This is a genomic window from Haloferax sulfurifontis (genome assembly GCF_014635105.1).
GTDB classification, from domain to species: domain Archaea; phylum Halobacteriota; class Halobacteria; order Halobacteriales; family Haloferacaceae; genus Haloferax; species Haloferax denitrificans.
In genome coordinates this window covers 54,764-109,023 of record NZ_BMCI01000004.1, presented here as the reverse complement: position 1 = coordinate 109,023, position 54,260 = coordinate 54,764, and the positions used below count along the sequence as shown (strand labels likewise).

58 protein-coding genes, 1 tRNA gene and 1 other RNA gene (2 of these 60 running past the window's edge) are annotated in these 54,260 nt (G+C 68.1%); 31 read left to right on the top strand and 29 right to left on the bottom strand.

The genetic code is table 11. From position 1 onward, the window contains the following. From purE to IEV64_RS12020, 12 genes are all read left to right on the top strand, one after another. Positions 1-469, top strand: partial view of a 5-(carboxyamino)imidazole ribonucleotide mutase gene (purE, locus tag IEV64_RS12075; protein WP_188423981.1) — the 3' portion only. The gene continues 143 nt to the left of window position 1, outside the view; only the last 469 of its 612 coding nucleotides appear in the window; its start codon lies beyond the left edge, outside the window; it ends in the stop codon at positions 467-469. A gap of 199 nt (positions 470-668) precedes the next feature. Continuing rightward, a complete protein-coding gene (locus tag IEV64_RS12070; protein ID WP_007274756.1) occupies positions 669-1,085 on the top strand; it encodes an NADH-quinone oxidoreductase subunit A in 417 nt (138 codons plus the stop codon). Next, the gene (locus tag IEV64_RS12065; RefSeq protein WP_004971036.1) at positions 1,082-1,783 is read left to right on the top strand and encodes an NADH-quinone oxidoreductase subunit B; all 702 of its coding nucleotides are present in this window, start codon (positions 1,082-1,084) and stop codon (positions 1,781-1,783) included. Before IEV64_RS12070 ends, IEV64_RS12065 begins: the two co-directional genes overlap by 4 nt. Then, entirely contained in the window at positions 1,780-3,456 is a 1,677-nt protein-coding gene (locus IEV64_RS12060; RefSeq protein WP_188423980.1) for an NADH-quinone oxidoreductase subunit D, read from the top strand. Before IEV64_RS12065 ends, IEV64_RS12060 begins: the two co-directional genes overlap by 4 nt. Further along, complete coding sequence (locus IEV64_RS12055) at positions 3,456-4,505, top strand: complex I subunit 1/NuoH family protein (RefSeq protein WP_007274754.1); 1,050 nt, start codon at positions 3,456-3,458, stop codon at positions 4,503-4,505. Before IEV64_RS12060 ends, IEV64_RS12055 begins: the two co-directional genes overlap by 1 nt. Next, positions 4,502-4,963 carry a NuoI/complex I 23 kDa subunit family protein gene (locus tag IEV64_RS12050; protein WP_004971033.1) on the top strand — a complete coding sequence of 154 codons (462 nt, stop codon included), beginning with the start codon at positions 4,502-4,504 and terminating at the stop codon, positions 4,961-4,963. Before IEV64_RS12055 ends, IEV64_RS12050 begins: the two co-directional genes overlap by 4 nt. A gap of 105 nt (positions 4,964-5,068) precedes the next feature. Continuing rightward, positions 5,069-5,329: an NADH-quinone oxidoreductase subunit J gene (locus IEV64_RS12045; RefSeq protein WP_004971032.1), complete on the top strand. Its 261-nt coding sequence runs from the start codon at positions 5,069-5,071 to the stop codon at positions 5,327-5,329. Then, positions 5,326-5,694 (top strand): proton-conducting membrane transporter, encoded by a 369-nt coding sequence (locus tag IEV64_RS12040; RefSeq protein ID WP_188423979.1) that lies wholly within the window; start codon positions 5,326-5,328, stop codon positions 5,692-5,694. Before IEV64_RS12045 ends, IEV64_RS12040 begins: the two co-directional genes overlap by 4 nt. Continuing rightward, positions 5,694-5,996, top strand: a complete 303-nt coding sequence (nuoK, locus tag IEV64_RS12035) for an NADH-quinone oxidoreductase subunit NuoK (RefSeq protein ID WP_004043958.1) — start codon at positions 5,694-5,696, stop codon at positions 5,994-5,996. The genes IEV64_RS12040 and nuoK overlap by 1 nt, the downstream gene beginning before the upstream one ends. Before the next feature lie 4 nt (positions 5,997-6,000). Beyond that, complete coding sequence (nuoL, locus tag IEV64_RS12030) at positions 6,001-8,037, top strand: NADH-quinone oxidoreductase subunit L (RefSeq protein ID WP_007274751.1); 2,037 nt, start codon at positions 6,001-6,003, stop codon at positions 8,035-8,037. Further along, a complete protein-coding gene (locus IEV64_RS12025) occupies positions 8,034-9,563 on the top strand; it encodes a complex I subunit 4 family protein (protein ID WP_188423978.1) in 1,530 nt (509 codons plus the stop codon). Before nuoL ends, IEV64_RS12025 begins: the two co-directional genes overlap by 4 nt. Then, positions 9,564-11,084, top strand: coding sequence for an NADH-quinone oxidoreductase subunit N (locus IEV64_RS12020; protein ID WP_007274749.1), 1,521 nt, complete (start codon positions 9,564-9,566; stop codon positions 11,082-11,084). A 37-nt stretch (positions 11,085-11,121) separates the two neighbouring features. On the opposite strand, the gene IEV64_RS12015 is transcribed toward IEV64_RS12020, so the two are convergent. After that, the gene (locus tag IEV64_RS12015) at positions 11,122-11,502 is read right to left on the bottom strand and encodes a DUF7522 family protein (RefSeq protein WP_188423977.1); all 381 of its coding nucleotides are present in this window, start codon (positions 11,500-11,502) and stop codon (positions 11,122-11,124) included. Positions 11,503-11,591: 89 nt separating this feature from the next. On the opposite strand from IEV64_RS12015, the gene IEV64_RS12010 reads away from it, so the two are divergent. Next, positions 11,592-13,049: a DHH family phosphoesterase gene (locus tag IEV64_RS12010; protein ID WP_188423976.1), complete on the top strand. Its 1,458-nt coding sequence runs from the start codon at positions 11,592-11,594 to the stop codon at positions 13,047-13,049. Between the two features lie 43 nt (positions 13,050-13,092). Further along, entirely contained in the window at positions 13,093-13,875 is a 783-nt protein-coding gene (locus IEV64_RS12005) for a CBS domain-containing protein (RefSeq protein WP_004971025.1), read from the top strand. Between the two features lies 1 nt (position 13,876). On the opposite strand, the gene IEV64_RS12000 is transcribed toward IEV64_RS12005, so the two are convergent. The 3 genes from IEV64_RS12000 to IEV64_RS11990 all read right to left on the bottom strand — a co-directional run bounded on the left by IEV64_RS12000 (position 13,877) and on the right by IEV64_RS11990 (position 15,527). Continuing rightward, positions 13,877-14,104, bottom strand: coding sequence for a DUF7543 family protein (locus tag IEV64_RS12000; RefSeq protein ID WP_188423975.1), 228 nt, complete (start codon positions 14,102-14,104; stop codon positions 13,877-13,879). A 30-nt stretch (positions 14,105-14,134) separates the two neighbouring features. After that, positions 14,135-14,305, bottom strand: a complete 171-nt coding sequence (locus IEV64_RS11995) for a hypothetical protein (RefSeq protein WP_188423974.1) — start codon at positions 14,303-14,305, stop codon at positions 14,135-14,137. Positions 14,306-14,489: 184 nt separating this feature from the next. Further along, positions 14,490-15,527, bottom strand: a complete 1,038-nt coding sequence (locus IEV64_RS11990) for a DUF7544 domain-containing protein (RefSeq protein ID WP_188423973.1) — start codon at positions 15,525-15,527, stop codon at positions 14,490-14,492. A gap of 187 nt (positions 15,528-15,714) precedes the next feature. On the opposite strand from IEV64_RS11990, the gene IEV64_RS11985 reads away from it, so the two are divergent. From IEV64_RS11985 to IEV64_RS11975, 3 genes are all read left to right on the top strand, one after another. Further along, entirely contained in the window at positions 15,715-16,818 is a 1,104-nt protein-coding gene (locus IEV64_RS11985; RefSeq protein ID WP_007274743.1) for a hemolysin family protein, read from the top strand. Between the two features lie 92 nt (positions 16,819-16,910). After that, entirely contained in the window at positions 16,911-18,017 is a 1,107-nt protein-coding gene (locus IEV64_RS11980) for a M24 family metallopeptidase (RefSeq protein WP_188423972.1), read from the top strand. A gap of 39 nt (positions 18,018-18,056) precedes the next feature. Further along, positions 18,057-18,245, top strand: a complete 189-nt coding sequence (locus tag IEV64_RS11975) for a DUF7987 family protein (protein WP_007274741.1) — start codon at positions 18,057-18,059, stop codon at positions 18,243-18,245. Positions 18,246-18,297: 52 nt separating this feature from the next. Here IEV64_RS11975 and IEV64_RS11970 read toward each other — a convergent pair whose 3' ends face one another. Together IEV64_RS11970 and IEV64_RS11965 are read right to left on the bottom strand one after the other, a co-directional pair. After that, on the bottom strand, positions 18,298-19,401 hold the full coding sequence (locus tag IEV64_RS11970) for a phosphotransacetylase family protein (protein ID WP_188423971.1): 1,104 nt from the start codon (positions 19,399-19,401) through the stop codon (positions 18,298-18,300). A gap of 26 nt (positions 19,402-19,427) precedes the next feature. Further along, entirely contained in the window at positions 19,428-21,521 is a 2,094-nt protein-coding gene (locus tag IEV64_RS11965) for an acetate--CoA ligase family protein (protein ID WP_188423970.1), read from the bottom strand. Between the two features lie 208 nt (positions 21,522-21,729). Between IEV64_RS11965 and IEV64_RS11960 the strand changes: the two genes are divergently transcribed. From IEV64_RS11960 to IEV64_RS11950, 3 genes are all read left to right on the top strand, one after another. Then, on the top strand, positions 21,730-21,990 hold the full coding sequence (locus IEV64_RS11960) for a DUF8066 domain-containing protein (RefSeq protein ID WP_004977621.1): 261 nt from the start codon (positions 21,730-21,732) through the stop codon (positions 21,988-21,990). Positions 21,991-22,200: 210 nt separating this feature from the next. Then, positions 22,201-22,953 carry a mechanosensitive ion channel family protein gene (locus tag IEV64_RS11955; RefSeq protein ID WP_188423969.1) on the top strand — a complete coding sequence of 251 codons (753 nt, stop codon included), beginning with the start codon at positions 22,201-22,203 and terminating at the stop codon, positions 22,951-22,953. Positions 22,954-23,187: 234 nt separating this feature from the next. Continuing rightward, positions 23,188-23,985, top strand: a complete 798-nt coding sequence (locus IEV64_RS11950) for a ZIP family metal transporter (protein ID WP_188423968.1) — start codon at positions 23,188-23,190, stop codon at positions 23,983-23,985. A gap of 95 nt (positions 23,986-24,080) precedes the next feature. Here IEV64_RS11950 and IEV64_RS11945 read toward each other — a convergent pair whose 3' ends face one another. From IEV64_RS11945 to IEV64_RS11935, 3 genes are all read right to left on the bottom strand, one after another. Beyond that, positions 24,081-24,365 carry a DUF7545 family protein gene (locus IEV64_RS11945; RefSeq protein ID WP_188423967.1) on the bottom strand — a complete coding sequence of 95 codons (285 nt, stop codon included), beginning with the start codon at positions 24,363-24,365 and terminating at the stop codon, positions 24,081-24,083. A 126-nt stretch (positions 24,366-24,491) separates the two neighbouring features. Beyond that, entirely contained in the window at positions 24,492-25,247 is a 756-nt protein-coding gene (locus IEV64_RS11940; RefSeq protein WP_007274734.1) for an ABC transporter permease, read from the bottom strand. Beyond that, positions 25,244-26,197 carry an ABC transporter ATP-binding protein gene (locus IEV64_RS11935; RefSeq protein ID WP_188423966.1) on the bottom strand — a complete coding sequence of 318 codons (954 nt, stop codon included), beginning with the start codon at positions 26,195-26,197 and terminating at the stop codon, positions 25,244-25,246. The genes IEV64_RS11940 and IEV64_RS11935 overlap by 4 nt, the downstream gene beginning before the upstream one ends. Before the next feature lie 141 nt (positions 26,198-26,338). Here IEV64_RS11935 and IEV64_RS11930 point away from each other — a divergent pair, with 141 nt between their 5' ends. Further along, a complete protein-coding gene (locus IEV64_RS11930) occupies positions 26,339-27,736 on the top strand; it encodes a PQQ-dependent sugar dehydrogenase (protein ID WP_007274732.1) in 1,398 nt (465 codons plus the stop codon). Between the two features lie 30 nt (positions 27,737-27,766). Here the strand turns inward: IEV64_RS11930 and IEV64_RS11925 are convergent, their stop codons facing one another. Next, positions 27,767-28,765: a Gfo/Idh/MocA family protein gene (locus IEV64_RS11925; protein ID WP_188423965.1), complete on the bottom strand. Its 999-nt coding sequence runs from the start codon at positions 28,763-28,765 to the stop codon at positions 27,767-27,769. Between the two features lie 79 nt (positions 28,766-28,844). Between IEV64_RS11925 and IEV64_RS11920 the strand changes: the two genes are divergently transcribed. Beyond that, positions 28,845-29,066, top strand: coding sequence for a hypothetical protein (locus tag IEV64_RS11920; RefSeq protein ID WP_188423964.1), 222 nt, complete (start codon positions 28,845-28,847; stop codon positions 29,064-29,066). Positions 29,067-29,118: 52 nt separating this feature from the next. After that, entirely contained in the window at positions 29,119-30,141 is a 1,023-nt protein-coding gene (locus IEV64_RS11915; protein WP_007274729.1) for an aldo/keto reductase, read from the top strand. A gap of 73 nt (positions 30,142-30,214) precedes the next feature. Here IEV64_RS11915 and IEV64_RS11910 read toward each other — a convergent pair whose 3' ends face one another. The 4 genes from IEV64_RS11910 to cyoE form a co-directional block, all read right to left on the bottom strand. Beyond that, positions 30,215-30,619, bottom strand: coding sequence for a metal-dependent hydrolase (locus IEV64_RS11910; protein ID WP_007274728.1), 405 nt, complete (start codon positions 30,617-30,619; stop codon positions 30,215-30,217). Positions 30,620-30,631: 12 nt separating this feature from the next. Beyond that, positions 30,632-30,865 carry a SelT/SelW/SelH family protein gene (locus tag IEV64_RS11905; protein WP_004971007.1) on the bottom strand — a complete coding sequence of 78 codons (234 nt, stop codon included), beginning with the start codon at positions 30,863-30,865 and terminating at the stop codon, positions 30,632-30,634. Between the two features lie 74 nt (positions 30,866-30,939). Next, entirely contained in the window at positions 30,940-31,596 is a 657-nt protein-coding gene (locus tag IEV64_RS11900; protein WP_188423963.1) for a DUF7546 family protein, read from the bottom strand. 27 nt (positions 31,597-31,623) lie between these two features. Further along, positions 31,624-33,030 carry a heme o synthase gene (gene cyoE, locus IEV64_RS11895; protein ID WP_188423962.1) on the bottom strand — a complete coding sequence of 469 codons (1,407 nt, stop codon included), beginning with the start codon at positions 33,028-33,030 and terminating at the stop codon, positions 31,624-31,626. 162 nt (positions 33,031-33,192) lie between these two features. On the opposite strand from cyoE, the gene coxB reads away from it, so the two are divergent. Beyond that, entirely contained in the window at positions 33,193-33,954 is a 762-nt protein-coding gene (coxB, locus tag IEV64_RS11890; protein ID WP_007274725.1) for a cytochrome c oxidase subunit II, read from the top strand. 116 nt (positions 33,955-34,070) lie between these two features. On the opposite strand, the gene IEV64_RS11885 is transcribed toward coxB, so the two are convergent. Together IEV64_RS11885 and IEV64_RS11880 are read right to left on the bottom strand one after the other, a co-directional pair. Then, complete coding sequence (locus IEV64_RS11885; RefSeq protein WP_007274724.1) at positions 34,071-34,499, bottom strand: FAD synthase family protein; 429 nt, start codon at positions 34,497-34,499, stop codon at positions 34,071-34,073. Next, entirely contained in the window at positions 34,496-34,981 is a 486-nt protein-coding gene (locus IEV64_RS11880) for a Mov34/MPN/PAD-1 family protein (RefSeq protein ID WP_049920512.1), read from the bottom strand. The genes IEV64_RS11885 and IEV64_RS11880 overlap by 4 nt, the downstream gene beginning before the upstream one ends. Before the next feature lie 102 nt (positions 34,982-35,083). Here IEV64_RS11880 and IEV64_RS11875 point away from each other — a divergent pair, with 102 nt between their 5' ends. Both IEV64_RS11875 and recJ3 read left to right on the top strand, forming a co-directional pair. Then, positions 35,084-35,938, top strand: coding sequence for a fructosamine kinase family protein (locus IEV64_RS11875; protein WP_188423961.1), 855 nt, complete (start codon positions 35,084-35,086; stop codon positions 35,936-35,938). Between the two features lie 114 nt (positions 35,939-36,052). Beyond that, positions 36,053-37,954 carry an exonuclease RecJ3 gene (gene recJ3 / locus IEV64_RS11870; RefSeq protein WP_188423960.1) on the top strand — a complete coding sequence of 634 codons (1,902 nt, stop codon included), beginning with the start codon at positions 36,053-36,055 and terminating at the stop codon, positions 37,952-37,954. A 24-nt stretch (positions 37,955-37,978) separates the two neighbouring features. On the opposite strand, the gene IEV64_RS11865 is transcribed toward recJ3, so the two are convergent. Together IEV64_RS11865 and IEV64_RS11860 are read right to left on the bottom strand one after the other, a co-directional pair. Continuing rightward, positions 37,979-39,667, bottom strand: coding sequence for a phospholipase D-like domain-containing protein (locus tag IEV64_RS11865; protein WP_188423959.1), 1,689 nt, complete (start codon positions 39,665-39,667; stop codon positions 37,979-37,981). 123 nt (positions 39,668-39,790) lie between these two features. Continuing rightward, entirely contained in the window at positions 39,791-41,050 is a 1,260-nt protein-coding gene (locus IEV64_RS11860; RefSeq protein ID WP_007273354.1) for a HEAT repeat domain-containing protein, read from the bottom strand. 120 nt (positions 41,051-41,170) lie between these two features. Here IEV64_RS11860 and IEV64_RS11855 point away from each other — a divergent pair, with 120 nt between their 5' ends. The 3 genes from IEV64_RS11855 (at position 41,171) to IEV64_RS11845 (ending at position 43,968) form a co-directional block, all read left to right on the top strand. Further along, positions 41,171-41,935: a carbon-nitrogen hydrolase family protein gene (locus tag IEV64_RS11855; RefSeq protein ID WP_007273355.1), complete on the top strand. Its 765-nt coding sequence runs from the start codon at positions 41,171-41,173 to the stop codon at positions 41,933-41,935. Between the two features lie 63 nt (positions 41,936-41,998). Further along, on the top strand, positions 41,999-43,087 hold the full coding sequence (locus IEV64_RS11850; protein WP_007273356.1) for an NADH:flavin oxidoreductase/NADH oxidase: 1,089 nt from the start codon (positions 41,999-42,001) through the stop codon (positions 43,085-43,087). Positions 43,088-43,161: 74 nt separating this feature from the next. After that, positions 43,162-43,968, top strand: a complete 807-nt coding sequence (locus IEV64_RS11845; protein WP_188423958.1) for a DUF7547 family protein — start codon at positions 43,162-43,164, stop codon at positions 43,966-43,968. A 29-nt stretch (positions 43,969-43,997) separates the two neighbouring features. On the opposite strand, the gene IEV64_RS11840 is transcribed toward IEV64_RS11845, so the two are convergent. The 3 genes from IEV64_RS11840 to IEV64_RS11830 are packed head-to-tail and all read right to left on the bottom strand — an operon-like array spanning position 43,998 to position 46,037. Next, positions 43,998-44,471 (bottom strand): hypothetical protein, encoded by a 474-nt coding sequence (locus IEV64_RS11840; protein ID WP_188423957.1) that lies wholly within the window; start codon positions 44,469-44,471, stop codon positions 43,998-44,000. Positions 44,472-44,511: 40 nt separating this feature from the next. Further along, positions 44,512-44,886 carry an OB-fold domain-containing protein gene (locus tag IEV64_RS11835; RefSeq protein WP_188423956.1) on the bottom strand — a complete coding sequence of 125 codons (375 nt, stop codon included), beginning with the start codon at positions 44,884-44,886 and terminating at the stop codon, positions 44,512-44,514. Further along, positions 44,886-46,037, bottom strand: a complete 1,152-nt coding sequence (locus IEV64_RS11830; protein WP_007273359.1) for a thiolase family protein — start codon at positions 46,035-46,037, stop codon at positions 44,886-44,888. Before IEV64_RS11830 ends, IEV64_RS11835 begins: the two co-directional genes overlap by 1 nt. 93 nt (positions 46,038-46,130) lie before the next feature. Between IEV64_RS11830 and IEV64_RS11825 the strand changes: the two genes are divergently transcribed. Both IEV64_RS11825 and ffs read left to right on the top strand, forming a co-directional pair. Beyond that, positions 46,131-46,544 carry a DUF7548 family protein gene (locus IEV64_RS11825; protein WP_007273360.1) on the top strand — a complete coding sequence of 138 codons (414 nt, stop codon included), beginning with the start codon at positions 46,131-46,133 and terminating at the stop codon, positions 46,542-46,544. Positions 46,545-46,666: 122 nt separating this feature from the next. Further along, positions 46,667-46,978, top strand: an RNA gene (gene ffs / locus IEV64_RS11820) — signal recognition particle sRNA. Between the two features lie 174 nt (positions 46,979-47,152). Here ffs and tatA read toward each other — a convergent pair. The 8 genes from tatA to IEV64_RS11780 all read right to left on the bottom strand — a co-directional run. Continuing rightward, positions 47,153-47,413, bottom strand: coding sequence for a twin-arginine translocase TatA/TatE family subunit (gene tatA / locus IEV64_RS11815; protein WP_007273361.1), 261 nt, complete (start codon positions 47,411-47,413; stop codon positions 47,153-47,155). Positions 47,414-47,522: 109 nt separating this feature from the next. Next, a complete protein-coding gene (locus IEV64_RS11810) occupies positions 47,523-48,293 on the bottom strand; it encodes an SDR family oxidoreductase (RefSeq protein WP_188423955.1) in 771 nt (256 codons plus the stop codon). Between the two features lie 113 nt (positions 48,294-48,406). Beyond that, positions 48,407-48,477, bottom strand: a tRNA-Gly gene (locus IEV64_RS11805). Positions 48,478-48,654: 177 nt separating this feature from the next. Further along, the gene (locus IEV64_RS11800; protein ID WP_188424106.1) at positions 48,655-49,890 is read right to left on the bottom strand and encodes a DUF4382 domain-containing protein; all 1,236 of its coding nucleotides are present in this window, start codon (positions 49,888-49,890) and stop codon (positions 48,655-48,657) included. A 122-nt stretch (positions 49,891-50,012) separates the two neighbouring features. Continuing rightward, positions 50,013-51,041, bottom strand: coding sequence for an NAD(P)/FAD-dependent oxidoreductase (locus IEV64_RS11795; protein ID WP_188423954.1), 1,029 nt, complete (start codon positions 51,039-51,041; stop codon positions 50,013-50,015). Between the two features lie 134 nt (positions 51,042-51,175). Next, complete coding sequence (locus IEV64_RS11790; RefSeq protein ID WP_188423953.1) at positions 51,176-51,829, bottom strand: class I SAM-dependent methyltransferase; 654 nt, start codon at positions 51,827-51,829, stop codon at positions 51,176-51,178. A gap of 129 nt (positions 51,830-51,958) precedes the next feature. Further along, positions 51,959-54,085, bottom strand: coding sequence for a type II secretion system F family protein (locus IEV64_RS11785; RefSeq protein ID WP_188423952.1), 2,127 nt, complete (start codon positions 54,083-54,085; stop codon positions 51,959-51,961). Position 54,086: 1 nt separating this feature from the next. Continuing rightward, positions 54,087-54,260 carry the 3' end of a type II/IV secretion system ATPase subunit gene (locus IEV64_RS11780; protein ID WP_049920353.1) on the bottom strand. The gene runs 1,521 nt beyond the window's last position, so the window shows 174 of its 1,695 coding nt (coding positions 1,522-1,695); its start codon lies beyond the right edge, outside the window — the gene reads right to left on this strand; its stop codon occupies positions 54,087-54,089.

Genomic DNA, 54,260 nt, shown 5'->3' with positions numbered 1-54,260 from the left:
CACGCTCGGGTTCGGCGAGCAGACGGACTTCGACGCGCCGCCCGAAGAGCGCTTTTCCTACGAGACGTACGTCGTCTCCGCGCACCGGACGCCGGACCTGATGTACGCCTACGGCGACACCGCGCGCGACCGCGGCGTCGAGGTCATCATCGCCGGCGCGGGCGGCAAGTCCGCGGACCTGCCGAACATGACCGCCTCCATCGCGTACCCGATTCCCGTCGTCGGCGTCCCCGTCCAGGAGAAGTCGGTCGACTCGGTCATCGGGATGCCGACGGGCGCGCCCATCGTCGCGGTCGACGCCGGTAAGTCGTTCAACGCGGCGCTGTCGGCGGTACAGGCGCTCTCCCGCGGCCACCCCGAACTCGAAGACCGACTCGTCGACTACCACGAAGAACTCGTTTCCGACGTGGCCGAGACCTCGGCCGCGCTCCACGACCTCGGGGTCGCCGGCTTCCGCGAGTCGCGGTAGCGGGGCGCGTCTCGCCACCCGTTGCCGCGCGGTCGTTTTTTCGTCAGCAGGGGTCGCTACCGGCGTCGAAACCCCGCCCGCGCGGGGTTCCGGGCGTCTCTCGCGTATTTTCCAAATAGAAGCCCTCTCGCGCCCGAAACACACAAATCAATGTTTATAGGGGAGCGCTTCTAACCGCCGCACGTCAGGGAGACACGGCATGAGTGATTGGATTGCAATCGGTGCGATGGGGCTGGTTGGTGTCGGCATACCGCTCGCGATGATGGCGGTGTCGGCGCTGCTTCGCCCAAGCGTACCGGAACAAGGAAAGAGTGCCACGTACGAGAGTGGTGAGGTGCCGACAGGCACGGCGCGCGTCCAGTTTAACATTCAGTACTACATGGTCGCGCTGCTGTTCCTCGTGTTCGACATCGAGACCGTCCTGATTTTCCCCTGGACGGTCATTTACCGCTCGGCCCTCGAACAGGGCGCGTCGCTGGCGACGATTCTGACGCCGATGCTCGTTTTCATCGGCGTCCTCGTCGTCGGCCTCGTCTGGGCGTGGCGCAACGGCGCTGTCAAGTGGGTCAAAAGCCCGCAGGCAAGTCGTCGTAAGACAGAGAGACAAGATGCATGAGTAGCGAACAGAAGCCATTCGTCACGGACGATACACAGGTACAGACCGAGACCCGCGACGCCCGCATGGCGGGGGCTGACGACCGGTTCAACTCGAAGCTTCGGGAGGCGTTCGGCTCGTCACCGTTCATCCTCACGAAGTTCGACAAGTTCATGAACTGGGTCCGCGGCTCCTCGATGTTCATGTTGCAGTTCGGTATCGCCTGCTGCAGCATCGAGATGATGCACACCTACGCGATCAAGCACGACTTGGACCGGTTCGCGGCGGGTGTGCCGCGCGCGTCGCCGCGACAGGCCGACGTGATTATCGTGCCGGGGACGATCGTCTCGAAGTTCGCCCCGCGCATGAAGCGCGTCTACGACCAGATGCCCGAACCGAAGTTCGTCGTCGGCATGGGGTCGTGTACGATTTCCGGCGGCCCGTTCCAGGAGGGCTACAACGTCATCAAGGGCGCAGAGGAGGTCATCCCGGTGGACATCCACATCCCCGGCTGTCCGCCGCGCCCGGAGGCGCTCATCTACGGTATCGCGAAGCTCCAAGAGCGCATCGCGAACGGCGAGTCCAGCCCGGTGACGGTCAAGCCGTACGAACTCGAGCAGTTCGGCGACCTCGAATCCGATGAAATCGTCGACAAACTCGCCGCGCAGATCGACGAAGACGACCTCGTCATGCGGTACAACTGGGCTGATTCGCCATGAGCCTCGAAGAACAACAGTCCGACGAGCCCGCGGAACTCGAATCGGGCGTCAGCCGCGGCGACGAACTCGCCGACCTGCTCGGCGACCTCGTCGTCGGCCGCGAAGAGCACATGAACGCGCCCGGCCTCGTCATCCGTCCCGACGAGGTCCAAGACGCGCTGTTCAAGCTCCGCGACGAGGCCGGCTTCGACCACCTCTCGTGTGTGACCGCACAGGAGTACGAGGACCGCTACGAGTCCATCTATCACCTGACGAAGTTCGACGACCGGACCGACGAGGTCTCGGTCGTCGTGCCCACGTCGAAGGACAACCCGGTCAGTCAGTCCGCCGAGCCAGTGTTCCGGACGGCCGACTGGCACGAACGGGAGGCGTACGACCTCGTCGGCATCCAGTACGAAGACCACCCGGACCTGCGTCGCATCCTCCTGCCCGACACGTGGCAGGGTCACCCGCTCGGACTCGACTACGACCAGGACCGCCCGCAGATAGCGACGCTCCGCGAGCACGCCAACCCGCTGGAGGAGGACCACCGCGCCGCGGGGGACAGCAACACGATGTACATCAACATCGGTCCCCACCACCCGGCGACCCACGGCGTGCTGCACGTCGAGACCGTCGTCGACGGTGAGCAGGTCGTCGACCTCGACGCCGACATCGGCTACCTCCACCGCTGTGAAGAGCAGATGTGCCAGCAGGGGACCTACCGGCACCAGATTATGCCGTACCCCGACCGCTGGGACTACATCTCGGCCGGCCTCCTGAACGAGTGGGCCTACGCCCGCACCGCGGAGGACCTCGCGGACATCGAAGTCCCCGAGTACGCCCAGATCATCCGCACGATGGGCGCGGAACTGTGCCGCATCGCGTCGCACATGATCGCGCTCGGTACGTTCGCGCTGGACGTGTACGGCGACTTCACGGCCATCTTCATGTACGCCATGCGGGACCGCGAACTCGTCCAGAACATCCTCGAAGACCTCACCGGTCAGCGCATGATGTTCAACTACTTCCGGCTCGGCGGGGTCGTCTGGGACCTCCCCGAACCCCGCGAGGAGTTCTTCGAGAAGGTTCGTGACTTCCTCGACGGGCTTCCGCAGGCGCTCGAGGAGTACCACGACATGATCACCTCGAACGAGATTCTGCAGGCCCGCACGGTCGGCACGGGCGTCCTGCCGCCGGAAGTCGCAAAGAGCTACGGCGCGACCGGCCCGGTCGCCCGCGGCTCCGGCATCGACTACGACCTCCGGCGCGACGACTCCTACGGCTACTACGACGAACTCGACTGGGACGTCGTCGTCGAGGACGGTTGCGACAACTTCTCGCGCCTGCTCGTGCGCATGCGCGAGGTCGAGGAGTCGGCCAAGATCATCCAGCAGTGTGTCGACCTCCTCGAAGACTGGCCCGAAGACGAGCGGAACATCCAGGCCAACGTTCCGCGCACCCTCAAGCCCGACGAGGACACGGAAATCTACCGCGCCGTCGAAGGCGCGAAGGGCGAACTCGGCATCTACATCCGCGCCGACGGCACGGACAAGCCGGCCCGCTTCAAGATTCGAAGCCCGTGTTTCTCGAACCTGCAGACGCTCCCCGAGATGTCCGAGGGTGAGTACATCCCGGACATGATTGCCTCGCTCGGCAGTCTCGACATCGTCCTCGGAGAGGTGGACCGGTAATGAGTCTGCAGGCAGTTCTTCCGGACACGGTCAGCGGCCTCCTCGGTCTCGAAGGCGTCCTCGGTGACGTCGTCGGCGGACTCGTCGGCGCGTTCCTCGTCGCCAACATCATGCTCATCATGACGGCGTTCGCCGGACCGTGGGCCAAGCGGAAGATTACGGCCGCCTTCGGTGACCGCATCGCGGTCAACCGAATCGGTCCGTTCGGCCTCCTGACCATCGTCACGGACGCGGTCCGACTGCTGTCGAAGGAACTCATCGTTCCCGAGGGCGTCGACCGTCCCGCGTGGGACCTCGCGCCGATGGTCATCCCCTTCTCCGCACTGCTCGGGTTCGCCGTCATCCCGATGGGGAACGGCATCCAGCTCGCCGACCCCGAGACCGGCCTCGCGTTCGCCTTCGCCGCGGCGTCTATCGCCTCCCTGGGCATCGTCATGACCGGCTACGCATCGAACAACAAGTTCTCGCTTATCGGCGCGCTCCGCGCCGTCGCGGCCAACATCGCCTACGAGATTCCGCTCGTCATCACGGCGGCCTCGGTCGTCATCTTCGCCGGCTCGCTCCGGATGAGCGAAATCGTCGCCGTGCAGGCCGAACCACTGCTTTCGGTCGCGGGCGTGACGATTCCGACGTGGTTCGCGTTCGTCAACCCATTCGCGTTCGCGCTGTTCGTCATCGCGAACCTCGCGGAGGTCGGCCGCAACCCGTTCGACATCCCCGAAGCGCCGACCGAAATCGTCGCCGGGTATCAGACCGAGTACTCCTCGGTCTACTTCGTGCTCATCTACCTCGGTGAGTTCATCCACATCTTCCTCGGCGGCGCTATCGCGGCGACCCTGTTCCTCGGCGGTCCGGCTGGTCCGGTGCTTCCCGGATTCGTCTGGTTCACCATCAAAATCTGGGCGTTCTTCCTGTTCACCCAGTGGGCGCGCTCTGCGGTGCCGCGCCTTCGCGTCGATCAGTTCCTCGAAATCGGTTGGAAGGGGATGCTCGTACTCTCCTTCGCCAACCTGGTTCTCACGGCCATCATCGTGGGGGTGATTGCATGATCGGAATTCTGAAAGGCATGGCAGTGACGCTGAAGCACGCGCTCGACGGGCAGACGTTCACGGTCGAGTACCCCGAGACCGCGCCCGAAGTGAGCCCGCGTTTCCGCGGCGTCCACAAGTTCAGCCAAGAGCGGTGTATCTGGTGTCGCCAGTGTGAGAACGTCTGTCCGAACGACACGATTCAGATCGTTCAGGACGACAAGCGCAACGGCGAGCAGTACAACCTCCACATCGGCCAGTGTATCTACTGCCGGCTGTGCGAGGAGGTCTGTCCCGTCGACGCCATCCTGCTCACGCAGAACTTCGAGTTCACGGCGGACACGAAAAACGACTTCGTCTACAACAAAGAACAGCTCAAGAACGTCCCGTGGTACAAGGATATCGACCCGCTCAACTCCCGCAACCCCGACCGCAACGCGTGGGTCGGCGAGGGCGAAGGAGAGGTCGACTACCAGTAACATGACCGCGAGTGAATCGTTCGAGTCCCGTCAGCCCGCGTCCGCTACCGGACGCTGAGGACGTTCTCGAAATGTTCAAAGGGATATCTCAAGGAGACACACACAATGGTTTATGAAACCATCGCGTTCGCGCTGTTCGCCCTCATCACCGTGGGCTGCAGCCTGGGCGTCGTCCTCGTGCGGGACATCTGGCATTCCGCACTCCTGCTCGGGGGCGCGCTCTTGAGCGTCGCGGTGCATTACGTGATGTTGCAGGCGGAGTTCCTCGCCGCCATGCAGGTCCTCGTCTACGTCGGCGGGGTCCTGATTCTCATCACGTTCGCCGTGATGCTGACGCGTATCAATCCGGAGGTGAGTAGTACATGACCACGAAACCACAGCTGAAACTCGGTTCGCACCTCGTGCCCGGACTCGCCGCCGTCGCGCTGTTCGTCGTGATGGCGGTCGTGTTCCTCGGTGCGTCGTTCCCGGACCCACAGGGGTTCGCAGAGGGAGCAAACATCACCGCGAGCATCGGCTATTCGATGTTCAACCTCGGGTTCGGAAGCGTCGACGGCGAGAGCATGCTGGCCGCGTTCGAAATCATCGACCTCGTGCTCGTCGCCGCGCTCGCCGGCGCGGTGCTCCTCGCTCGCCGCGAGGACACCGCGGGGCAGATGCGCACCATCCTGACCGACGGCGGTCGGGAACTCAAGCAGACGCTGTTCGACGACGGGGAGGGTGACAACTGATGGTGCCCGCGCAGTATTACCTCGTCCTGTCGGCCGCCGTGTTCTGCATCGGCATCTTCGGCCTCTTGACCCGTCGGAACGCGCTGTTGTTCCTGATGTCGGTCGAATTGATGCTGAACGCCGCGAACATCAACCTCGTCGCCTTTTCCTACTACTGGGGCAACGTGACGGGCCAGACGTTCGGGCTGTTCACGATGGCGCTCGCCGCCGCCGAGGTGGCGGTCGGTATCGGCATCATCCTCGTATTGTACCGCAACTTCGATGGCGTGGACGTGACCAACGCGACCACGATGAGGTGGTAACATTATGGCAGGTATCTTAGACTTCGCTCCGGCCATCGTCCTCCTCCCGTTCCTCTCGTTCCTGATCGCGCTCGGGGCGGGACGGTACATGCCGAAGGGAGGGGCGCTGGCGGGAATCGGCGCGACGGCGGGCTCGTTCGTCCTGTCCATCGCGACGTTCTTCGCCGTCAGCGGCGGACAGACCTACAACCAACACATCTACACGTGGGCGACCGGCGCCGGCGACGCGGTCTCGCTCGACTTCGGCCTGCTCATCGACCCGCTTTCGTCGATGATGCTCGTCATCGTGACGCTCGTCGCCGTCCTCGTCCACATCTTCAGCCTCGGCTACATGAACGACGAGGGCGAGACGGGCCTCCCGCGCTACTACGCCGGACTCGGCCTGTTCACCGCGTCGATGCTGGCGTTCGTCGTGTCCAGCAACCTCCTCATGGCGTTCATGTTCTTCGAGCTGGTGGGCCTGTGTTCCTACCTGCTCATCGGCTTCTGGTTCCGCCAGCAGGGCCCGCCGAGCGCCGCGAAGAAGGCGTTCCTCGTCACCCGCTTCGGTGACTACTTCTTCCTCATCGGCGTCGTCGCGGTGTTCGCGACGTTCGGCTCGGCGGCGTTCGCCGGCCCCGAGGCGTTCCCGGTCCTCGCCGAGGAGGCGCTCCACGGCGAGCACGCGGTCAACACGTTCCTCGGCATGGGCGAACAGGCGTGGTTCACCGTCGTCGGCCTCCTCGTTCTCGGGGGCGTCGTCGGCAAGTCCGCGCAGTTCCCCCTGCACACGTGGCTTCCGGACGCGATGGAAGGTCCGACCCCCGTCTCCGCGCTCATTCACGCGGCGACGATGGTCGCGGCCGGCGTCTACCTCGTCGCCCGGATGTACGGCTTCTACGCGCTGACCCCGACGACGCTCGGTATCATCGCGCTCGTGGGCGGCTTCACGGCCCTCTTCGCCGCGACGATGGGCGTCGTCAAGAAAGAAATCAAGCAGGTGCTCGCGTACTCGACCATCAGCCAGTACGGCTACATGATGCTCGGGCTCGGCGTCGGCGGCTACGTCGCCTCGACGTTCCACCTGCTCACCCACGCCTTCTTCAAGGCGCTTCTGTTCCTCGGTGCCGGTGCGGTCATCATCGCGATGCACCACAACGAGAACATGTGGGACATGGGCGGCCTCAAAGAGAAGATGCCCGTGACGTACTACGCGTTCCTCTCGGGCTCGCTCGCCCTCGCCGGCATCGTTCCGTTCGCCGGCTTCTGGTCGAAAGACGAGATTCTCTACGAGGCGCTCAACCACGGCCTCGGGACCGACGGCGGTCTCGGGACCGTCTTCCTCCTCGCGTACGCGATGGGGCTCATCGCCGTGTTCTTCACCGGGTTCTACACCTTCCGGATGGTGTTCCTCACGTTCCACGGCGAACCGCGTAGCGAGACCGCGCGCGACCCGCACGGCTTCGGCTGGAACGTCAAGTTCCCGCTCGCCGTCCTCGGCGTGCTCGCGGCCGTCACCGGCCTCGTCAACATGGCCCCGGTGGAGGACCTCACGGGGATTCACCTCACGTTCCTCCACGACTGGCTCGACGGCGGCATCTCGTCGCTGACCGCGCACCACTACCTCGAAGTGCTCGAAAGCGGCGTCGGCGCGGGGCTCCACCCGGCCGGCATCGGCTCCATCGCGCCCGGGCTGGTCTCGCTCGCTCTCGCCCTCGCGGGCGCTGGGCTCGCCTACCGCCTGTACAACGTCCCCGAGCCCGTCGAACACACGGACAAGCTCGGGAGCATCAAGACCGTCCTGTACAACAACTACTACCAGGACGAGTACCAGGTCTGGATCGCGACCGGCGTCGTCCAGCCCATCTCGCGCGCCCTCGACAAGTTCGACCAGGGCATCGTCGACGGCGTCGTCAACGGCGTCTCCAGCGTGAGTCTGTTCGCCGGCGGTCGCGTCAAGCGCATTCAGACCGGCGTGGTGAGCAACTACGCGGCGCTCCTCACGCTCGGTCTGACCGCGCTCCTTCTCGGTCTTGGTCTGCTCGGAGGTTGGTTCGCATGATAATCGAAGCGCTCATCGCAGTCACGTTCCTCGCCGCGCTGGTCACCTTCGTCCTGCCGGACCGGTACGCCGGCAAGGCGGCCTTCGCGCTGAGTCTGGCTCCCGTCGTCGGGAGCCTCTACATGTGGCAACAGTACGACGCGAGCGGGAACGCCCTTCTCGGCGGGAACATCGCGTTCGAGACAGACGTCGTCTGGCTGCAGCTCGGCCAGTACGACATCCACTGGATGGTCGGCGTCGACGGCATCAGCATGCCGCTTGTCGTCCTCACGACCATCCTCACCACGCTGGCTATCGTCAGCGCGTGGACGCCCATCTCGGAGCGCCAGTCCCAGTTCTTCGGACTGATGCTCCTGATGGAGGCGAACCTGCTCGGCGTCTTCACGGCGCTCGACTTCTTCGTCTGGTTCATCTTCTGGGAGGCCGTCCTGCTCCCGATGTACTTCCTCATCGGCGTCTGGGGCGGTCCCCGCCGCAAGTACGCGGCGATCAAGTTCTTCGTCTACACGAACATCGCGTCGCTCGTGATGTTCATCGGGTTCGTCTCGCTCGTGTTCGGCCTCGGCGACTCCATCACGTCGCTCCGCCTGCCGGAAATCGCACAGGCGTTGCAGGCCGGTCAACTCGGGAGCTTCGCGGGACTGTCGGCCGGCGCGCTCGCGTCGGTCGCGTTCATCGCGATGTTCATCGGGTTCGCGGTCAAGGTCCCGGTCGCCCCGCTTCACACGTGGCTTCCGGACGCACACGTTGAGGCCCCCACGCCGGTGTCGGTCATGCTGGCTGGGGTCCTCCTGAAGATGGGTACCTACGCCCTGCTCCGGTTCAACTTCACGATGCTCCCGGAGACGGCGCGCGCCTTCGCGCTCCCCATCGCCCTGCTCGCCGTCGCGAGCGTCATCTACGGCGCGCTTCTCGCGCTGGCACAGCAGGACCTCAAGCGCATCGTCGCGTACTCCTCCGTCTCGTCGATGGGGTACGTCATCCTCGGTCTCATCGCCTACACCACCTACGGCGTCGGCGGTGCGACCTTCCAGATGGTCGCCCACGGCCTCATCTCCGGTCTGATGTTCATGGCCGTCGGCGTCATCTACAACACGACCCACACGCGCATGGTGTCGGACATGTCCGGCATCGCCGACCGGATGCCCGTTACGGCGGGCATCTTCGTCGCCGGCGCGTTCGGCTACATGGGCCTGCCGCTCATGGCCGGCTTCGCGGCCGAGTTCTTCATCTTCAAGGGCGCGTTCGAGTCCACGGTGATGGAGGCCATGCCGCTTTTCACCGGCGCCGCGATGTTCGGTATCGTCATCGTCGCCGGCTACCTGCTGTTCGCGATGCAGCGGACGCTGTTCGGACCCTTCCGGTTCGACGGCGACTACGACATCACGGAGGCACCGTTCCACGACGTCGCACCCCTCGCGGTGCTGTTGCTTCTCACCATCGTGCTCGGTGTCTCTCCGGACATCTTCTTCACGATGATTCAAGACGCGGTTACCCCGATTCTCGAACTGGGAGGTGCGTTCTAGATGACGCCCCTCCAGGCGCTCCCCGAGTGGGCGGCGACGGCTCCCGCCATCGTGCTCGCACTGACGGGGCTCGCACTGCTACTCATCGACACCATCGACCCGGACTCCACGAACAACGGCCTCCTGGCCGGCACGGCGACGCTCGGCGCGCTCGCCGCGGGCGGCATCGCCGGCTGGTTCCTCATCGGCGGAACCGGCATGGAGTCCACCGGCGGCGCGATATCGCTGTACGGCGACGCGCTCGTCGTCGACGGGATGAGCCTGTTCTTCACGCTCATCTTCACCAGCGTCGCCGCGATGGTCTCGGTCGCCTCGTACGACTACCTCGCGGACCAGCGCTACCAAGGCGAGTTCTACGCCCTCGTGCTGTTCGCCGCGACCGGCATGACGCTCATGGGGATGTCGAACTCGCTGGCGACCGTCTTCGTCAGCCTCGAACTGGCGTCCCTGCCCTCGTACGCGCTCGTCGCGTTCCTCAAGGAGGACCGCGGGAGCATCGAGGCGGGTCTGAAGTACTTCCTCATCGGCGCGCTGTCGTCGGCGGTGTTCGCGTTCGGTATCAGCCTCGTGTTCGCCGTCACCGGCTCGCTGGTGCTCCCGGAAATCGCCGCGTCGCTCGCGGAGGGCACCGAACTCGTCGGCGTCCTCGGCCTCGGCGTGCTGATGATCGCCGGCGGCTTCGCGTTCAAGACTGCCTCCGTCCCGTTCCACTTCTGGGCGCCGGAGGCCTACGAGGGCGCGCCCGCTCCGGTGAGCGCGTTCCTCTCGTCGGCGTCGAAGGCGGCCGGCTTCGTCGTCGCCTTCCGCGTCTTCACGGTCGCGTTCCCCCTCGGAACCGTCACGTCGATCGGCGGCGGGAGCGTCGACTGGTCGCTGTTGTTCGCGTTGCTCGCCGTCGTCACGATGACGCTCGGTAACTTCGCGGCGGCGACCCAACAGAACGTAAAGCGCATGCTGGCGTACTCCTCTATCGGACACGCCGGCTACGCGCTCATCGGTCTCGCGGCCATCACCGTCGACGGCGGTGCCGCGAACGGCGACGTGCTCGGCGCGAGCATGGCGCACCTGTTCGTCTACGGCTTCATGAACACGGGCGCGTTCCTGTTCATCGCCATGGTCGAAAAGTGGGGCCTCGGCCGCACGTTCGAGGACTACAACGGCATCGCCTCGAAGGCACCCATCGCCGCGGCGGCGATGACCGTCTTCATGTTCTCGCTCGCGGGCCTGCCGCCGTTCGGCGGCTTCTTCTCGAAGTACGCGCTGTTCTTCTCGGCCATCGAATCCGGCTTCTGGTGGCTCGCCGCGGTCGGCGCGGTCAACAGCGCGCTGTCGCTGTTCTACTACAGCCGCGTCGTGAAAGCGATGTGGATAGAAGAGCCGTCGGCGGACCTCGAAATCGGCAGTCAGCCGGTCGGGCTGTACGTGGCAATCGTCTTCGCCGCGGTCGGGACGGTCCTGCTCCTGCCCGGCTCTCAGCCCGTCATCGAGACGGCCCAGACCGTCGCCGCGGCGCTCTTCTGAGCGGTTCGGCGATTCCGGTTCCGGTTCGGTTTTTCTTTTACTCGCGCAGTAGCTCGCCGAGCGCCGACGCCAACTCCTCGGAGCGGCGGAGCGTCAGGCCGTCGGTCGTGACGAACACGCCTCTGTCGTCGGCGGTCACCCGCGTCAGGTAGCCGTGGTCGAAGGCGCGGACGGTGTAGCGGTAGTCGCCGAGCTCGGAGCCGCGGTAGGCGGTCCGCGCCTGAAACCCGTCGGTCTCGTGTTCGACGAACCCGGTGAGGTCGGCGTCGGCTTCGAGGTCGCTCCGGAGGTATATCTGCTCACAGCGGTCGTGGGTGAAGTACGTCACGCTCCTGAGGTCATCGCCGACGACGGTTCGACAGGTTCGGACGAACGACTCGGCTCGCGATTCGGGGAGCAGTTGCGTCTCGAGTTCCATCGTATATGTGACATGGTATGCCATGACATAATATCATCGCCGGATTGGAGGACGGTAGGGTTTTGCGGCCGGAGTTCGACCGTTCCTGTATGGTACGTCGCCTGGTTCTCGGCTGTGGGTCACTCGGTGGGGACCTCGTCGAGCAACTCGCCGGCCGCGGCGGGACGGTGACGGTCGTCACCGACCGGAAGGGGCGCGCCGAGGACCTCCGCTCGGACGGCATCGACGCGAGAGAGGGCGACCCCGCCGACCCGTCGACCTATCCCGACGCGGTCGACCTCGTCATCGTCGGCGGACAGTCTCCACGGTTGAACCTCGACGCGGCGCGCGCGGCCAGCGAACACTGCCCGGACGCGCCGCTTGTCGTCTACCTCGGCGACGACGCCGAGCCGTCGGTCCGCGACGAGGTTTACGCCCTCGCCGACGAGGTCATCGACCCGCAGGAAGTGGTCACAGACCGCATCCTCGACGCCGTCGGCACGTCGCACACGGAGCGGTTGAACCGCCTGATGCGGGTGCTCCGGAACGTCGACGGCAGACTCGCGGTCGTGATGCACGACAACCCGGACCCCGACGCCATCGCCGCGGCGCTGGCGCTACAAGCCATCGCCGAACGCGCGGGCGTCGAGGCCGACGCGTGTTACTTCGGCGACATCTCTCACCAGGAGAACCGCGCGCTCGTCAACCTCCTCGAGTTGGACCTCCGCGTCCTCGACGAGGTGCCCTCGGACGACGAGTACGCCGGCTTCGCGCTCGTCGACCACTCCCGGCCGGGCGTCAACGACCGCCTCCCGCCGGAGACGACAATCGACATCGTCATCGACCACCACCCGCCGCGCGCTCCGGTCGAGGCGGCGTACGTGGACCTCAGACGCGGCGTCGGCGCGACGAGCACGCTCCTCGCGGAGTACCTCGACCGGCTCGGCATCGTCCCCGACACGACGGCCGCGACGGCGCTGTTGTTCGGTATTCAGGTCGACACCAACGACTTCACGCGGGAGGTCTCGACGGCCGACTTCGAGGCCGCCGCCTTCCTCATCCCCCACGTCGACATGGCCCTGCTCGAACGGGTCGAGACGCCGAGTCTGACCTCGGAGACGATGGAGACGCTCGCCCGCGCCATCTCGAACCGCGACGTTCGGGGCAACGTTCTCACGACGAACGTCGGCGACATCCGCGAGCGGGACGCCCTCGCGCAGGCCGCCGACCACCTCCTCGGGATGGAGGGCGTCGAGGTGACGGTCGTCTACGGCCTGATGGACGGGACGGTCTACGTCTCCGGTCGCGCCCGCGGAGCGCGGGTCGACCTCGGCGAGGCGTTTCGAGACGCCCTCGGCACCATCGGGAGCGCCGGCGGCCACGCCGACATGGCGGGCGCACAGATTCCGTTAGGCATTCTCGACGACGTGGGCGACGACTCTCGGGAGTCGCTCGCGACTATCGTCACGGACATCGTCGCCGGGCGGATGTTCGAGACGCTGGAGCACGCGACGCCGACGCCGAGTCTGGATACCGACGTCGCCTTCGAGTACCCGATCGATGAGTAAGCGCCCACACGTTTTTGCCGACGGTGGCCCTATCAGGTGGGAGATGAGTACTAAAGCGACCGTCAAGGAGTACATGACGCGCGAGGTCCAGACCGTCTCTCCGACCGACACGGTCGCGGACGTCGCCCAACGCATCGCGGAAAGCGACGGCCACAACGGATTTCCCGTCTGTGACGGCCGCAAGGCCGAGGGATTCGTCACGGCCCGAGATATCCTCCTGTCGGACGACGACGCGAGTATCGAGACGGTGATGGCGACGGACCTCGTCGTCGCCCACCCCGAGATGGACGTCAACGACGCCGCCCGCGTCATCCTCCGGTCGGGCATCCAGAAGCTCCCGGTCGTCGACGACGCGGGCAACCTCGTCGGCATCATCTCGAACACCGACGTCATCCGAAGCCAAATCGAGCGCGCGACGCCCGAGAAGGTGGGCAAACTCATGCGGACGCTCGAACAGATTCACGGCATCACGGTCCACCAGGAGCGCCGGACCGTCGCGCTTTCGAACCTCATACCCACGCAGGCGCGCGTCTACGCCGACGAACTCGACGGCCGCCGGTACGAACTCGAACGCGGTCTCGCGGAGCCGCTCGTCGTCATCGACAACAACGGGACGTTGCTCCTCGCGGACGGACACCACCGCGTCCTCGCGGCCGACCGCATCGGCATCGAGGAGATGGACGCCTACGTCATCGTCGTCGACGACCCCGTCGAACTCGGGATGCAACGGACCGCAGAAAAGGAGGGTCTGAAGTCCATCTCGGACATCGACATCGTCGACTACGCCCGACACCCGCTGGTCGAGACGACGCGCCGACTACAGTAGCTCAGTTCTCCACGTCGTACTCGGCTTTCCACGCGTCGACGGCTTCGCGGGCTTCCGGCTCAGATTCGAAGCGCTCGCCCTCGTAGCCGCGGCCCTCGGCGGACTGATAGAGTCGGTCGACCCTGACGTGCCACGCGTTCGGCCCGCGTCGGAGCCGAATGGTCGCGTGGCCGTCGCTCCGTTCCCACTCCACGATGCGGTCGTCTCGGCGGACCTCCGTCCAACTCATACCGGGCGATGACGGCGGAGGCCGAAGTGTCTACCCATCCGCCAGCGTCGATGCGTCGGTCGCCGTCGGCGCGGCCGGGCGCGTCTCCGCGCCGCAGTTCGGACAGACCGCGTAGCCGAGTCGGTCGTAAGGCACCTCCGCCGACGGGCGCTCTAGCCCACACTCCTCGCACGTGAAGTACGAGACCCATTCGAAGGACATACCGACACCGAGGCGTGTCAACGTATTAATTAATCACCGCTTATCGCCCGAGACGGGCACGTCGGCGACGATGCGAAAAACGGCGTACAGTGTTGCGTTTCGGGGGGTGACGGCTGTTTCGGGGGTGGTGATGTCCCGGGGCGCGCGGGCGAGCGCGCCGAACCTGCGAGCGCGTCGGCGGTGTTCAGGCGGGCGTCGGGCCCTCCGGGGCCGACGAGTCGTCGTCGGACCGGAACTGCGAGACGAGGTCGAGCGAGTCGTCGGCGCTCCCGAGCAAGAACAGCGAGTAGTACCGGAAGTACGTCACGACGGGCATCTGGACGACCGCGCTGACAGCGATGGCCGCGAGGACGAACAGGACCCCGAGCGCGCCGAAGACGACCAGTCCGACCGTCGAGAACAGCGCGACGTTCGCGGCGTTGAGCGCGAGGAACGCCGCGCCGCCGACGATGGCGAAGGGGATGGCGACGACGACGGTAGCGAGGAGCGCCGCGATGCCGACGGCGATGCTCGCGAGGATGCCGAGGATGAACCGGACGATGACGTACAGTCCGAACTCGGAGAGTTCGGCGCGGAACACCGGAACGACCCGGCCCCACGACGACAGGAGGTCGCGGTCTTCGGCTATCATCGTCGGGACGACGAAGTCGGTCGTCAACTGCACGATGATGGCGCTCACGAACAGTAGCCCGATGGCGAGAAACACAAGCGGGATGGCGAGGAGGGCAATCCCGGGCGTGACCGCGACGGAGCCGAAGTATACGGCCGCGACCGGGAGCCCGATGACCGTGATGATGGCGATGAGCAGGCCAATTTGGAACGCGAACAGTCTGACGCCGAGCCAGAAGCGCTCGCGGAACGGTTTGCGGATGCGCACGTCCTTCGTGACGACGGCGTCAACGAGGACGAACTGCATCACGGAGCCGACGAACGACCAGAGAATCCAGAGGACGATTCCGACCGCTAAGAGCGCGATGACCGCGGCGATGACGTTTTCGGGCGTCACGAACCCGGGCAACGAATCGACCGGAATGTCGGTCGACCCGCCTCCATTGCTCACGGTCGTGCCGCTGTTGCTTCCGGCACCACCGCTTCCGCCGAGCCCACCGATGAAGAGGGCGATGAATGCGAGGCGCGCCCATCGACCCGCATCGAACGGGAGGAGGAGCGACGCCGTGGCGTCACGAGCGTCGTCGAGGGCGTCGATTGCTTTCCAACTCATGAGTGACAATGCGACGCCTCGCGAGATAAAACTGTTTGAGCGCTAAGGTTTATCTCGCACACCGGCCGCTTCGGACCACTTTCGACCGCTCGGAATCAGTCCCCCGGAGCGCATCGCCCGCGAGAGGTTCGCACCGCCGGTCCGAGCCGACACCCTCAGGGGAGTCCGGTTCGAACGCTCGGTTCACATGGTAGGTGTCGAAACCGCGCTTCGCCTCGGCGGCGGCCTCGTGTTGTTGCTCGCGAACGCCTTCTTCGTCGTCTCGGAGTTCGCGATGACGCGCGTCCCGCAGTTCGACGAGTCCGCCTTCGAGGGCTCCCGCGGTCTCGAACTCGCGTGGGAGATGACAGAACGGCTGGAGGTGTACCTCTCGGGCTGTCAGGTCGGGATTACCATCGCCAGCGTCGGCCTCGGCGTCGTCGCCGAACCGGCGGTCGCGGCCACCTTCGACGCGGCCCTCGGCGGCGGCGGAGCGGCGGGTTCCCACACGTCGCTTTCGGTCGGGCTGGCGCTCGTCGTCATCAACCTCTCGCACGTCGTCCTCGGCGAGCAGGTGCCGACGTATCTCGGCGTCGAGCGCTCCCGCGCGGTGGCGAAGTACACCGCGCCCGTCCTCTACGGCTGGACGAAGCTGATGTACCCGGTCATCGTCGTCGCCGACTGGCTTGCGAAGCGCCTGCTGTCGCTCGGCGGCGTGGAGATAACCCGGTCGTGGCAGGAGGCCGAACTCGACGACGAGGACGGCGACGGCTCCGCGGGCGAGGGACCCCGGCTCAGTCGCGGCGAGGTCCGAAGCCAGATGGGGGACATCCTCTCGCAGGGCTCGCTTCCGAAGGACCGCCGCGAGGAGGTGCTCAACGCGCTCCGCATCGGCGAGTTACCCGTCCGCGACGTGATGGTCCCCGCGGACCGCGTCGTCGCGCTCTCGGCCGACGCGACCACGGACGATAACCTCGAACGCGTCCGGGCGAACCCCCAGCACTCGCGGTTCCCGCTCGTCGGCGACTCGCTCGACGACGTGCGCGGCGTCGTCTACGCGCCGACGGTGCTCTCGAACATCGACCGCCTCCAGTCGGGCGACCGCCGCCTCGACGACATCGCCGCGCCCCCGCTTTCGGTCCCCTCGGACCTCTCGGTCAGCGACCTCATCGACCGCTTCCAAGCAGAGAATCAGGAGCTCGCCATGGTCCGCGACCCCCAAAGCGGCTCCGTGGTCGGTCTCGTGACCGCCTCCGACGCCTTCGAGTCCATCACCGGCCAGCTCTACGACCCGCTGGACCTCGGAGCGTAGGGCGCCCGAGGGGCGGGCCGACCGGTGGCCAGCGCCCCGGCACGCGCTCGCAGACCGCCCACGCTTTTCTCCCGGCGCTCGTATCGACTCGCATGACGCCCTTCGAACGACGGACCCGCGCCTGCCAGGAGCGACTGACCGACGCGGACGCCGACGCGACCGTGTTGTTCCCCAGCCGAAACCTGCTGTACCTCTCGGGCTTCGACGAAGCGCCCGCGGAACGCCATCTGCTTCTTTTCGTCCCCCGCGAGGGCGACCCGGTGTTTCTCGTCCCAGACCTCTACGAGACGCAGGTCCGCGCCGAGTCGTGGGTCGCCGACGTGCGCACGTGGAGCGACGACGACGACCCGCGGGACGCCCTCGCGGACATCGTCTCGGACCTCGCCCTCGCCGGCGGCCGCGTCCTCGTCGACGACACGATGTGGGCGCGCTTCTCGCAGGACCTCCGGGCGGCGCTTCCCGACGCCGACTTCGGCCTCGCGGGCGAGGTCGTCGCGCCGCTCCGCGCGCGGAAGGACGACGCCGAACTCGACGCGCTCCGCCGCGCCGGGGCGGCCGTCGACCGCGCCGTCGAGCGCGTCCGCGACATGGGCGACGACGTCGTCGGCATGACCGAGAACGAACTCGCGGCGGAAATCGAGCGGCTCCTCGCCGACGAGGGCGGCGAGGGGATTCCCTTCGGCCCGCTCGTCGGCTCCGGCCCGAACGGGGCGATGCCGCACCACAGCCACGGCGACCGAGTCATCGAGTCGGGCGACCCGGTCGTCCTCGACTTCGGCACCGTCGTCGACCACTACCCGAGCGACCAGACCCGGACCGTCGTCTTCGCCGGCGAGCCGCCCGCGGAGTTCGCGGAGGTCCACGGCGTCGTGCAGGCCGCCCGGACCGCCGCCGTCGAGGCCGTCGAACCGGGCGTCGCCGCCGGCGACGTCGACCGCGCGGCCCGCGAGGTCATCGAGGAGGCGGGCTACGGCGACCGCTTCATCCACCGGACCGGCCACGGCGTCGGCCTCGACGTGCACGAAGAGCCGTACATCGTCGCCGGGAGCGACCGCGAACTCGAAGTCGGCCACGTCTTCAGCGTCGAACCGGGAATCTACCTCCCCGACGAGTTCGGCGTCCGAATCGAAGACCTCGTCGTCGTCACCGACGACGGCGCGGAACTCCTGAACGACACCGACCGCGGCTGGCGCTGTTAGGTGCAAAGCTGTTAACTCGCTGACTGCCGTAGCGGGCGCATGGTCTCCCGACAGACGCTCGTCGTCACCGGGTTCGTCCTCGCCGCCCTCCCGGTCGCCTACCTCGTGGAGGAGGCCACCGGGCAGTTCACCGTCTCGTTTCTCGCACTGCTCGCCGTCGGCGTCGTCGCGCCGTCGCTCGTCAACGACTACCTCGATAGTCGCGAGGGCGACGGAAACGGGGCCTGAGTCCGAAGCCCGAAAAAAAGCAACGCAGTCGAGACTGCCGGCGCGTCAGTCGTTACTCGTCGTCGCCGTCGACAGCGTCGTCACCGGACGGTTCGATGTCCCCGATGATGGCGTCGATGTCGGCGTGTTCGTACAGCAGGTCGCGCATCCGGTTGACCGTGCGCTCGTCGCGGGTGCGGCCCGTGCTGACGATGTCCTCGGCGCGGTCGGTCACAGAGAGCGTGTCGCCGTTGACGAGGAGCACCGGGACGCCCTTCTGTTCGGCCTTGCCGATGACGGCCCCGACGGGTCGGTGGCCGCCGGTGAGGATGATACACTTGACGCCGGGGGCTTCGAGCGCGGCGCGCTGGATGTTCGCGCGGTCGCCGCCGGTGATGACCGCGGCGTTCTTCGTGCGGCGGAAGTAGCGGAGCGCCGCGTCGCCGCCCATCGCGCCGACGAGGAAGCGCTCGACGAAGGCGTCGGTCGGCGCGTCGGTGGCGAAGTCCGCGCCGAGTTCGTTCGCGAGTTCCTCGACGGTGACGCCCGCGAGGTCCTTTTCGGTCGGGACGACGCCGAGGACGGGGACGCCGCGGGCTTCGAGGAACGGCGCGATCTCGGTTTCGAGTTCGTCGTAGACGGCGTCGCTCACGCGGTTGAACACGACGCCGGCGAGGCGGTCGGGGCCGATGTCTTCGACCGCCGCGACCACGTCGTCGAGGTCGCTCGGGTGCTGGTAGTCGGCGACGAGGATGACCTCGGCGTCGAGGAGGTTCGCCACGTCGCCGTCGGTGAGGTCGACGATGCCGCCGGTGCGGTAGGAGCCGCCGCCCTCGACGAGCATCAGGTCCTTGCCGGCCGAGATGTCCTCGAAGTGGTGGGAGATGACCTCCGAGAGCTCGTCGGCGTTCTCCTTGCCGCGGACGGCGCCCTGGATGAACGTCGGGGAGTAGACGACGGGTTCGAGCTGGTGCATCTCGGCGTCGATGTCGAGCAGTTCTCGGGCGAGCATCGGGTCCTCGTCGAGGGTCTTGCCGGTGCTGGACTGCAGGCGGGTGCCCTTGGGCTTCATGTAGCCCACGTCCAGCCCGCGCTCCTTGGCGAGGACGCCGAGTGCGAGCGTGATTGCGGTCTTCCCGGTGCTTTCTCCGGTCGAGGTGACGAGTACCGTGTTCATTGTTGAGTGATAGGGTGGTGAAGTGTTTAAAGTTCGTCCGGGTCGACGGTGAGTCGAACGTCGACGGCCTTCACGCCGTCCGGCAGGGCGACGAGCGGGTTGATGTCGAGTTCGAGGATGGCCGGGAAGTCGGTGACGAGCTGGGAGAGCCGCTGGATGGTCTCCGTGATGCCGCCGATGTCGACCGGGTCGTTACCGCGGGCACCGCGGAGCATCGGCGCGGCGTCGATCTCTTTCGTCATGTCTTCTGCTTCCGTCTCGGAGACGGGCGCGACGCGGAACGTCGTGTCTTCGAGGATTTCCACGAAGATGCCGCCGAGACCGAACATCATGAGCGGGCCGAACTGCGGGTCGCGGTTCATGCCGACGATGGTCTCGACGCCGTCGTCGAGGTTCACCATCTCCTGGACCTGCACGCCGAGGATGTTGGCGTCGGGCTGGTAGTTCTTCGCGCGGGTGACGAGGTCCTCGTAGGCGTCGTAGACGTCCTCGTTTCCGACGCCGACCTTGACGCCGCCGATGTCGGACTTGTGGAGGATGTCCGGGCTGACGATTTTCATCACGACGTCGCCGTCGATGTTCTCGGCGACTTCGAGCGCGTCGGCGGGGTCGTCGACGATGTCGCCGGTCGGCGTCTCGATGCCGTAGGCGTCGAGCAGTTCCATCGCCTCGACGCCGAGGCGGGTGTCGTCGCGGTCCTCGACGGTTTCGAGGATTTCGCGGGCGCGCTCGCGGTCCACGTCGAACTCGGTGGGCGCGTCGTACTCGCGCTGGCGGATGTCGGCGTACTTCGAGAGGGCTTCGAGGCCGTCGACGGCGCGCGAGGGGTCGAAGTAGTTCGGGATGCCCGCGTCTTTCATCACGTCGGAGGCGGTGTCGACGCGCTCGCCGCCCATGAAACAGGCGGCGATGGGCTTGTCGTGTTTCTCCTGTAGCTCGACGGTGTCGGCGGCGAGTTGGTTGTAGTCGAGGACGGCCGTCGGACAGGTCAGGACGAGCGCCATGCCGACGTTGTCGTCGGCGAGCGCCACGTCGAGGGCCTCCTTGAACCGGGCGTTGTCGGCGTCGCCGACGATGTCGACCGGGTTGTAGATGTTCCCCTCGGCGGGGAGCGACTCGGAGAAGGCCTCGAGCGTCTCGTCGGTGAAGCCGGCCATCTTCAGCTCCGACTCGCCGATGGCGTCGGTCGTCATGACGCCGGGGCCGCCGGCGTTCGTGATGACGGCCACGTCCTTGTTCTCGGGGAGCGGCTGGTCGCCCAGCACGCGGGCGGTGTCGAACAGGTGCTGGACGGACTCCGCGCGGATGACGCCCGCCTGTTCGAGGCCGGCCTCGTAGGCGGCGTCGGAGCCGGCGATGGTTCCGGTGTGCGAGGAGGCGGCCTGCGCGCCGGCGTCGGTCTTGCCGGACTTGACGAGGACGATGGGCGTGTCCTTCGTCACGTCGCGGGCGGAGTCGATGAACTCGCGGCCCGCGGAGATGCCCTCGAGGTAGCCGATGATGACCTCGGTGTCGGGGTCGTCGTTCCACGTCTCGATGAAGTCGGCCTCGTCGAGGACGGCCTTGTTACCCAACGAGACGATGTCCTTGAAGCCGATGTCCTCGTCGTTGGCCCAGTCGATGACGGCCGTGATGAACGCGCCCGACTGGCTCATGAACGACATGTTGCCGTCGAGGGCCATGTCGGGGCCGAACGTCGCGTTCATGCCCACGTCCGTGTTCATGATGCCCAGACTGTTCGGGCCGACGACGTTGAGGTCGTACTCCTCGGCGATATCGCGGAGTTCCTGCTCGCGGGCGGCGCCCTCACTGCCCGTCTCGCCGAAGCCGGCGGTGATGACGACCACGTTCTGGATACCCGCCTCCCCGGCGGACTTCATCGCCGGCAGGACGACCTTCGGGGGAACGACGATGACCGCGAGGTCGGCGTTCGTCTCGCCGACGTCGCCGTAGCACTGCAGGCCGAACAGTTCGTCGTACTTGGGGTTGACCGGAACGACCTCACCGTCGAACTCGTCGATGAGGTTGTCCATGATTGCCCGCCCGATTGCTCCTTCGCGCTCGGTCGCACCGACCACCGCGATTCGGTTCGGCGCGAACAATTCGGATAGCTCTCCCATTGGTTGTTGATTCCCGTCATTGACTGATAAACTCGGTGGTGTGGGGCGTCTCACGGCCTTTGGTGGCACGATACAGTAGCGCAATTAATCGGTATGGTTCGTGATTCATACCACAGAATTGGGCCGGTTACGCTCGTCAGTAGGGGGTCGACACCGCCGGCCCGCGACGGCCAAACACATAATGTCATCCCCTGAAAACGATGGGGTTGTGTCGAACCCCTCCCCCGACGCGCCGCTTCATCGGTCCACCGGCGCGAAAGTCGCCGTCGTCGTCTTCCTCGTGTTGACGCTCGCCTACGCGCTCCTCATCGCCCAGCAGATTCTCGCGTGGGTGTTCCTCGTCGTCGCCGTCGTCGTCCTCTGGTACGCCGCTCGGCTCGTCGTCGCCATGGAAGAAATCGCGACACAGCTCGGCCGCCTCGCCGACGAGCGCACCGAGTCCCGCGACCGCGGCGACGAATCAAGCTGAGATTAAATCGCGGCCGACGCGCCCGAACCCGAGACGGTCTCGCCCGCGAATCGGTCGGGCGAGAATCAAAAAGCCCACCGCGAAATCCGTCTGTTCGTCCGTTTCCGCCGAGTATCGGCGAAATCTGAGGGTACCGATTACGAGATAATTTCGGTCACGGTTCTTCTATTATTAACTAACTGTCGGGAGCGCGATGTTCCACCCGGAACAATGTATCCGTTACAAGTCACGTTGACCGAGTCCATCGCGGAGTTGACCAACGCCGTGCTCGCGTTCGTCCCGCGGCTCGTGGGCGCGCTGTTAATCCTCATCGTCGGCTGGTTCATCGGCAGTATCGCGGCCCGCCTCATCACGCGAATCGCCGACCGCGTCGAGGTCGACAAGGCAGTGTTGGCGACGCCCGTCGGGAAGATTCTCGGCGGAACAGAAAAGGCGGTATCGAGCGCGTTCGGGACGCTCGGCAAGTGGTTCGTCTACGCCATCGCCGTCCTCGCGGCCGCCGACGTGCTCGCGGTCGACCTGTTTTCCGAGTGGGTCTCGACCGCGGCGTCGTACGCGCCGTCGTTCGTGGCCGGTCTGCTCGTCATCGTCCTCGGGTTCGTCGTCGCCGACTTCATCGGTGACGCCATCACCCGGACCCGCGCGGCGACCGAGACGCCGTACACGAGCGTCTTCGCGGTCGGCACCCGGATGTTCCTCTACTTCACCGCCGTCGTCATCGGCCTGAGCACGATGGGCATCGACGTGGCCATCCTGTTCACCATCGCGCAGGCGTTCGCGTGGGGCATCGCCGCGGCCCTCGCCATCGGCGTCGGCGGCGCGGTCGCCTTCGGCGCGCGCGACTACGTCTCGGCCAACGTCGAGCGCTGGATGGGTTCGGCCCGCTCCGTCGCGGCCACCCCCGTCTCCCCGATGGGCGGCGACACCGACTCCCCCGAGGGCGCGTCGCCGGCCGACGACTGAACGCGCTCCGCCCGGTGTGCGCGCACCGCGGCACCGACACCTTTCTTCGCCGACTATCGCCGCCGAGCCGCCGCCCACGCCGATATATATCAGAATATCTATTCTAACTCTGGGCCGCACTTTTTGGCCTATCTAAACCATCTGAAGCCCTCTACTCGGCATTCAATGGTTTAGGCCAGCCAAAAATATCTGAGATATGATAATACTTATCGGCACCGAGTGGCTACGGTCGGTATGGACCAGTTTGCCGCTCTCACGTTCGTCTTTCTCGCCGGGCTCGTCACGGCCATTGCGACCGGTCTCGGCGCGATTCCGTTCTTCTTCGTCTCGGACGTGAGCGACCGCTGGAACGTGGCGCTGTGGGGTATCGCCTCGGGAATCATGGTGTCGGCGTCGCTGTTCGGCCTCGTCTTCGAGGGGCTCGCAAACGGGACGCCGCTCCAACTCGGTATCGGGATGCTCGCGGGCGTCGCGCTCGTCGTCGTCGCCCACCGCGTCATCGAGGGCGCGGACGTCAACCCTAAGCAGTACGAGGAGGCCGACTTCCGCAAACTGCTTTTGATTCTCGGCATCCTCACCGTCCACAGCTTCCCCGAGGGCGTCGCCGTCGGCGTCTCGTTCGCCGACCTCGGCCTCGACGGCGGTATCCAACTGTTCGGCTTCGTCGTCCCGCTACTCGCCGTGTTCATGACCATCGCCATCTCGATTCACAACGTCCCCGAGGGGCTGGCAATCTCCATCCCGCTCCGGTCGATGGAGGTCTCGAACTGGAAGCTCGTCTGGTGGGCCATCTTCTCCAGTCTGCCCCAGCCCATCGGCGCGGTCATCGCGTTCTACTTCGTCCGCATCGCCCGGGAGTTCCTCCCGTTCGGCTTCGGCTTCGCCGCGGGCGCGATGGTGTTTCTCGTCCTCACGGAGTTCATCCCCGAGGCGCTCGAACTCGGCGAACGCCTCCCGCGCGGCGGCCGGGTCGAACTGCTCGCGGGGCTCGTCGCCGGCTTCGCCGTCATGGTCCCGCTGGCGTTCATCTGAGCGCGGCGGACCCGCCGCGACGGCTCAGACGCGCGGCTCTCTCCTTCGACTCGGAACGACAGAGAAAACGCGTCGCCGCGAACCGCGACTTCGACTTAGTGCGAGTGGCCGAGCGCGTCCGACAGCGGGACGCCGAAGCGGTCTTCGAACAGTTCCTCCATCTTCTCGTTGATTTCGGCGATGTCGGCCGGCGCGCCGCCTTCGCTGTGGTGTGCGACGACGTGGGCCTGCTGTGCGAACGCCTGCACGACGACGTCGGCGACGACGTCGGTCGGCTCTTCGCCCTGCTCCGCGAAGATGTCGACGAGGCCCGCGGGGAGTTCGAGCGCCTCGGTGTCTCCGTCCGGTCCTTCGATGGTGTACGTCTCAGTTTCGACCATGCCACCACGTGGGGTCGGCCGCGGGTTAAGGCTTGAGTTTGCGGGCGCGTCGGACGCCCTCGCGAGCGTCCCGGACGCCCCGAGTCCCTCCGACTCACAGCTGGTGGACGAGCGGCGCGTGCGCTCTCAGTCCGTTCGCGGAATCGCCAGCGTCCCCGCCGCGAAGAAGGCGACAGCGAGGGCCGCGAGCACCGCGAGGTTCGTGAGCCAGTCGCCGCCGCCGTAGGTGAGCGCCCGGACGCCGCGGGCGAAGTACGTGAGCGGCGAGAGGTTCAGCGCCGGGACGAACCACGCCGGGAGCAGGTCGGGCGTCACGAACGTCTCCGAGAGGAAAAGCAAGGGAAGCGCGATGGCGTTGCTCGCGGCGATGACGCCGTCTTGTGAGTCGGCGACGCTACCGATGACGGCCCCGAGGCCGCAAAAGAGCGTCACGCCGAGCGCGACGAAGGGGACGATGGCGAGCGTCGCGGGCGTCAGCGGAATCGACGCGCCCGTCACGAGCGCCGACAGCGCGAGGAGCAACAGCGCCGCGAGGCCGATGACGACGACGTTGACGAGCGAGTGCGCGAGGAGCCACTCGGCGCGCGACAGCGGCGTCGTCGCCAGCTTCTCGAAGCGGCTCCCTTCTCGGTGGCGGGCGATGGTGCTCCCGACGCGAGACAGCGGCGTGAACAGCACGACGACCGCGAGATAGCCGGCGATGTAGTACTCCTTCGGCTCGGCGAACAGGCCGCCGCCGGTCGGCTGGGTCTGCACGAGCGCCCCGAAGATGACGACGATGATGGCGGGGAAGAAGAAGGTGAAGAAGACCGCCGTCCGCCGCCGGAGGAACGAGTGCCACGAGGCGACGAACTCCGAGCGGACGCGGGCGGCGAGGCTCATCTGTCACCTCCGACCGCGGCGGCCGCGGCGGGGCGGGCGGCCTCGAACTGCTCGCCGGTCAAAGAGAGGTAGACCTCTTCGAGACCGGGCTGTTTCCAGACGAGCGATTCGTACACGACGCCCGCGTCGTCGAAGGCGGCGACCACGTCGCCGATGTCGCGCGGGCCGACGCCGTGGACGGTGATGCCGTCGCCCGACACCGTCGCGTCGAGCGCGGCCGGGAGCGACACCGATTCGAGGGCCGCGTCGGCGTTGGCGTCGCCGTCGGTCCGGACGACGAGACGACTGTCGCCGCCGTACTCGGAGACGAGGTCGTCCGGCCGGCCGACCGTGACGAGCTCGCCCGCGTTGAGCAGGCCCACGCGGTCGGCGAGGCGCTCTATCTCCTCCATGGAGTGGCTGGTGAGAAACACCGTCGTCCCGCCGGCGGCGAGGCCCTCGACGAGCCCCCACAGCGACCGCCGACCCGCGGGGTCGATGCCGGTCGTCGGTTCGTCCAAAAACAGCACGTCGGGGTCGTTGACGAGCGTCAGGGCGATGCAGGCGCGGCGCTGTTGGCCGCCCGAGAGGTTCTCGTACCACGTGTCGGCGGCGTCGGCGAGACCGACCTCGTCGAGCACCGCGTCGGGGTCGCGGGCGTCGTCGTAGAGCCCGGCGTAGTAGGCCACGAGTTCGCGGGCGGTGAGCCGACCCGTGGGGCGGAACTCCTGCGGGAGGACGCCGAGGCGCTGGCGGTCCACCTCGGTCGGGTCGCGCCCGAGGATGGCCGCCGACCCCGAGTCCACCGCGGTCGTACCCGTGAGGGCGCGAACCAGCGTCGTCTTCCCCGCGCCGTTCGGACCGATGAGGCCGAAGACCTCCCCCTCGGCGACCGACAGGGAGACGCCCGAAAGCGCCTCCACGTCGCCGTAGGACTTCCTGAGGCCGTCGGCGGCGAGTACCTCGTCCATGTCGTACCCGTCGTCACTATCGGGTGGTAAGGGATTCGGAATCGCCGCTCGATTCGAGTCGTGGGGGCGGCGGGACAGCGGGGAGACCCAGCTGACCCGACCGTAGCAAGCCTTACTCCACTCGCGCCGCTCTACGTTGACATGAACGGTTCCCGACGCGACTTTCTCGCCGCGACCGGCGCGACCCTCTTGGGCGGGCTCGCGGGCTGTGCGAGCGCCCCGACCGACGGCGGTGGTGAAACGACCGACAGCGACGCGCCGACCGACGGGTCGACCACGACCGCGACCACGGGCGACGGCTCCGGCGGCTCCGGCGGCTCCCTCGCGGGCCTCGAAGTCGCCTACGAGACGGTGGCGACCGGGTTCGCCTCGCCGGTCGACGTGGCCATCCCCGAGGCGTTCGGCGGGAGCCGACGGTTCGTCGTCGACCAGCCCGGCCGGATGTGGCTCCACGACGACGCGGGACTGCAAAGCGAACCGTACCTCGACATCACAGACCGCGTCGTCGACCTCAACGGCTACGACGAGCGCGGCTTCCTCGGCGTCGCCTTCCACCCCGAGTTCGCCGACAACGGGCGGCTCTACCTCCGGTACAGCGCCCCGCGACGGTCGGGAACGCCCGCGAACTACAGTCACACGTTCGTCCTGAGCGAACTGACGGTCGACCCCGAGGCGACGACCGTCTCGGCCGACTCCGAGCGGACACTGCTCGAACTCCCCGAGCCCCAGCCGAACCACAACGCGGGAGCCGTCGCGTTCGGCCCGGACGGCTATCTCTACGTCGCCACGGGCGACGGCGGCGGCGCGAACGACGAGGGGCGCGGCCACGTCGACGACTGGTACGACGCCGTCACGGGCGGCAACGGACAGGACGTGACCGAGAACCTCCTCGGGAGCGTCCTCCGCATCGACGTGGACTCGACCGGCGGGGTCGCCGGCGACGACGACCGGCCCTACGGAATCCCCGAGGACAACCCGCTCGTCGGCTCCGACGGCCGCGACGAGCAGTACGCGTGGGGGCTCAGAAACCCGTGGCGGCTCTCGTTCGACGGCGAGGACTGCTACGTCGCCGACGTGGGTCAGGGCGCGTGGGAGGAGGTGAACCTGCTCGAAGCCGGCGGCAACTACGGCTGGAACGTCCGCGAGGGCGCACACTGCTTCCGCGCGGGCGACTGCCCGACCGAGACGCCCGACGGCGCGCCGCTCATCGACCCGGTGCTGGAGTACCCCCACAGCGGGGACGGCCCGTCCGGGGTGGCCGTCATCGGCGGCCACGTCTACCGCGGCGAGTCGATTCCGGCGCTGTCGGGCGCGTACGTCTTCGCCGACTGGCAGTCCGAGGGCAGACTGTTCGCCGCCCGCCCGAGCGAGTCGCGGCCGTGGGACATCGCGGAGCTTCCCGTGGCGGACCGCGACGACGGCGGCACGAACGTCCTCGCGTTCGGCCGCGCACCCGACGGCGAACTGTACGTCTGCACCAGCGACCGCCCGATTGTCACCGGGTCGTCGGGCGCGCTGAACCGGCTGACCGGCGCGTGAGCCTCGTCCCGCGCCTCCGAAGCCGGGGCGTCAGGCGTCGCCGTCGACGTTGACCCGCCTGCCCGTCGTCGCCGACTCGTAGGCCGCCTCGGTCAGCGCGGTCACGCGCAGGGCGTCCTCGGCCGGGATGGCGAGGTCGGCCTCGTCGCGGGCGGCGTCAACGAAGTTCCGGAGCTTCTTCCGGGTCAACTCCTCGAAGCCGGGCGTCGGCGGCGTGGCGGTGTAGGTCGTCCCGCCCTCCGTCACCTCGATGGTCTCGCCGTCGAAGGCGACCATCCCCTCGGTGCCGATGACGCGGAGCGACTCGCCGGGGTCCGGGACGCTCTGTCCGTCGCCGGAGACGCCGACGCTCGCGGTGAGGCGGTCGCCGTCGCGGTCGAGGACGACCGCGAGCGCCGCGTTCACGTCAACGTCGTGGCCGCGGTGGTCGACCGCCGCGGCGACCGTCACCGGTTTCGAGCGCGTCACCCAGAGCATCGCGTCGAGGAGATGCGACCCCGAGTCGTACAGTTGGCCGCCGCCCGACAGCGACGGGTCGCCGCGCCACTCGTCTTTCGTCCAGCGAATCCACTCCTGTTCGAGGTGGCAGACCACCATGTGCGGGTCGCCGATGCGGCCGCTGTCGACGACGCGCCGGAGTTCGTGGAACCGCGGGTCGAAGTGGCGCTGGTAGCCGACCGCGAGCGTGAGGCCGCGCTCGTCGGCGCGGTCGATGAGCACCCGCGCCCCGCCGAGGTCCGTCACCATCGGCTTTTCGAGGTGGACGTGAAGGTCGGCGTCGAGCGCGGCGAGCGCCTGGTCGAAGTGCTTGGTGTGCGGCGAGGCGATAGTCACCGCGTCGAGGAACTCGGCGTCCAGCAGTTCCGCGGTCGTTTCGTAGGTTGGCACGTCGAACTCGTCGCCGAACCGCTCGCGCACCTCGTCGGCGGGGTCGACGCCGGCGACGACGCGAACCCCCTCCAGTTCGTTGAGGAGGCGACACTCCAGCACACCGAGGCTTCCGAGGCCGATACCTGCGACTCTGAACATGGCGTAGTAGTCGCGCGGAAGCCGCAAAAGCGTGCGGGCGAGTCGCAAGGGCTTCCCGGGTGGCTCGTGTGGGTCGGCCATGGACGACGCAGTCCTCCAGCGGTTCGCCGTCGTACTCGCGTTGGTCGGGGTGGCCCTCCACGTCACGTCGCTCGCCGAGAACCCGTCGCAGGGGTTCGTCACCGTCGGGTTCGCGGTGCTCCTCCTCGCGCTCGCGCTCGGCGGCGCGCCGGTCGCGCGCGACCTGTTCGCGGCGGACGCGGCCCCCGCCGAACCGCCCGACGCCGGCGAACAACGCTGAACACCTCGCCGCTACTCACACGCTTTAGTCGCCGGCCGACGTGGCATCGACCATGAGCCTCGACTATCGACGACTCGGGTCGACCGGCACCCGCGTCTCGGAACTGTGCTTCGGCACGTGGCGATTCGGTCGAAAGAGTAGCGGCGTCCTCGAGACCGACGAGGAGGAAGCGCACGAACTCCTCGACGCGTTCGAGGAGCGCGGCGGGAACTTCATCGACACCGCCAACGTCTACGGGAATCCGAACGGCACCTCCGAGCAGTACATCGGCAACTGGCTGGCCGAGCGCGACCGCGAGGACTACGTGCTCGCCTCGAAGGTGTACTTCCCGTTCGACGAGGACAACCCCAACGGGCGCGGCCTCTCGCGGACCCACATCCGCAACCAAATCGAGGGGACGCTCGACCGCCTCGACACCGACTACCTCGACCTCTACTACATCCACCGCTGGGACGAGGAGACGCCCATCGAGGAGACGCTCCAGACGCTCAACGGCCTCGTCGAGGAGGGGAAGGTCAACTACCTCGGCGCGTCCACGATGGCCTCGTGGCAACTCACGAAGGCGCTGTGGAAATCCGACGTCAACGACTACGCCCGATTCGACGTGACCCAGCCGCTGTTCCACGCGGGCTACTACGAGGACGTGAAAGACTACCTCGACGTGTGCGGTGACCAGGACATCGCGATTTGTCCGTACTCGCCGCTCGCCGGAGGTTTTCTCACGGGCAAGTACGAGCGCGCCGACCCCGACGACCCCTCGAAGTACGTCGCGCCCGACGGCGCGCGCGGCTCGTTCGACGATCGCTTCGAGCGCTTCTACGTCTCCGAGCGCGGCTGGAAGGTGCTCGACGAGATTCGCGCCGTCGCCGACGAGGTCGACGCCAGCCCCGCACAGGTCGCGCTCCGCTGGCTGATGGACTACCCCGAGGCGACCGTCGTCCCCATCGTCGGCGCGCGGACGACCGACCAACTCGACGAGAACGTCGGCGCGGCCGACGTGGACATCTCGACCGACCAGTGGGAGCGCATCACGAACGCCCGCTACGACGAAGACGGCAAACGCTGGGGCCACTAAGCGACCGCGGGCGACGCGCGACGGGCGAGACGGACGACCCGGACGCCCCGGACGATTCCGACTCCGGCTTTTCTCACGCGATGCCGAGGTCTCGCAGGAAGTCGCAGACGACGTGGACGTAGAGCACGACCGCGAGGAACGCCGCGAGCGACCCGAGTCCCGAGAGCGCGAGCGCGCCGACCGCGACGCCGCCGACGAGGTGGTGGCTCAGGAGTCGCTTGCGGTCGAACTCGGTGTCGAACTCCTCGAACACCCGCTCTTGGTCGAGGAGGCCGACCCGCGGGTTCGTCACCGCGAGCCGCAGGTTCGCCCAGTCGCCGCGCTGGACGCGGGCGATGACGAAGTGGTCGAGGTCGATGAAGACGCTCGCGAACACCGCGCCGGCGACGAGAAGCGGCAGGCTCCCCGGCGGGTCCACGGCGAGCGCGGCGACCGCCCCGGCGACCGCGCCGACGGCGGCGTGTTCGAGTGATTTCACGTCCCGCCCCGCTCAGCCGACGTGCGGGCGGACCCGCCGGAGCACGAGGTCCGGGTCGAACTCGTCTTCCGACTTGTCCCAGACGCGCTCGCCGTCGACGGTGACGGTGAGGACGCCGTGGTCGCCCGTGACGAGCGCCACGCGGTCGAGTCGCTCGCCGAACTGTTCGAGGAGCGCGTGCTGGAGCTGTTCGGCGCGGTCGAGGAAGCCGCAGGGGACGCAGTATTCGATTTCGACCTCGGTCATGGCCGGACGTTCACGGCGCGCGGGTAAAAACGAGAGGGCGGGCGGCGAGCGCGTCCGCGGGAGCGAACCCGCGACTACTTCCCGAAGCCGGGCCGCCACCGGAGGAGGACCACGGTGACGAGGAAGACCAGCGTCGAGAGGTCGTACGAGAGCGTCGTCACGGTCGCCGCGACGGCCGTCCCGCCGCCGAAGACGCTCGTGGCGACCGACGCGAGGACGGGCCACGAACACGAGACGCAGGAAAAGAGGCCGACGACGCCGGAGACGGCCGCGCCCGCCGCCTCGACGACCGTGTCGTAGACGAGGAACGCGAGCGCCGCGTAGCCGACCACGCGCGCCGGCATGAGGACGAGGTTGAACAGGTCGCCGCCGTAGACGAGCGCCGGCCCCCATCCCGGCGGGAGGAAGGCGACGCGGACGCCGCTCGTCCCGCCGGGCACGGGCGAGGTGACGAGACCGCCGGCGACCGCGAGGAGCGCGAAGTAGCCGACGGCGACGGCGGCCGCCTTGCGCTTCGTCGCGGATGAGGCGGGGGCGACGTCGGTGTCGAACATGACCCAGAGGCCGACGATGACCCACGCGACGCCGTAGACGGCGTAACGCGGCGCGCCGACGCTCGCCTCGGTGAAAAGCAGGTAGACGAACGCCAGAATCAGCGTCGTGTTCACGGCGACGGCGGCGCGGAGCAGACTGGCCCGCGAGGGGCGGGGAAGTGCGGATGCGGTTGCCATGTGTTTGGGTGGTGTCGTAGTCGGTTCTCAGATTGCGAGCGTGTCGACGACGATGGCGAGGAGCAACATCCCGAGGTAGGCGTTCGAGGCGTGGAACGCCCGGAAGGCGGCGGTGTCGTCGCGCTCGTAGTGCAGGCGCACGACGAAGTAGAGGAACGCGCCGCCGAAGAGGATGCTCGTCACGAGGTAGACGACCCCGAGGGCGTCCATGACCGCGAGGCCGGCCGCCGAGACGAGCGTCGCGCCGAGCCACCAGAGGATGTGCTTTCGCGTCTCGGTCTCGCCGCGGACGACGGGCATCATCGGGAAGCCGCCGCGGGCGTAGTCGTCCTTGTAGGCCAGCGCGAGGTTGTAGAAGTGCGCGGGCGTCCACATGAAGATGACCACGGCGAGGACGAGACCGCCGAGGCCGACGTCGCCGGTGACGGCGACCCAGCCGATGAGCGCCGGAAGCGCGCCGGCCGCGCCGCCGATGACGGTGTTTTGGACCGTGTTGGGCTTCAGGATGAGCGTGTAGACGACGCTGTAGAAGGCGATGGCGACGACGCCGAGGACGGCCGCGAGCCAGTTGACGGACGCGAACAGCGCCACCGACGCGACCGTCAGGAGCAGGCCGAACGCGACGGCGTTGCGGACGGGGACGAGGTCGACCGCGAGCGGTCGGTCGCTCGTCCGTTGCATCCGGCGGTCCACGTCGCGTTCGAGGACGTGGTTGAACGTGCCGGACGCGCCGATAGAGAGGACGCCGCCGCCGAGGGTCGCCGCGATGACCTCGGGCGTGAGTCCGGGCGAGACGGTGCCGGCGAGCGCCATCGCCGCCGACGCGACGAGACAGAGGAGCCACATCAGCCGCGGCTTCATGAGCCGGAAGTACGCGTTGACCGTTGCCTTCGCGCGGGCGACCGGCTCGGTCGGAACGGGCGGTCGCTCGCCGTCGTCGGCCGGGGGGCTCATCGACGGGGTGCCGACCGGCGCGTCGTCGGGGTCGCCGGTGGCCGCTTCGAGGGTCCACGCGAGGGCGGCGACGAGGCCGCCGAAGATGACCATGCCGAGGACCAAGTGGAGCGTCGAGAGCGCGGCGCCGACGCCGACGGTGGCGACGACCGCGCCGAGACCGGCCTGCGCGGGGTAGAGCACCGCCGACACGGTGACGGTCGCTCGCACCCGGCGGGACGTGTCGGTCCGCCACGCCGAGACGAGCGTGGCGACCGCGAGGAGGCCGACGAGCACGGCCGCGACGCGGTGGCCGAGAGCGACCCAGCCGTCGAGCGTCGCGGGGAGCGAAAAGCCGTCGCCGCACGCGGGCCACGCGCTACAGGCGGCGGTCGCGTCCGTGAGCGCGGTCGTCGCGCCGACGATGAGCAGGAGATAGACGCCCATCGCGGTCGCCGCGAGCAGGCCGTGGAACGTGTTCGAACCGCGATTCGTGGCCACGAAATTCACCTACCGACGTGTTGGACCGTCCCGTATTTAGGACCCGCGCTTTTCCGCCTCGCGTTCGGGCGTCGCTCCCCGCGATATGGCGGGGTGGGGTTGATAAACGGCGGGCCGAGAGTCGGTACGCATTTATGCGGTTGTTCCTAACTCTCGCTCAGCATGAGAAAGACGCGTTTCGCGCTCGCGTCCCTGCTCGCGACGGCCGTGATGGCACTCGTTGCCACCCCCGCCGCCGCGCAGGCGTCTGCCACGTCGGAACTCATCAACCAGCTGAACGGGGAGCTACTGTACGTCGCCATCCCGATCACCGTGCTGGTGGAGGTCATCCTCCTCTACACCGTCATCAAGTTCCGCAACAGCGAGCGCGCACTGCCGACCAAGGAGAATCGCCGGCTCGAAATCACGTGGACCATCGCGACAGCGATTATCCTGCTTTTCGTCGGCGTCGCCTCCTACGGCGTGCTGGCCAACGAGAACGTCACGCACCAGGGCAACGACATCGCCATGGACGACGACCCGGTCGTCGTCACGGCCGAGGCGTACCAGTGGGGCTGGAACATGTACTACCCCGAGGAGGGTAACTTCTCGTCGGGCAACGAGATCGTCATCCCCGCCGACCGCCCCGTCTACTTCCAAATCACCTCAGCGGACGTGATACATGGATTCCACGTCCCCGAACTCGCGCTCAAACAGGACGCGATGCCGGGTTCGACGAACACCATCAAGACCGTCGCCTACGAGGAAGGCACCTACCAGGGCTACTGTACTGAGTACTGCGGCGTCGCGCACTCCCAGATGTACTTCACCGTCGAAGTCGTCTCGCAGGACGAGTATCAGAACTGGCTCGACGAGCAACAGTCGGCCAACAGCGAATCGTCGTCTTCGTCCTCGAACAGCACCGCGACGAACTCCACGCAGTAACGCATCCCTTCTCTTTCGACCCTCGCCGCCGAGTGACGACGCTCGCGCTCGTCGCGGTCGGTCGTCGGAAAATCAGTCGGCAGTTCGCAGTTCGGGTCGTCTTCCGCGGCGAGCACTCAACAGCGCCGCTCGACGATGCGGTCGATGATGCGGCCCGTCGAGAGCAGTTCGTCGTCGTGGCGTGGCTCCCGCGGCGTCGCGCGCGTGACCTCGCAGTCGATGCCGCGGGCGTCGAGCGCGGCTTTGATTCCCTCCTCGTCGTGGTGTTGGTCGTAGCCGAGGACGATGACGTCGGGGTCGATGTTCTCGATGGGGACGAAGATGTCCTCGGCGTGGCCGAGGTGCGCCTCGTCGACCACGTCGAGGGCGGCGACCATGTCGCGGCGCTGGCGGTCGTCGAGAATCGGCTTCGGCTTGTGCGTCACGTTCTCGCCGCGGGCGATGATGACGTGGAGTTCGTCGCCGAGCGACGCGGCGTCCGAGAGGTAGTGGACGTGGCCGGGGTGGAGGATGTCGAAGGTGCCCTGCGCGATGACCCGTCTCATCGGTCTAACTCCGCGTCGATGTCGTCCTGCGTGAAGTCGAAGAACGATTCGGGGTCGGGGAGGTCGACGTCGAGCACGTCGAGGTCGCGGACCTCGCCGGACTGGTCGAACGCCTCCCAGTCGTCGGGGCCGTACGGCGAGCCGATGATGATGTGGACCCGACCGCTCCCGAACGTGTCGAGGTCGGCGTCGCTCGGGCGGAGGACGCCGTTCGGGTGCGAGTGAATCGACCCGACGGCGCGGAAGTCGTTCGGCACGAGGTCGTTTCTGACGGTCGCGCTGACGGGGTCCGAGACGGTCCCCGGGATGATGAGCACGTCCGTCACGACGTAGCCGTCGCGGTCGACGCCGACCCGGCGGGCCTCCTCGCCGCGGAGGAGGCCCATGTACTCGTTCGGATGCGTCTCCGCAGAGGCTTCGAGCGCGAAGTCGAGGGCGTCGGCGGCGATACCGACGACCTCCCGCGACCGGAAGAGTCGCATACCGAACCGTCCGCGGGCGCTCCATCTAAGGGTTCCGGAACGCCGAGTCGGTCGCCGGAACGGAACCGCCATACTGAGGTCGGCGCTCGCCCGACCTCGGGTGTGACGCTCGATTCCGACCTCGCCGCTCGCGTGACCGACGCGCTCGACGCCGACGCGCCGCCGACCGCGACGACCGAACTCGACGGCGGACACGTCGGCCGCGTCTACCGCCTCGACTTCGACGGGCGCGACCCCGTCGTCGCAAAGGTGGGCGACACGCCGCTCGACGTGGAGGCGGCGATGCTCGACTCGCTCGCCGCGGCCGGCCTTCCGGTCCCCGCGGTCCACCACGCCGACGCCGACCTGCTCGTCCTCGACTACGTCGAGGGCGCGTCAGAGTTGACCCCCGCCGCCGAGCGCGACCTCGCCGCCCACCTCGCCGCGCTCCACGAGACGACCGCGCCGGCGTTCGGTTTCCCTTACGACACGCTCTCGGGACCGTACCGCCAGCCGAACCCGTGGACCGACTCGTGGGTGGCGTTCTTCCGCGACCAGCGCCTCCTGCCGTGGGCCGAGGCGGCGCTCGACGCCGGACTCCCCGCCGCGACAGCCGAGCGAATCGAGTCGGTCGCCGCCGACCTCGACGCGCTCCTCGTCGAACCGGCGGCCCCGCGGCTCGTCCACGGCGACGTGTGGGGCGCGAACCTCCGCGCCCGCGACGACCGCGTCGTCGCCTTCCTCGACCCGGCGTGTTACTACGGCCACCCCGAGGTCGAACTGGCCTACATCGACTGGTTCGACGCCGTCGGCGACGCCTTCTTCGACGCCTACGACGAGCGCCGACCCATCGCCGACGGCTTCTTCGAGGACCGCTCGCCCGCCTACGCGCTGTTCCCGCTCCTCGAACACGTCCGCGTCTTCGGGGCCGACTACGTCTCGTCGGTCGAAGACGCGCTGGACGAACTCGGCTACTGACCGCCCGCGAACGCGAGTCTCGGGCCGAACCGAGTCGAATCGAGTCGTGAGAACCCGCCGCGCACGCGAGATGCTTTTGTAAAGCTTAACACTACCCCCTGACCTAGCGGGACTATGAGCGACGAGCACGCCGGGGATTCCGGCGACGACTCGCGTCCGAATTCGGACGCGCGACCTATCGTCTATGATCTCGCACCGAACTGTACCGCTGACGACGTCGAGACCGACGCGTACTACCACGCCGTCGTCAACGGCGTCGTGGAGTACGGCATCTTCGTGGACATCTCCGACTCCGTCTCCGGTCTCATCCACGAGTCCAACCTCTCGGCCGACTACGAGGTCGGCGACCGACTGGTCGTCCGCCTCGAATCCGTCCGCGAGAACGGCGACATCGCGTTCGCCGAGGACACGCCCGACGACTACCGAACCCTGACCGTCGACCACGAGCCGACCATCACACCTATCTCCAGTCTCTCGGTCGGCGAGTCGGTCACCGTCGAGGGCGTCGTCACGCAGATCAAGCAGACCGGCGGCCCGACCGTCTTCCGCATCGCCGACGACTCCGGTATCGTCGCCGCCGCCGCCTTCGAGGAAGCCGGCGTCCGCGCGTTCCCCGAAGTCGACCTCGACGACGTGGTCCGCATGGCCGGCACCGTCGAAGACCACGAGGGCACCCGACAGCTCGAAGTCGACGGCCTGACCGTCCTCGACGACGAGGCCGCGGCCGACGCCCGCCAGCGCATCGACGCCGCGCTCGACGAGCGCGCCGAGCCCGAACCCGTCGAACCGCTCGTTGAGTGGTCGGCGTTCGAGAAGCTCCGCGGCGACCTCGAAGACGTGGCGCGCCTGCTCCGCCGGACGGTCCTCGAAGGCCGCCCGATTCGCGTCCGCCACCACGCCGACGGCGACGGCATGTGCGCGTCCGTCCCGGTCCAACTGGCCCTCGAACGGCTCATCACCGAGGTCCACGACGACCCCGACGCGCCGCGACACCTGTTCAAGCGCCTGCCGAGCAAGGCCCCGTTCTACGAGATGGAGGACGTGACCCGCGACCTGAACTTCGCGCTCGAAGGGCGCGCCCGCCACGGCCAGCGGCTTCCCTTCCTGCTCATGCTCGACAACGGGTCGACCGAGGAGGACGTGCCCGCCTACGAGAACCTCGCGCACTACGACGTGCCCATCGCGGTCGTCGACCACCACCACCCCGACCCCGAGGCGGTCGACCCGCTTCTCGACGCCCACGTCAACCCCTATCTCCACGGCGAGGACTACCGCATCACAACCGGCATGATGTGCGTCGAACTCGCGCGGATGATTCACCCCGACGTGACCGACGAACTGCGTCACGTCCCCGCCGTCGCGGGGCTGTCTGACCGCTCGAAGGCGGAGGTCATGGACAACTACATCGCGCTCGCCGAAGACGAGGGCTACGACCGCGAACAGCTCCTCGACGTGGGCGAGGCGCTCGACTACGCCGCCCACTGGCTTCGCTACAACGACGGCGCGTCCATCGTCAACGACGTGCTCAACGTCGGCTGTGACGACGAGGAGCGCCACCGCGAACTCGTCGAGTTCCTCTCGACGCGCGCCGAGCGCGACGTCGAGCGCCAGCTCGAAGCCGCCGAGCCGCACCTCGAACACGAGCGCCTCGACAGCGGGGCCAACCTCTACCGCATCGACCTCGACAAGTGGGCCCACCGCTTTACCTACCCCGCGCCGGGCAAGACCACGGGCAAACTCCACGACCGCAAGGTCCAGGAGACGGGCGAGCCGGTCATCACCATCGGCTACGGTCCCGACTTCGCCGTCCTCCGGTCCGACGGCGTCCGCCTCGACATCCCGCGGATGGTCGCCGAACTGAACGAGGAGGTCGTCGGCGGCGGCGTCTCCGGCGGCGGCCACCTCGTCGTCGGCTCCATCAAGTTCGTCAGCGGCATGCGCCAGGAGGTCATCGACAGCCTCGTCGAGAAGATGGCCGAAGCCGACATCGACGAAGAGCTGTCGACGACGGCATAAGGTCGCAGACGCGGTTCCCGACACTCATTCTTCGAACTCCAGTCGCCTGAGCGCCGCGAGTCCGACGACGACTGCGAGGGCGGCCGCGGCGACGAGTCCCGTCCTCGGCTCCGCCCCGCGCCCGCTGGCCCGCCAGTCCGCCGCGAACGCCTCGCGGAAGTACGCCGCGGCGGCCGGGTCAGACAGCGCGAGCACGACTTCGCGGTTCTCGCGGGCCGAGTGCCGGTTCCAGTTGAGGCTCCCGACGAGCGCGGTGTCGTCGGCGACGACGCCCTTCGCGTGAATCGCGCCGTACCGCCCGCCGGGGCGCGCGAGTCGAACCGAGAGCGGACTGCCGGTTCTGTCGGCCCACTCGTTCAGTCGCTCGGCGAGCGCGCGGTTTTCCTCCTCGTCGTACCACGCGCTCCCGAGGAGGAGCCGGACGCGGACGCCGCGGCCAGCCGCACGCTTGAGTGCGCGGACGAACGGGCCGTCGGCCTCGACCGTCGGCTGTAGCACATCGATTCGCCCCTCGGCGGCGTCGAGTCGGGAGACGACCGCCGACTCGGCGTTGTCGGGCGCGCGGATGACGGCGACGCGGTCGACCCGCACCGACTCGGGGGCGACGCGCGAGGGGTACGAGCCGGTCGCCGACTCGGTGCGGACGAACGACCGGCCGACCCGGTACGTCTCCCACGGAGCGGTCTCGGGGAGGCTCGCGTCGTCTTCGAACGTGGCCGCGAGGTCGGCCGCGACGGTCGGCGAGCGCGCGACGACGCCCCAGCCGCGGCTCTTTCGCCCGCCCGTCCCCGCGGGCTTCCAGTTTTCGGTCATGACGAGCGCCGCGTCGTCGACGACGGCGTACTTCGGGTGGTGAAACGAGTGGGGGTCGCCGACGACCCGGACCGAGACGCCGGCGTCGGCGAGACGGTCGAGGACGCGCGCGGACCGCCGCGGGAAGCCGCCGACCGGGCTGTCTTCGACCAGTACCGAGACGGCGACACCGCGTTCGCGCGCGGCGACGAGTTCGTCCGCGACGCGCGCGGAGGAGACGACGTAGCCCGCGAGCAGAATCCGCTCGTCGGCCGCCCGGAGCGTCGCTATCGGGCGGTCCGGCGAGTCGGGGAGGACGAACAGCGTCGCGTTCGCGGGGCCGCGGGTCGTGACGTTCCGCCGGGGGAGCGCCCGCGGCCACCAGGACCACGCGCCGTCTCGCCGTTCGAGGAGCGCGCCCTCGCGGCTTCGCTCGTAGCTGAGGCGGTCGGCGACGACGCCGTTTCCGCCCTCGCCGTCGTCACCGACGACGCGGAGCGTGACCGTCTCGCCGCCGTTCGCGAGGTCGAGACCGGACGCGACGACGGGGCGGTCGGTCAGGTTCGACGCCGCGGCCGGGTCGGTGGCGACGGCGACCGTGCCGCCGGGCGCGACGAACGAGACGGTCTCCTCGCCGTCGGACAGCGAGAGTTCGGTTCCCGCGGGCGCGGCGACGGCGACGAACTCGCCGCGGTCGCCGGGCGTCGCCGGGTCGGGGAGCGCGGAGACGATGCGCGGTTCGCCCGATGCCGATGGGTCGGCGGTGGTGGTGGGGGCGGTAGAGGCGGTGGTGGGAGTGGCCGAGTCGGTCGCGTCCTCCGTTCCCGGCGCGGCCGCTATCGGCGCGGGGACGACGGCCGCGGCCGCGAGCAGGACGACGAGCGAGGCGGCGAACGCGGCGGTGAGTGGCCGGCGGGACACACCCCGCGGTGGTCGCGTTCGCCTACAAAAACGTTCGCGACCGGGGACTCAGCGCGGGTGACTGCGAGAGAAATGGAACTAAAGGGGACCGCAGAACCGCCGGGGTGCCGCGTCGGTCGCGTCTCAGACGGTCGCTTCGGCCTCGACGTCGTCGCCGAGGAACTCGGCGGCGAGCTCGGCCTCGCGCTGGACGAGGAACGAGCGGTCGTCGGTGTAGCCGGCGGCCGCTTCGAGCGCGTCTTGCGTGCCGATCTGCCGGAGCGCCCACGCGGCGCTGGCGCGGACGGAGTCCACGTCGTCGTCGCCGACGACGTCCGAGAGCGGCTCGACGGCGCGGGTGTCGCCGATGAGGCCGAGCGCGCGCGCGGCGGCCGAACGGACGTTGTCGTTCTCGGTGACGAGCTTGTTCGCGATGGGCTGGGTCGCCTCCTCGGAGCCGATTTCGCCGAGCGCCTTGAACACGACCTTCTGGAGCGCGGGGTCGCTGTCGGTGTCGACGTAGTCGACGAGCATCTCGACGCCCTCCTCGGCGGCCATCTTCCCGATGGCCTTGATGACGCCCTTGTCGCGGCGCTTGGCCTGCCCCTCGATGGTCTCGTAGGCGCGGTCGTCGTTCATCCGCGTGAACGCCTCGATGCAGTACTCCTGCATGAAGTCGGACTGGAAGCTCTCGAAGGCGAGGGCAATCATCTCGACGTTGCCGCGCTTTTCGTGTTCCTTCAGCGCCGACAGCTCCGGCGGGTAGTCCTTGTAGTGGCCGAGCACGTCGTAGAAGCCCTGCACTTGGAGCTTCTCTCGCGTTTCGAGGTCGTCCCACTCCTGGGCGTCGTCGAGGCCGTCCGCGAGGCCGTCGGCGACCCCGATGAGGTCCGCGATGGTCTCCGCGTCCTCGTCGGCGTCGAGGTCGGCGGCTTCGACGGCCGCGATGGCGTCGTCGACGGCGGCGGTCAGCGCGTCCTCGTCGTCGCCGTCGACCGAGACGCCCGCGTCGAGCACGCCGTTGAACTCGTCGGCGAACGTCTCGACCGCGGCGACGATTTCGCCTTCGCCCTGCTCGGTCCACCGGGTGTCCGTAATCGTGGACTTGGCTTCTTCGAGCGTCTCGACGGCGTCTTCGGCGTAGGGGCCGCGCTGGGATTCGAGGTCGTCGCGCAGGTCGGACAGGCGCGACTCGAGCTCCTCGGCGGGGTCCTCTTCGTCTTCGTCGTCCGGTTCGGGCAGGTCCGCGGCCTCCACGTCGGCCTCGATGCCGTCGAGCGTGGCCTCGACCTCGTCGAGGTCGGCTTCGGTCTCGGCCGCGTCGAGAGCCTCCTCGGCCTCGGTCAGGCGCTCGTCGAAGCTCTCGGGCGAGAGTTCTGTCGTATCGTCGTCCCCGTCACTCATATGCCGGAAGTCCGTTCGACTGTAAAAAGAGCGTTTCCCTTCGCTCCGCGTCTCCGGACCGGGGACCGACCGTCGATTCCATCCGGGTCACTTTTTCTCGACCCGCCCGTTCCACCGAGCGTGACCGGTCCAACCATCGCCGTGCCACAGCGCGCCGCGTTCGACCTCGACCCGGCGCGAAACGAGGCGGACGTGCGCGCCCGCGCCGCCGACCTCCCCGAGTCGGTCGATGTCGCGCTGTTCTCCGAGTACGCGCTCACGGGGTTCGTCGCCGACACTCGCGCGTTCAGCGGCGCGATACCTCGGGAGCGCGCGACCGACTTCCTCGCCTCGGTCGCCGCCGAAAACGCGTTCGACGTGCTCGCGGGCTACCTCGAACGCGACGGCGAGACGCTCTACAACGCGGCCGCCTACGTCCGCCCCGACGGCTCGGCGACCGTCTACCGCAAGCGACACCTCTGGGGCGGCGAGGCCGCGGTCGTCACGCCGGGCGACGAACTTGTCGTCGCGGACACGCCCGCGGGACGGACGGGACTCCTCACCTGCTACGACCTGAACTTCGTCGGCGACAGCGCCGCGCTGACCGACGAGCGAGTCGACGCCCTGTTCGTCGTCGGCGCGTGGCCCGCCGCCCACTCGACGAACTGGCGACTGCTCTGTCGCGCCCGCGCCCTCGACGGGGTCCGATGGCTCGTCGGCGCGAACCGGACGGGAAGCGGGTCGATTTCGGGGACTGCGGGCACGGAGTACGCGGGTCGCTCGCTCGTCGTCAGGCCCGACGGCGTCGTCGCGGCGGCGCTGAACCGCGGCGAGCGCGACCTCGTCTGGACGCTCGACCGTGACCTGCTCGCCGAACAGCGCGCGTTCGTCGGGTCGGTAGAGTAGCCGGAACCGGACTGCATCACCGGAACCGAGGGGGGTTTTTCCGCCCCCGCCCAATCGGGGTCGATGACGGACACGCTCTTTACGCCGCTTTCGCTCCGCGAGACGGAGGTCCGAAACCGAATCATGGTCTCGCCGATGTGCCAGTACTCCTCGACCGACGGCTTCGCCGAGGACTGGCATCTCGTCCACCTCGGCAGTCGCGCCGTCGGCGGCGCGGGCATCGTGATGTCCGAGGCGACGGCCGTCTCCCCCGAGGGGCGCATCACGCCGAACGACCTCGGCATCTGGTCGGACGACCACGTCGAGAAGCTCAGCCAGATAACCTCGTTCGTCTCGTCGATGGGAAGCACGCCGGCCGTCCAACTCGCCCACGCGGGCCGGAAGGCGAGCAAGTCCCGGCCGTGGGAGGGAAGCGAGCCGGTCGCGCCCGAAGGCGGCGGGTGGACAACCGTCGCACCCAGCGACGCGCCGTGGCCCTACGAGGGCGAGGCCCCGCCGACTCGAAAGCTATCGACCGACGGCATCGCGGGCGTCGTCGACGACTTCCGCGCCGCGGCCGAGCGCGCCCTCGACGCCGGCTTCGAAATCGCCGAGGTTCACGCGGCCCACGGCTACCTCCTCCACGAGTTCCTCTCGCCGGTCACGAACCGGCGCGACGACGAGTACGGCGGTTCGTTCGAGAACCGCACGCGGCTCGTCCGCGAGGTCACGGAAGCGGTCCGCGAGGTCTGGCCCGACGACAAGCCCGTCTTCGTCCGCATCTCGGCGACCGACTGGCTGGACGACCGCGAGTCGTGGGACATCGAGCAGTCGGTCCGCCTCGCGGCCGCCCTCGACGACCTCGGCGTCGACCTCGTCGACGTGAGCGCCGGCGGCATCCACCCCGACCAGCGGATTCCGAACACCGGCCCCGGCTATCAGATTCCCTTCGCGGAGGTCATCCGCGAGGAGACCGACGCGACGGTCGGCGCGGTCGGCGGCATCCGAACCGCGCGCCACGCCGACGAGGTCGTCCGAAACGGCCGGGCCGACCTCGCCATCGTCGGCCGCGAGCACCTCTACGACCCGTACTTCGCGCTCCACGCCGCGGACGAACTCGCCGCAGACGCGGAGTGGCCGCCGCAGTACCAGCGCGCCGTCCCGCGTCGGTAAGGAAGCGACTCTCGGACCGAACTGATTTTCCACTCCCTCGAACGCTTATCCCCGCGGCGGCCCAACCGTGGCCCATGAGCGACCGACGACGCGACGACGACATCCTCGACTTACTCGACGAACTCGGGGACACACTCGACGAACTCGGCGCGGAACTCCGCGAGGAGCGCGACCGCAACCGGGGCCGCGACCGCGGCCGACGCGTCACCGGCGACGACCGATTTCGGCCCCCGCGTCCCCCGACGTTCGGCGAGGTCCTGCGGTTCACCGAGTCGTACACCATCCCGACGGTCATCGCCGTCCTCGAAGCGACTATCGCCTCTCTCGAACTGCTCCGCCGCCTCATGCGGCTTTCCGACCCCGGCCGCGCGATGGAAGACGCCCGAGGCGAGACGGAGTCCCGGATGCGAAACGTCCCGAAGAGCGCCGTCTCCGGCGTCGACCGCGCCCTCGACGAACTCAGAAACGCGCTCTCGGAGGCCGACTTGCCCTCGAACCCCGAGGCTCGGGACGTGATGGACCGCGCCCGCTCGCTGGCCGACGAACTCGACGCCCGAATCACCGAGGCCGAACGCGAGCGGACCTCCCGCGAGCGCCGCTGGCGCGAGGACGAGCGCACGTTCGAATCCGAGTGGCAACGGCGCGACGAGAGCCGGCGCTCCCGCGACGAAACGCCCTCCCGCGACCCCGAACCGGTCGGCACGGGGCCGGTCCGAATCGACGTGACCGAGGAGGCCGACCCGGACGTCGACGACGGCGGGAGCGGCGAGCCGACCGTCGACGTCGACGCCGAACTGGAGTCGATTAAGCGCGAAGTGAAAGGCGACGACGAGGGCGACGGAACCGACGCGGACGCGGGCGACGAACCGAGCGACCGCTGAGCGCGGCACCCCCGAGCTCTGCGTTCGACTCAGCGCGTCGGTCGCACGGCCACGCGGACCACGCCGCCGACCCACGCCGAAAGCCCGAGGAGCGCGCCGCCCGCGCCGCCGGCCACGAGGACGGGCGTGAACTGCACGCCGCTGACGAGGACGAAAAGCGCGAACAGAAGCGAGATGACGCCGACGAGCGCCAGCGCCGCCGCCGCGCCGAGTCGCCACCACGCGAGGTCGGTCGCCTTCGAAGTCTCGCGGACGACTCGGGCCACGCCCGCGGCGACGACGCCGAGGCCGACGAGATAGGCGGCGAACAGCACGTCGTAGCCCGCACCCGCGGACCCGAACGCGACTTCGAGGGCGTCGAAGCCGACGACGAGCAGGTACGTCGGCAGTTGGAGCGGTTGGAACTGGACGCCGTAGCCGAGGCCGTACAGCCCGGCCAGTACCGCCGTGGCGACCGCCGCGTCGCGCGCGAAGGAGACGGAGACGCCGCTGGTGCGGTTCATACCCGAGATAGAAGGTGTATTTATATCAACACTCGCCCGCTCAGAGCGGTTCGAAGCGGTAGCCGTCCCACTCTTGACTCGCGGGCTCGCGGATGCCCGCGCCGGGCTCGCGGAGTTCCTCGCAGTAGACCGGTCGCACCTCGTCGCCGATGTCGACCTCGTCCTCACCAGTGACCTGCCCGATTGCGCGGACGGGTTCGCCGTCCACGTCGAACTCGACGATGGCGAGCGTGTTGGGCTGGCGGACGCCCGGCGGCGTCGCCGTCGATTTCGTCCACGTCAGCACCGTCGCCGTGTAGTCGCTGAGGTCGACCGTGCCGACCGGCTCCTCGCCGCCGGGGCCGACCGGGTGGCCGGGGTAGGTGATGCTCCCGTCGGGGTAGCGGTACGCCTCCATTGGGGAATTGTCGGACATTATCGGGACTCCATGATGGTCGTGGTCACGCAGTTGCCGAAGCCGCCGACGTTGCACGCGAGGCCCACGTCGGCGTCGACCTGCCGCTCGCCTGCGTCACCGATGAGCTGTTTGTAAATCTCGTACACCTGCGCGACGCCCGAGGCCCCGAGGGGGTGGCCCTTCGACTTCAGGCCGCCGGACGTGTTGATGGGGAGGTCGCCGTCGCGGTCGGTGACGCCCTCGTCGACGGCCTTCCAGCCCTCGCCCTTCTCGAAGAAGCCGAGGTCCTCCGACTGGAGGAACTCGAGGATGGTGAACATGTCGTGGAGTTCGGCCACCTCGATGTCGTCGGGTTCGAGGTCGGCCATCTCGTAGGCGATTTCCGAGGAGTTGACGACGCCGCCCATCGTGGTCGGGTCGGCGCGCTCGTGGACGACGTGGGTGTCGGTCGCGCCGCCGATGCCGGAGATGACGGCGTAGTCGTCGGTGTACTCGCGGGCGACCGACTCGGGGCAGAAGACGAGCGCCGCCGAGCCGTCGGTGATGGGACAGAAGTCGTAGAGGCGAAGCGGGTCGGCGACGACCGGCGAGTCGAGGACGGTGTCGAGGTCGACCTCCTTGCGGAACTGGGCGTGGGGGTTGTCCACGCCGTTTTTGTGGTTCTTGACGGCGACCTTTCCGAGCGACTCCCGGGGGGCGTCGTAGGTGTCGAGGTAGAGCCGGGCGGTCAGCCCCGCGAAGGAGGGAAGCGTCACGCCGTGTTTGTACTCCACCGGGTGGGTCAGCGAGGCGATGACGTCCGTCGCCTCGGCGGTCGAGCGGTGGGTCATCTTCTCGCCGCCGACGAGCATCGTCATGTCGGACGCGCCGGAGGCGACGGACTGCCACGCGGCGTAGACGCCCGCGCCGCCGGACGAGGAGGTCTGGTCGATTCGGGCGGTGTAGGCGGGCATCGCCGCGAGGTCGTGGGCGAGGGCGTTCGGCACGCCCGTCTGGCCCTCGAACTCGCCGCTCGCCATGTTCGAGACGTAGAGGTGCTCGATTTCGTCGGGCGAGACGTCGGCGTCCGCGAGCGCGGCCTGCCCCGCCTCCGCGAGCAGTTCGCGAATCCACGCGTCCCGCTGGCCGAACTGGGTCATCGATGCACCGATAATCGCTACGCGGTCCATACGCGCACGTCGTCGCACCGCGATTTAAAACCGGGCAATCCCTCGCCGACACGTCTCAAACCGTTTATCAGGCGGTCGCCCGAACGACCGGCCATGGACGCCGAACGCCTCGCGCCGACGGTCGGAATCGTCGGCGCGCTGCTGCTCGCACTCGCCATCGCGATTCCCGCCGTCACCGTCGAGGCCGGGGACGGACAGGTGGCCGCCTACTACGCCGCGGGCCCGGTCGGCATCTCCTTTGTCGGGATGCTCGCGCTCCTCGAAACCGTCGTCTTCCTCTCGGGCAGACAGGAGCGGACCGACCCGGCGACGGCCGCCGGACTCGCCTTCGTGCTCTCGCTTTCGATGCTCGGCGTCGCCGCGCTGTGGTCGTTCTCCATCGACCAGACGCTCCTGTTCAGCTTCGACCAGCAGTACTCGTGGCTCACCTACCACCGCTGGTCCGTCGTGGCCGCCGCGTTCGTCACGTTCCTCGGCGGCGCGTGGTACGCCCGCGGCGTGTTGTAAGCCGACCCGACGGAACGGAAACCGACTTCTCGCGGGCGCGCCGCGTCGAAGCACCCCGACGGTGTCCCCCGATTTTCCCGCCTCCGAGTCGAAAGGCCCTTAACAGTCGGTGGACAATGAGGGAGTGGACTAGGTCGGGCAGTTAGGCCCTGCTCTCTACCCGCGAAATAGGTCTTCAGCGGGGACCGAACACGGGCGCGTCCGGTCAGACCGGCGCGGGCCCCGGAAGCCAACGTAGAAACCTCGTCCTTCGGGGACAGCGGCTCCGCGTACCCCTTCCGCAGGGAAGGGTTCGCGCGGTTCATCGGTGGTACCCCGCCAGGCGCGGAAGCGAGCAGCGGACCATCGGACGTGCGTCGCTCGAGGGATCGCGGGGTGGAGGAGGCAACCGGGATTCCCCACGTCGGAACGCCGGGCAACCTCGCTGTCCACCCATTCATACCTCATTCGGTTACTCGCCGACCGACCGGTCTCTCGGTCGCGGACTCGACGCTCCGAGTCACCGAGGTCGTGTTCTCGCCGACATCGAGCGCGCGCGAGCGACCGCCGACTGTCGGCACTCGCCGGGCGTGAAATAGCATAAGGGGTCTGTTTCCCCGGAGAGGCGTTTACTGTTTGTTCTCGGCTTCCGTCTCGGTCGCCTCGGCCTCGTCTTCTTCCTCGTCGTCGCTCTCGCCCCCTTCTGCGCCCTTCTTTAGTTCCTCTTCGATTTCCTCGCGGCCGCGGCGGAACTCGCCCATCGCCTGCCCCGACGACCGGGCCAGTTGGGGGAGTTTGTTCGCGCCGAACAGGAGGACGACGATGAGCAGGACGATGAGCAGTTCTGGGCCGCCCGGGAGTCCGGGGAACAGCGGAATGGAATCCAGCATTACGTTCGGTTACGTTCGGGGGGAAGATAAGACAGACGGTCCGCGGTGGTTCGTCGAATCCGTCGCAGTCCGCGTGTTTCGCTCGGACCACCACGACGTCACGCCCGCGTCACCGCCAACTGGTCCAGCCGCCGTCGACGACGATGGACTCGCCGGTGACGTACTTCGAGAGGTCGCTGGCGAGGAACACCGCCACGCCGGCCACGTCGTCCGGTTCGCCCTGCCGACCGAACGGAATCATCGCGGTCAACTGCGCCATCTGCTCCTCGCTGGTCTCTTCGGCCCCCTCGGGACCGATTTTCGTCTTGATAGCGCCGGGGTGAATCGCGTTCACCCGGACGCCGTCGCCGCCGAGGCCGTGGGCGAGCGAGTACGAGAGCGTCCGAACGGCCCCCTTCGACGCGCTGTACGACGGGTAGTTGCCGTTGCCGAAGATGCCGTTGACGCTGGAGACGTTGATGATGCTCCCTCCGCCGGACTCGACCATCCGCGCCGCGGCCGCCTGCGCCCCGAAGTACACGCCCTTCAGGTTGATGTCCATCATCTGTTGGAACTCGGCTTCGGTGACTTCGAGGAACTCCTCGGGCCGCCAGATGCCGGCGTTGTTCACCATCACGTCCACGCCGCCGAACGCCTCGGCGGCGTCCATCGCCGCCTCGAACGCGGCCGGGTCGGTCACGTCGAGTTCGACGTACGTCGCCGACGAGTCGGTGTCCGACTCGATTTGCTCGTGGGTCGGCGCGCCGCCCTCCTTCGGGTCTTCGCGGATGTCGCAGACCACCACGTCAGCGCCCTCCTCGGCGTAGGCCAGCGCGATTCCCCGTCCGATTCCTGAGCTACCGCCGGTTACGACCGCGACGCGGCCGTCGAGCAGACTCATGTGTGACACACCTCACACGAATATGGTGGGAACGATAGTTAAGGATAGCCGCCGATTCCGACGGGGTGAGAGTCGCTGAATGCTCTCCGCGGCGAGTAGCGGTTCGGAGAAGATGCACCGGCTGGGAATCGAACCCAGATAATTGGCTTGGAAGGCCAATGTCTTACCATTAGACCACCGGTGCTCGTTTCATTCGCACCGTGCATCGACGGACTCCGTCCGTCTCAACACCTGTGCTCGCTCGCTTCGCTCGCTCGCACCGAGCCTCGGCCTCGCTTCGCTCGGCCGAGATACCGGTGCGCGCGAACGCCGCGTCTATCCCTTCATTCTCGACGCCCCAATAAGGATGTTACCTTTTCGGTCAGGCGGCGAGGGAGGTCGATTCGCCGCCCTCGGCGGGGTTGTCGGGGGCGCTCCCGACGACTTCGAACTCGAACTCGGTCTCGGTTTCCGCCTCCCCGTCGACGGCGACCACCGTCACGTCCCGCTCGCCGGGGATGGCGACGCCTAACTCGCCGTCGGCGTCGGTGGTTCCGGCGGTCTCGCCGTTTATCGTCACCGTCGCGTTCTCCACGGGCGTCCCGTTCCGCGTGACGACGACCGTCGCGTTCTCGCCGGCGGAGACGTTCCCGTCGAAGCTCACGGTGAGGTTGCCCTCGGCGCGCTCGCCGTCGTCGCCGGTCTCGTTCTCGGCCGCTTCGACCCCGGCGTTCGCGTCTGCCTCGGCCTCTGCCTCAGCTTCGGCGTCCGCGTCGGCCGTCTCCTCCGCGCCGACCGTCGTAATCGGGACGTTCGTCCCCGACTCGCTCACGACGGGCTTGAGGACGTACTTCCCGCTCCCTCCCGCCTCGAACGCGGTGATGTCGAAGACGAAGTCCACGGACTCGCCGTTGCCGACTTCGAAGTCCGTGTTGAGCTGGAGCTTGTTGCTCGGGAGCTTCACGTCGACCTGTTCGCCGGTCTTCAGCGTCCCGTTCACGTCGCTCACCTGCACGAAGACCTTCGTGTAGTTCCCTTCGGGGACGTCGTACTCGCCGACGAGACTCGCGTTCTCGCCCTGTAGCTCGGTCAGGTCGACGGTCGCGTCGTCGACCTCGTAGGTGACGCTCGACTCGCCTTCGGCCGCGTCGGTGTCGTTCGCGTCGGCCGGTTCTTCGGTCTCAGCGTCGGCGTCGGCATCAGCGTCGGCGCCGACCGACCCGTTGGTCGAGGCGGACCCGTTCGTCGTGTTCGCCGTCGCGTTGGCTTCGATTTCTACCTCGACACTCGCGTTCGCCTCCGCGTCGGCGTCGCTCGCGGCGTCGGTATCAGTCTCGTTTTCGGTCTCGGCCTCCGCGTCGCCGGCGTCGGCTTCGGCCTCGCTCTCGGTCTCCGCGTCACCGTCCGCGCGGACGAGCGTCACGCGCTCGATGGTGACGTTGAGGTGTTCGAAGTCCGCGATGGCGTTCTGCTCGTCGCTCACGTAGAAGTTCACGGTCCCGGTCCGGGCCGCGTCGCCGCCGTCGGACGACGCGGTCGTCGTCGCGTCGGCGCTCCCGTCTGTCTGCGTCTCGGTCATCGTGCCGGCCCCGCCCGCACAGCCGGCCAGTACGACCATGAGCGCGAGCAGGACAGTCGCAAGTCCAGTACGTTTCATCGTGGGAGACCGTACTGGCCGAGAGAACTTTAGAAGGGTGTTCGTACGCTTCGGTTTTCACCGAATTTCGCCGAATTACGGCCTCAGTCGTCCGCGTGCGACTCGTTGAACCGTTTCGCCTTGTCGAGCAGACCGGGCGAGATGCCGGGCACGTCGTCGACGCTCACCGCGCCCTCGGCGCGAATCTCGTCGAGGCTCTTGGGGAACTCGCGGAGTTCCATGTGGATGGCGATGCCCGCTTTCGCGCCCTTGCCCATCGCCACCGGAATCTGGTTGTGACCGGGGGTGATGTCTCCGACCGCGAACACGCCGTCGACGCTGGTCCGGCCGTGGTCGTCCACGGGGACCGTCCCGTCGTCGTCGAGATCCACGTCGAGCGCCTCGAACAGCGTCGTGTTGTAGTTCGAGCCGTACATGGCGAAGCCGCCTTTGTACTCGCGGACGCTCCCGTCTTCGAACTCGAAGCTCTCCAGCCAGCCGTCGTCGCGCTTCGTCATGCCCGAAATCTCCTCCTCGACGATGTCGACGGGGTGCGCGCGGACGAGTTCGTCCGTCTCCTCGGACCACGTCGGCTCGTCGCCGCGAAGTAGCAGGTCCACCTCGTCGGTGAAGTTGAGCATTATCATGGCGACGTAGGCCGCCGAGTCGGAGTGGCCCATCACGTACACCGACTCGTCGACGAACATGTAGGCGTCGCAGTGGAGGCAGTAGTGCAGGCCCTTGCCGGTGCGGGGAAGCGGCGGGTCGGGCCGCTCGTCGTTGAAGCCGACGCCGAGGACGACGCGGTCGGCGACGAACTCGCCCTCGTTACCGACGAGGCGGAACCGACCGTCGTCCAACCGCTCCGCGTCGGTCACGAAGTCGCGGTGGATGTCGGTCCCGTAGTCTTCGAGCTGGCCGCGCGCGGTTTCGAGGAACTCGTTGCCGGAGACGTCCTCGGTGACGCCGATGACGTTGTGCGTGTCGAGCATCATGGCCGCGCGGCCGCCGCCGCGGTCAACGAGCGCGGTGTCGTGGCCCAGTCGCGTCGTGTAGAGCGCGGTCTGAAGTCCCGCCGGGCCGCCCCCCACGACGACAACCTCGTACTCCCGTGGTTCGTCGGTCTCGGTCATACACGGGCATTCGTCGCGGCGCTCTTAAGCCCACATCACCTGTGCGCGGCCGGCATCCACCCGAACCGTGATAGCAAGCGGCACGATTCCGTCCGGCGTCCGAAACCGTCCGCACCTCTCAGCGCCCGCGCCCTTCAGTTTCCGGCGACGACGGCGTAGCAGTTCCCGCTCGAAACCGTCGATTCGACCACCGAGAGGTCGCTCGCGTCGAGGTCGGCGTCGAACTCGTCGGGCGCGTAGATGTGGTAAAATCGGGGGACCGTCTCGCCGCCGGGGAGCGTCCAATCGACCGTCGTGTCGAACCCGTCCTCGCGGTCGAACGTGTCGTGGGCGGTGCTCCACGCGCTGACGACCGCGCGGCCGTCGGCGTCGAGCACGCGCGCGAGTTCGTTCAGGCTGGCGACGCGCGCCGCCCGCGGCGCGAGGTGGTGAATCGTCGCCACGTACACCGCGAGGTCGAAGGCGTCGTCGTCGAAGGGGAGCCGCGAGGCGTCGCCCTGCACGAGTCCGGCGTCGAAGCCGCGTTCGGCCGCCCGCGCGACCGCCTCGTCGAGGAGGCCGCGGCTCACGTCGAGACCGACGACGTCCTCGGCGTGCCCGGAGAGGAGTTCGACGTGCCGGCCGTTTCCACAGCCGAGGTCGAGCGCGCGGTCGGCCGGCCCCAACTCGGTCGCGTCGGCGACGAACGACTCGACTTCGGGCCACGGGTACTCGCGGGTCGACGCGAAGTGCGACGCGATGCGGTCGTACGTCTCGCGGACCCCGTCTCGGGGTTCGTCTCCGTCCATGCCGGTCGGTCGGGGCGGCGGGACAAAGACCGCACGGGTCGCGGGCGACCAGCGCCGGCGGCGGAACGCGGCTTCGACCCGGCGACTGCGGGGGGCGCGGGAGACGCGAGAGGCACAGGAGCCGGGGCGTCAGATGAACATGAACGTCACGTAGGTGATGACGAGCAGGACGACGGCGTGTTTGACGCCGTCGGCGACCTGTCCCTCACCGAGCTGTCCGGCGACGAGGCCGGAGCAGAGCCCCTGAATCGCCGTGACGTGGAAGAACAACAGCGTGTACGAGGCCGTGTTTACGTCCCGGAGACCGGAGAACGTGCCCGAGCTGACGCCCGCGACGTCGCCGGAGCCGACGGCACCGGCGCTGGCCTGCTCGACCGCGGGGATGAACGACACCGTCAGCGCGGCGACGATACCGAGGAAGACGAGAAACGAGATGTAGATGACGAGGAGGTAGGTGACCATCTCCTGGTTCCGCTCGCGGGCGAGGCGGCGGCTGTCTTGGGCCTCGTTGGCCGCGATGCGGAGCACGGGCGCGAGGTCGCCGCTGGCGCTCATCGCGTTGGCGATGAGCGTCACCGACCGCGACACCATCGGGCTGGCCGTCCGGCGGTCCATCCGCCGGAGCGCGGTCTGGGCGTCGGCCCCCCAGTCGATGTCGCGGACGACGCGCTCGACCTCGTCGCCGAGCGGTCCGAGGTCCGACGCCGACACCCGGCGGAGGCTCTGGACGACCGTCAGGCCGGCCTCGTTGACGCTGGCGAGGCGGTCGAGGAAGTCGGGCATACTCTGCTCTATGGTGCGAATCCGGCGCTTACGCACCTCGTACAGCGCCGCGACGACGACGAGCGCGCCGACTGCGGCCTCGACGACGTGTTGGTCCGCCGCGCCGGCGACGTCGAGTATCGTGGGGTCCGCGGGGAGCGTGGTCCGGAGCGCGACCCAGACCAGCCCCAGCGGGACGGTGAGCGCGAGCGTGGCGAGCGGCTTGCGTCCGAGGCTATCGAGCGGGCGCTCGAACCAGTCGCGAACCGCGCGGAAGCGGTCGTAGGCGGCGAGTCGCTCGCGGTTCGCGCCCCACGGGTCGCCTCGGAGGTCGGTCTCGCCGCCGTCGGTCTCAGCCGGCCCCTCGCCGCCGGCGATTGCGCCGATGCGGCGAGCCGAGTCGCTCGCGGTGTCAGCCCCGTCGTCCGCGACCGTCGCGCCCCGGAGCGACTCGGTGATGCTGTCGATGTAGACGACGAACCCGAAACTCGCCAGCGGGATGCCGACGTAGCCGACGATGCGGATGAGCGTCAGCGTGTCCGCGAGGACGAGGCCGATGACGACGAGGACGGTGATGAAAAACAGCGGGCCGGCGACGAGGACGGTGACGTACACCTCCGCGAACGTCGAAAGCAGGTCGAGGTACTGCTGTTGTTGGGCCTCCGCCTCCGCCTGAAACCGCTCGTACTGCTCTTGGAGGAACGACGAGAGGTTGCGGCCGCTCCCGAGGACGCTCGCGAGGTTCTCGGCGAACTCTTCGAGGCTCGGACTCGGCGTCCGCGTGGCCATCGACTGGAGGGCCGTGAGCACGTCGGTGCCGAAGGCATCCATGTCGCGGACGACGATGCCGACCTCGCGCGCCGCCTCGCCGTAGATGGCCTCGTTTCGGGCCAGCGTCTCCAGCACCTTCGGGAACGGCATCCCCGACCGCGACAGCGCGAAGACGAACGCGACCGTCCGCGGGAGCGTCGCCTCGATCTCCGACGAGCGGGTCCGCGCCCGCTCGGTGAGGACGTACCACCGACCCCAGTAGACGCCGAGCGCGAGGAGCGTCCCGAGCGTCGCGCTCGAAAGCAGGAGCGCGAGAAACAGGTCGCGGAGCGGGAGCGCCTGAATGCTCGTGAGGCCGCCGAGGAAGCCGAGCGGGGCGGGGAGGACCTCACGAATCGTCTCGGACTGGACGGCGAGGGTGTCGAGCGTCGCGGCGGCGAGGTAGACGCCGAAGACGCTCCCGGTGACGCCGAAGACGCTCGCCATGAGGAGCGTCCGCGAGGCGTACACCCGGTGCGTGACGCTCACGTGCGCCGCCCGCAGTTGGTTTCGTTGTCCCCTGCGCCGGGGGTTCTCGTTGGCGACGTAGAACCCGAAGACGGAGAGCGCGACCCGCGAGACGAGGAGGTCGGCGGCGCGGCTCACCGGCGACAGGACGACGGGGAGGACGAGGAGGACGGCGAGGAAGAGCGGAAGCAGGAACAGCGACTGCGCGGCGGCCATCTCAGGCCTCCGGGCCGGCGTCGACGATGTCCTCGTCGGCCTCGACGCGCCGCATCACGTCGTCGGCGTCCGCGTAGTACTCGTTGATGAGCGCGGTGAAACGCCGGTAGTCGGAGACGCCCTTGTCGAGGAGGTACCGGAGGAACGTCTCGCGTCGCCGGAGCTCGCGCCGGAG

Bases quoted from the DNA above. Each gene is read 5' to 3' on its own strand.
- IEV64_RS12070 (WP_007274756.1), top strand. From the start codon at position 669: ATGAGTGATTGGATTGCAATCGGTGCGATGGGGCTGGTTGGTGTCGGC.
- IEV64_RS12065 (WP_004971036.1), top strand. From the start codon at position 1,082: ATGAGTAGCGAACAGAAGCCATTCGTCACGGACGATACACAGGTACAG.
- IEV64_RS12060 (WP_188423980.1), top strand. From the start codon at position 1,780: ATGAGCCTCGAAGAACAACAGTCCGACGAGCCCGCGGAACTCGAATCG.
- IEV64_RS12055 (WP_007274754.1), top strand. From the start codon at position 3,456: ATGAGTCTGCAGGCAGTTCTTCCGGACACGGTCAGCGGCCTCCTCGGT.
- IEV64_RS12050 (WP_004971033.1), top strand. From the start codon at position 4,502: ATGATCGGAATTCTGAAAGGCATGGCAGTGACGCTGAAGCACGCGCTC.
- IEV64_RS12045 (WP_004971032.1), top strand. From the start codon at position 5,069: ATGGTTTATGAAACCATCGCGTTCGCGCTGTTCGCCCTCATCACCGTG.
- IEV64_RS12040 (WP_188423979.1), top strand. From the start codon at position 5,326: ATGACCACGAAACCACAGCTGAAACTCGGTTCGCACCTCGTGCCCGGA.
- nuoK (WP_004043958.1), top strand. From the start codon at position 5,694: ATGGTGCCCGCGCAGTATTACCTCGTCCTGTCGGCCGCCGTGTTCTGC.
- nuoL (WP_007274751.1), top strand. From the start codon at position 6,001: ATGGCAGGTATCTTAGACTTCGCTCCGGCCATCGTCCTCCTCCCGTTC.
- IEV64_RS12025 (WP_188423978.1), top strand. From the start codon at position 8,034: ATGATAATCGAAGCGCTCATCGCAGTCACGTTCCTCGCCGCGCTGGTC.
- IEV64_RS12020 (WP_007274749.1), top strand. From the start codon at position 9,564: ATGACGCCCCTCCAGGCGCTCCCCGAGTGGGCGGCGACGGCTCCCGCC.
- IEV64_RS12015 (WP_188423977.1), bottom strand. From the start codon at position 11,502: ATGGAACTCGAGACGCAACTGCTCCCCGAATCGCGAGCCGAGTCGTTC.
- IEV64_RS12010 (WP_188423976.1), top strand. From the start codon at position 11,592: ATGGTACGTCGCCTGGTTCTCGGCTGTGGGTCACTCGGTGGGGACCTC.
- IEV64_RS12005 (WP_004971025.1), top strand. From the start codon at position 13,093: ATGAGTACTAAAGCGACCGTCAAGGAGTACATGACGCGCGAGGTCCAG.
- IEV64_RS12000 (WP_188423975.1), bottom strand. From the start codon at position 14,104: ATGAGTTGGACGGAGGTCCGCCGAGACGACCGCATCGTGGAGTGGGAA.
- IEV64_RS11995 (WP_188423974.1), bottom strand. From the start codon at position 14,305: ATGTCCTTCGAATGGGTCTCGTACTTCACGTGCGAGGAGTGTGGGCTA.
- IEV64_RS11990 (WP_188423973.1), bottom strand. From the start codon at position 15,527: ATGAGTTGGAAAGCAATCGACGCCCTCGACGACGCTCGTGACGCCACG.
- IEV64_RS11985 (WP_007274743.1), top strand. From the start codon at position 15,715: ATGGTAGGTGTCGAAACCGCGCTTCGCCTCGGCGGCGGCCTCGTGTTG.
- IEV64_RS11980 (WP_188423972.1), top strand. From the start codon at position 16,911: ATGACGCCCTTCGAACGACGGACCCGCGCCTGCCAGGAGCGACTGACC.
- IEV64_RS11975 (WP_007274741.1), top strand. From the start codon at position 18,057: ATGGTCTCCCGACAGACGCTCGTCGTCACCGGGTTCGTCCTCGCCGCC.
- IEV64_RS11970 (WP_188423971.1), bottom strand. From the start codon at position 19,401: ATGAACACGGTACTCGTCACCTCGACCGGAGAAAGCACCGGGAAGACC.
- IEV64_RS11965 (WP_188423970.1), bottom strand. From the start codon at position 21,521: ATGGGAGAGCTATCCGAATTGTTCGCGCCGAACCGAATCGCGGTGGTC.
- IEV64_RS11955 (WP_188423969.1), top strand. From the start codon at position 22,201: ATGTATCCGTTACAAGTCACGTTGACCGAGTCCATCGCGGAGTTGACC.
- IEV64_RS11950 (WP_188423968.1), top strand. From the start codon at position 23,188: ATGGACCAGTTTGCCGCTCTCACGTTCGTCTTTCTCGCCGGGCTCGTC.
- IEV64_RS11945 (WP_188423967.1), bottom strand. From the start codon at position 24,365: ATGGTCGAAACTGAGACGTACACCATCGAAGGACCGGACGGAGACACC.
- IEV64_RS11940 (WP_007274734.1), bottom strand. From the start codon at position 25,247: ATGAGCCTCGCCGCCCGCGTCCGCTCGGAGTTCGTCGCCTCGTGGCAC.
- IEV64_RS11935 (WP_188423966.1), bottom strand. From the start codon at position 26,197: ATGGACGAGGTACTCGCCGCCGACGGCCTCAGGAAGTCCTACGGCGAC.
- IEV64_RS11930 (WP_007274732.1), top strand. From the start codon at position 26,339: ATGAACGGTTCCCGACGCGACTTTCTCGCCGCGACCGGCGCGACCCTC.
- IEV64_RS11925 (WP_188423965.1), bottom strand. From the start codon at position 28,765: ATGTTCAGAGTCGCAGGTATCGGCCTCGGAAGCCTCGGTGTGCTGGAG.
- IEV64_RS11920 (WP_188423964.1), top strand. From the start codon at position 28,845: ATGGACGACGCAGTCCTCCAGCGGTTCGCCGTCGTACTCGCGTTGGTC.
- IEV64_RS11915 (WP_007274729.1), top strand. From the start codon at position 29,119: ATGAGCCTCGACTATCGACGACTCGGGTCGACCGGCACCCGCGTCTCG.
- IEV64_RS11905 (WP_004971007.1), bottom strand. From the start codon at position 30,865: ATGACCGAGGTCGAAATCGAATACTGCGTCCCCTGCGGCTTCCTCGAC.
- IEV64_RS11900 (WP_188423963.1), bottom strand. From the start codon at position 31,596: ATGGCAACCGCATCCGCACTTCCCCGCCCCTCGCGGGCCAGTCTGCTC.
- coxB (WP_007274725.1), top strand. From the start codon at position 33,193: ATGAGAAAGACGCGTTTCGCGCTCGCGTCCCTGCTCGCGACGGCCGTG.
- IEV64_RS11885 (WP_007274724.1), bottom strand. From the start codon at position 34,499: ATGAGACGGGTCATCGCGCAGGGCACCTTCGACATCCTCCACCCCGGC.
- IEV64_RS11880 (WP_049920512.1), bottom strand. From the start codon at position 34,981: ATGCGACTCTTCCGGTCGCGGGAGGTCGTCGGTATCGCCGCCGACGCC.
- recJ3 (WP_188423960.1), top strand. From the start codon at position 36,053: ATGAGCGACGAGCACGCCGGGGATTCCGGCGACGACTCGCGTCCGAAT.
- IEV64_RS11860 (WP_007273354.1), bottom strand. From the start codon at position 41,050: ATGAGTGACGGGGACGACGATACGACAGAACTCTCGCCCGAGAGCTTC.
- IEV64_RS11850 (WP_007273356.1), top strand. From the start codon at position 41,999: ATGACGGACACGCTCTTTACGCCGCTTTCGCTCCGCGAGACGGAGGTC.
- IEV64_RS11845 (WP_188423958.1), top strand. From the start codon at position 43,162: ATGAGCGACCGACGACGCGACGACGACATCCTCGACTTACTCGACGAA.
- IEV64_RS11840 (WP_188423957.1), bottom strand. From the start codon at position 44,471: ATGAACCGCACCAGCGGCGTCTCCGTCTCCTTCGCGCGCGACGCGGCG.
- IEV64_RS11835 (WP_188423956.1), bottom strand. From the start codon at position 44,886: ATGTCCGACAATTCCCCAATGGAGGCGTACCGCTACCCCGACGGGAGC.
- IEV64_RS11830 (WP_007273359.1), bottom strand. From the start codon at position 46,037: ATGGACCGCGTAGCGATTATCGGTGCATCGATGACCCAGTTCGGCCAG.
- IEV64_RS11825 (WP_007273360.1), top strand. From the start codon at position 46,131: ATGGACGCCGAACGCCTCGCGCCGACGGTCGGAATCGTCGGCGCGCTG.
- tatA (WP_007273361.1), bottom strand. From the start codon at position 47,413: ATGCTGGATTCCATTCCGCTGTTCCCCGGACTCCCGGGCGGCCCAGAA.
- IEV64_RS11810 (WP_188423955.1), bottom strand. From the start codon at position 48,293: ATGAGTCTGCTCGACGGCCGCGTCGCGGTCGTAACCGGCGGTAGCTCA.
- IEV64_RS11800 (WP_188424106.1), bottom strand. From the start codon at position 49,890: ATGGTCGTACTGGCCGGCTGTGCGGGCGGGGCCGGCACGATGACCGAG.
- IEV64_RS11795 (WP_188423954.1), bottom strand. From the start codon at position 51,041: ATGACCGAGACCGACGAACCACGGGAGTACGAGGTTGTCGTCGTGGGG.
- IEV64_RS11790 (WP_188423953.1), bottom strand. From the start codon at position 51,829: ATGGACGGAGACGAACCCCGAGACGGGGTCCGCGAGACGTACGACCGC.
- IEV64_RS11785 (WP_188423952.1), bottom strand. From the start codon at position 54,085: ATGGCCGCCGCGCAGTCGCTGTTCCTGCTTCCGCTCTTCCTCGCCGTC.